54 protein-coding genes and 1 riboswitch (2 of these 55 running past the window's edge) are annotated in these 55,161 nt (G+C 74.6%); of the genes, 36 read left to right on the top strand and 18 right to left on the bottom strand.

The window, feature by feature from the left end; translation table 11 throughout:
• From K4S16_RS09880 to K4S16_RS09860, 5 genes are all read left to right on the top strand, one after another.
• Window positions 1-499, top strand: the 3' portion of a protein-coding gene (locus tag K4S16_RS09880; RefSeq protein WP_149258544.1) for a DUF881 domain-containing protein. Its footprint begins 338 nt before the window's first position; only the last 499 of its 837 coding nucleotides appear in the window; its start codon lies beyond the left edge, outside the window; it ends in the stop codon at window positions 497-499.
• Window positions 500-807: 308 nt separating this feature from the next.
• Complete coding sequence (locus K4S16_RS09875) at window positions 808-1,338, top strand: FHA domain-containing protein (RefSeq protein ID WP_141575695.1); 531 nt, start codon at window positions 808-810, stop codon at window positions 1,336-1,338.
• 37 nt (window positions 1,339-1,375) lie between these two features.
• Window positions 1,376-2,116 carry a MerR family transcriptional regulator gene (locus K4S16_RS09870; protein WP_200841775.1) on the top strand — a complete coding sequence of 247 codons (741 nt, stop codon included), beginning with the start codon at window positions 1,376-1,378 and terminating at the stop codon, window positions 2,114-2,116.
• A 142-nt stretch (window positions 2,117-2,258) separates the two neighbouring features.
• Window positions 2,259-2,729 carry a bifunctional nuclease family protein gene (locus K4S16_RS09865; RefSeq protein ID WP_067468341.1) on the top strand — a complete coding sequence of 157 codons (471 nt, stop codon included), beginning with the start codon at window positions 2,259-2,261 and terminating at the stop codon, window positions 2,727-2,729.
• 357 nt (window positions 2,730-3,086) lie between these two features.
• On the top strand, window positions 3,087-3,692 hold the full coding sequence (locus K4S16_RS09860; protein ID WP_149258542.1) for a MerR family transcriptional regulator: 606 nt from the start codon (window positions 3,087-3,089) through the stop codon (window positions 3,690-3,692).
• A gap of 4 nt (window positions 3,693-3,696) precedes the next feature.
• On the opposite strand, the gene K4S16_RS09855 is transcribed toward K4S16_RS09860, so the two are convergent.
• The gene (locus tag K4S16_RS09855) at window positions 3,697-6,174 is read right to left on the bottom strand and encodes a lysylphosphatidylglycerol synthase transmembrane domain-containing protein (protein WP_235036681.1); all 2,478 of its coding nucleotides are present in this window, start codon (window positions 6,172-6,174) and stop codon (window positions 3,697-3,699) included.
• Between the two features lie 271 nt (window positions 6,175-6,445).
• Window positions 6,446-6,540: riboswitch (glycine riboswitch) on the top strand.
• Between the two features lie 172 nt (window positions 6,541-6,712).
• Here K4S16_RS09855 and gcvP point away from each other — a divergent pair.
• On the top strand, window positions 6,713-9,583 hold the full coding sequence (gene gcvP / locus K4S16_RS09850) for an aminomethyl-transferring glycine dehydrogenase (RefSeq protein WP_149258540.1): 2,871 nt from the start codon (window positions 6,713-6,715) through the stop codon (window positions 9,581-9,583).
• Window positions 9,584-10,056: 473 nt separating this feature from the next.
• Window positions 10,057-11,175, top strand: a complete 1,119-nt coding sequence (locus K4S16_RS09845; protein ID WP_149258539.1) for a lipopolysaccharide assembly protein LapB — start codon at window positions 10,057-10,059, stop codon at window positions 11,173-11,175.
• On the opposite strand, the gene K4S16_RS09840 is transcribed toward K4S16_RS09845, so the two are convergent.
• A complete protein-coding gene (locus K4S16_RS09840; RefSeq protein WP_149258538.1) occupies window positions 11,176-11,601 on the bottom strand; it encodes a PPOX class F420-dependent oxidoreductase in 426 nt (141 codons plus the stop codon).
• Between the two features lie 51 nt (window positions 11,602-11,652).
• Between K4S16_RS09840 and K4S16_RS09835 the strand changes: the two genes are divergently transcribed.
• Window positions 11,653-12,270, top strand: coding sequence for an alpha/beta family hydrolase (locus K4S16_RS09835; protein ID WP_149258537.1), 618 nt, complete (start codon window positions 11,653-11,655; stop codon window positions 12,268-12,270).
• A 98-nt stretch (window positions 12,271-12,368) separates the two neighbouring features.
• On the opposite strand, the gene K4S16_RS09830 is transcribed toward K4S16_RS09835, so the two are convergent.
• Window positions 12,369-12,572: a DUF5999 family protein gene (locus tag K4S16_RS09830; RefSeq protein WP_141575683.1), complete on the bottom strand. Its 204-nt coding sequence runs from the start codon at window positions 12,570-12,572 to the stop codon at window positions 12,369-12,371.
• A 277-nt stretch (window positions 12,573-12,849) separates the two neighbouring features.
• On the opposite strand from K4S16_RS09830, the gene K4S16_RS09825 reads away from it, so the two are divergent.
• Genes K4S16_RS09825 through K4S16_RS09815 form a run of 3 tightly spaced genes read left to right on the top strand, consistent with a single transcriptional unit; the run spans window position 12,850 to window position 15,685 of the window.
• The gene (locus tag K4S16_RS09825) at window positions 12,850-13,578 is read left to right on the top strand and encodes a (Fe-S)-binding protein (protein ID WP_149258536.1); all 729 of its coding nucleotides are present in this window, start codon (window positions 12,850-12,852) and stop codon (window positions 13,576-13,578) included.
• Window positions 13,575-15,047, top strand: a complete 1,473-nt coding sequence (locus K4S16_RS09820) for a lactate utilization protein B (RefSeq protein ID WP_149258535.1) — start codon at window positions 13,575-13,577, stop codon at window positions 15,045-15,047. The genes K4S16_RS09825 and K4S16_RS09820 overlap by 4 nt, the downstream gene beginning before the upstream one ends.
• The gene (locus K4S16_RS09815; protein ID WP_149258534.1) at window positions 15,044-15,685 is read left to right on the top strand and encodes an LUD domain-containing protein; all 642 of its coding nucleotides are present in this window, start codon (window positions 15,044-15,046) and stop codon (window positions 15,683-15,685) included. Before K4S16_RS09820 ends, K4S16_RS09815 begins: the two co-directional genes overlap by 4 nt.
• A 6-nt stretch (window positions 15,686-15,691) precedes the next feature.
• Here K4S16_RS09815 and K4S16_RS09810 read toward each other — a convergent pair whose 3' ends face one another.
• The gene (locus K4S16_RS09810) at window positions 15,692-16,279 is read right to left on the bottom strand and encodes a TetR/AcrR family transcriptional regulator C-terminal domain-containing protein (protein WP_149258533.1); all 588 of its coding nucleotides are present in this window, start codon (window positions 16,277-16,279) and stop codon (window positions 15,692-15,694) included.
• Window positions 16,280-16,395: 116 nt separating this feature from the next.
• Between K4S16_RS09810 and K4S16_RS09805 the strand changes: the two genes are divergently transcribed.
• The 4 genes from K4S16_RS09805 (at window position 16,396) to K4S16_RS09790 (ending at window position 19,557) form a co-directional block, all read left to right on the top strand.
• Entirely contained in the window at window positions 16,396-16,812 is a 417-nt protein-coding gene (locus K4S16_RS09805) for a plectin (RefSeq protein WP_149258532.1), read from the top strand.
• A gap of 180 nt (window positions 16,813-16,992) precedes the next feature.
• Window positions 16,993-17,619, top strand: coding sequence for a maleylpyruvate isomerase N-terminal domain-containing protein (locus K4S16_RS09800; protein WP_149258531.1), 627 nt, complete (start codon window positions 16,993-16,995; stop codon window positions 17,617-17,619).
• A 167-nt stretch (window positions 17,620-17,786) separates the two neighbouring features.
• Window positions 17,787-19,178: an MFS transporter gene (locus tag K4S16_RS09795; RefSeq protein ID WP_149258530.1), complete on the top strand. Its 1,392-nt coding sequence runs from the start codon at window positions 17,787-17,789 to the stop codon at window positions 19,176-19,178.
• Window positions 19,179-19,308: 130 nt separating this feature from the next.
• Window positions 19,309-19,557, top strand: a complete 249-nt coding sequence (locus K4S16_RS09790) for a hypothetical protein (RefSeq protein ID WP_149258529.1) — start codon at window positions 19,309-19,311, stop codon at window positions 19,555-19,557.
• A gap of 72 nt (window positions 19,558-19,629) precedes the next feature.
• Here the strand turns inward: K4S16_RS09790 and K4S16_RS09785 are convergent, their stop codons facing one another.
• On the bottom strand, window positions 19,630-20,124 hold the full coding sequence (locus tag K4S16_RS09785) for an NUDIX hydrolase (protein ID WP_149258528.1): 495 nt from the start codon (window positions 20,122-20,124) through the stop codon (window positions 19,630-19,632).
• Between the two features lie 289 nt (window positions 20,125-20,413).
• On the opposite strand from K4S16_RS09785, the gene K4S16_RS09780 reads away from it, so the two are divergent.
• From K4S16_RS09780 to K4S16_RS09765, 4 genes are all read left to right on the top strand, one after another.
• Window positions 20,414-22,522, top strand: coding sequence for a molybdopterin oxidoreductase family protein (locus tag K4S16_RS09780; RefSeq protein WP_149258527.1), 2,109 nt, complete (start codon window positions 20,414-20,416; stop codon window positions 22,520-22,522).
• Between the two features lie 101 nt (window positions 22,523-22,623).
• Window positions 22,624-23,016, top strand: a complete 393-nt coding sequence (gene nirD, locus K4S16_RS09775; protein ID WP_149258526.1) for a nitrite reductase small subunit NirD — start codon at window positions 22,624-22,626, stop codon at window positions 23,014-23,016.
• Window positions 23,000-24,214 carry a uroporphyrinogen-III synthase gene (locus tag K4S16_RS09770; RefSeq protein ID WP_149258525.1) on the top strand — a complete coding sequence of 405 codons (1,215 nt, stop codon included), beginning with the start codon at window positions 23,000-23,002 and terminating at the stop codon, window positions 24,212-24,214. Before nirD ends, K4S16_RS09770 begins: the two co-directional genes overlap by 17 nt.
• Window positions 24,207-24,938 carry a sirohydrochlorin chelatase gene (locus K4S16_RS09765; RefSeq protein WP_149258524.1) on the top strand — a complete coding sequence of 244 codons (732 nt, stop codon included), beginning with the start codon at window positions 24,207-24,209 and terminating at the stop codon, window positions 24,936-24,938. The genes K4S16_RS09770 and K4S16_RS09765 overlap by 8 nt, the downstream gene beginning before the upstream one ends.
• Here the strand turns inward: K4S16_RS09765 and K4S16_RS09760 are convergent.
• Window positions 24,890-25,432, bottom strand: a complete 543-nt coding sequence (locus K4S16_RS09760; protein ID WP_160160873.1) for a MarR family winged helix-turn-helix transcriptional regulator — start codon at window positions 25,430-25,432, stop codon at window positions 24,890-24,892. The genes K4S16_RS09765 and K4S16_RS09760 overlap by 49 nt on opposite strands.
• A gap of 118 nt (window positions 25,433-25,550) precedes the next feature.
• Here K4S16_RS09760 and K4S16_RS09755 point away from each other — a divergent pair, with 118 nt between their 5' ends.
• Both K4S16_RS09755 and K4S16_RS09750 read left to right on the top strand, forming a co-directional pair.
• Window positions 25,551-26,534 carry an ATP-binding cassette domain-containing protein gene (locus K4S16_RS09755; RefSeq protein WP_149258522.1) on the top strand — a complete coding sequence of 328 codons (984 nt, stop codon included), beginning with the start codon at window positions 25,551-25,553 and terminating at the stop codon, window positions 26,532-26,534.
• Window positions 26,535-26,536: 2 nt separating this feature from the next.
• Window positions 26,537-27,427: an ABC transporter permease gene (locus K4S16_RS09750; RefSeq protein WP_149258521.1), complete on the top strand. Its 891-nt coding sequence runs from the start codon at window positions 26,537-26,539 to the stop codon at window positions 27,425-27,427.
• A gap of 69 nt (window positions 27,428-27,496) precedes the next feature.
• Here the strand turns inward: K4S16_RS09750 and K4S16_RS09745 are convergent, their stop codons facing one another.
• The 3 genes from K4S16_RS09745 to K4S16_RS09735 form a co-directional block, all read right to left on the bottom strand.
• Complete coding sequence (locus K4S16_RS09745) at window positions 27,497-28,846, bottom strand: RNA polymerase sigma factor (protein ID WP_149258520.1); 1,350 nt, start codon at window positions 28,844-28,846, stop codon at window positions 27,497-27,499.
• A 257-nt stretch (window positions 28,847-29,103) separates the two neighbouring features.
• A complete protein-coding gene (locus tag K4S16_RS09740) occupies window positions 29,104-30,141 on the bottom strand; it encodes a cation diffusion facilitator family transporter (RefSeq protein WP_149258519.1) in 1,038 nt (345 codons plus the stop codon).
• 81 nt (window positions 30,142-30,222) lie between these two features.
• Window positions 30,223-31,386 (bottom strand): AMP-binding protein, encoded by a 1,164-nt coding sequence (locus K4S16_RS09735; RefSeq protein WP_149258518.1) that lies wholly within the window; start codon window positions 31,384-31,386, stop codon window positions 30,223-30,225.
• A 112-nt stretch (window positions 31,387-31,498) separates the two neighbouring features.
• Here K4S16_RS09735 and K4S16_RS09730 point away from each other — a divergent pair, with 112 nt between their 5' ends.
• The 3 genes from K4S16_RS09730 (at window position 31,499) to menD (ending at window position 35,275) form a co-directional block, all read left to right on the top strand.
• Window positions 31,499-32,398, top strand: a complete 900-nt coding sequence (locus K4S16_RS09730) for a 1,4-dihydroxy-2-naphthoyl-CoA synthase (protein WP_149258517.1) — start codon at window positions 31,499-31,501, stop codon at window positions 32,396-32,398.
• A gap of 262 nt (window positions 32,399-32,660) precedes the next feature.
• Entirely contained in the window at window positions 32,661-33,611 is a 951-nt protein-coding gene (locus tag K4S16_RS09725; RefSeq protein ID WP_149258516.1) for an o-succinylbenzoate synthase, read from the top strand.
• A complete protein-coding gene (gene menD, locus K4S16_RS09720; RefSeq protein ID WP_149258515.1) occupies window positions 33,608-35,275 on the top strand; it encodes a 2-succinyl-5-enolpyruvyl-6-hydroxy-3-cyclohexene-1-carboxylic-acid synthase in 1,668 nt (555 codons plus the stop codon). Before K4S16_RS09725 ends, menD begins: the two co-directional genes overlap by 4 nt.
• 260 nt (window positions 35,276-35,535) lie before the next feature.
• Here menD and K4S16_RS09715 read toward each other — a convergent pair whose 3' ends face one another.
• A complete protein-coding gene (locus tag K4S16_RS09715; RefSeq protein WP_149258514.1) occupies window positions 35,536-36,324 on the bottom strand; it encodes a tyrosine-protein phosphatase in 789 nt (262 codons plus the stop codon).
• Between the two features lie 225 nt (window positions 36,325-36,549).
• Here K4S16_RS09715 and K4S16_RS09710 point away from each other — a divergent pair, with 225 nt between their 5' ends.
• From K4S16_RS09710 to K4S16_RS09700, 3 genes are read left to right on the top strand one after another with little or no spacing between them, the layout of a single operon-like run.
• A complete protein-coding gene (locus tag K4S16_RS09710) occupies window positions 36,550-37,581 on the top strand; it encodes an acyl-CoA desaturase (RefSeq protein ID WP_149258513.1) in 1,032 nt (343 codons plus the stop codon).
• A 21-nt stretch (window positions 37,582-37,602) separates the two neighbouring features.
• Window positions 37,603-38,418, top strand: coding sequence for an Fpg/Nei family DNA glycosylase (locus K4S16_RS09705; RefSeq protein WP_149258512.1), 816 nt, complete (start codon window positions 37,603-37,605; stop codon window positions 38,416-38,418).
• Between the two features lie 52 nt (window positions 38,419-38,470).
• Window positions 38,471-39,838: a Fic family protein gene (locus tag K4S16_RS09700; RefSeq protein WP_149258511.1), complete on the top strand. Its 1,368-nt coding sequence runs from the start codon at window positions 38,471-38,473 to the stop codon at window positions 39,836-39,838.
• 43 nt (window positions 39,839-39,881) lie between these two features.
• Here the strand turns inward: K4S16_RS09700 and K4S16_RS09695 are convergent, their stop codons facing one another.
• The 4 genes from K4S16_RS09695 to K4S16_RS09680 form a co-directional block, all read right to left on the bottom strand.
• Window positions 39,882-40,922 carry a YafY family protein gene (locus K4S16_RS09695; protein ID WP_149258510.1) on the bottom strand — a complete coding sequence of 347 codons (1,041 nt, stop codon included), beginning with the start codon at window positions 40,920-40,922 and terminating at the stop codon, window positions 39,882-39,884.
• Between the two features lie 25 nt (window positions 40,923-40,947).
• Window positions 40,948-42,243, bottom strand: coding sequence for an isochorismate synthase MenF (locus tag K4S16_RS09690; protein ID WP_200841774.1), 1,296 nt, complete (start codon window positions 42,241-42,243; stop codon window positions 40,948-40,950).
• Between the two features lie 213 nt (window positions 42,244-42,456).
• Window positions 42,457-43,044, bottom strand: a complete 588-nt coding sequence (locus K4S16_RS09685; RefSeq protein ID WP_149258508.1) for a biotin transporter BioY — start codon at window positions 43,042-43,044, stop codon at window positions 42,457-42,459.
• Window positions 43,045-43,192: 148 nt separating this feature from the next.
• Entirely contained in the window at window positions 43,193-43,897 is a 705-nt protein-coding gene (locus K4S16_RS09680; protein ID WP_149258507.1) for a spermidine synthase, read from the bottom strand.
• Between the two features lie 101 nt (window positions 43,898-43,998).
• Between K4S16_RS09680 and K4S16_RS09675 the strand changes: the two genes are divergently transcribed.
• The 3 genes from K4S16_RS09675 (at window position 43,999) to K4S16_RS09665 (ending at window position 46,478) form a co-directional block, all read left to right on the top strand.
• Window positions 43,999-44,799 (top strand): SDR family NAD(P)-dependent oxidoreductase, encoded by an 801-nt coding sequence (locus K4S16_RS09675; protein WP_235036679.1) that lies wholly within the window; start codon window positions 43,999-44,001, stop codon window positions 44,797-44,799.
• Window positions 44,800-44,812: 13 nt separating this feature from the next.
• Window positions 44,813-45,427: a GNAT family N-acetyltransferase gene (locus K4S16_RS09670; RefSeq protein WP_149258505.1), complete on the top strand. Its 615-nt coding sequence runs from the start codon at window positions 44,813-44,815 to the stop codon at window positions 45,425-45,427.
• 61 nt (window positions 45,428-45,488) lie between these two features.
• Window positions 45,489-46,478, top strand: a complete 990-nt coding sequence (locus K4S16_RS09665) for a S1C family serine protease (RefSeq protein ID WP_149258504.1) — start codon at window positions 45,489-45,491, stop codon at window positions 46,476-46,478.
• A 25-nt stretch (window positions 46,479-46,503) separates the two neighbouring features.
• On the opposite strand, the gene K4S16_RS09660 is transcribed toward K4S16_RS09665, so the two are convergent.
• The gene (locus tag K4S16_RS09660) at window positions 46,504-47,514 is read right to left on the bottom strand and encodes a GlxA family transcriptional regulator (protein ID WP_200841773.1); all 1,011 of its coding nucleotides are present in this window, start codon (window positions 47,512-47,514) and stop codon (window positions 46,504-46,506) included.
• 162 nt (window positions 47,515-47,676) lie between these two features.
• Here K4S16_RS09660 and K4S16_RS09655 point away from each other — a divergent pair, with 162 nt between their 5' ends.
• Window positions 47,677-48,483, top strand: coding sequence for an NAD(P)H-dependent oxidoreductase (locus K4S16_RS09655; RefSeq protein WP_149258502.1), 807 nt, complete (start codon window positions 47,677-47,679; stop codon window positions 48,481-48,483).
• 27 nt (window positions 48,484-48,510) lie between these two features.
• Here the strand turns inward: K4S16_RS09655 and K4S16_RS09650 are convergent, their stop codons facing one another.
• Window positions 48,511-49,539, bottom strand: a complete 1,029-nt coding sequence (locus tag K4S16_RS09650; RefSeq protein ID WP_149258501.1) for an Rv2578c family radical SAM protein — start codon at window positions 49,537-49,539, stop codon at window positions 48,511-48,513.
• A 164-nt stretch (window positions 49,540-49,703) separates the two neighbouring features.
• On the opposite strand from K4S16_RS09650, the gene K4S16_RS09645 reads away from it, so the two are divergent.
• Entirely contained in the window at window positions 49,704-51,326 is a 1,623-nt protein-coding gene (locus K4S16_RS09645) for a glycoside hydrolase family 10 protein (protein WP_149258500.1), read from the top strand.
• A 58-nt stretch (window positions 51,327-51,384) separates the two neighbouring features.
• Complete coding sequence (locus K4S16_RS09640) at window positions 51,385-51,585, top strand: DUF3040 domain-containing protein (RefSeq protein WP_149258499.1); 201 nt, start codon at window positions 51,385-51,387, stop codon at window positions 51,583-51,585.
• 270 nt (window positions 51,586-51,855) lie between these two features.
• Here K4S16_RS09640 and K4S16_RS09635 read toward each other — a convergent pair whose 3' ends face one another.
• Window positions 51,856-52,209: a helix-turn-helix domain-containing protein gene (locus tag K4S16_RS09635; RefSeq protein WP_149258498.1), complete on the bottom strand. Its 354-nt coding sequence runs from the start codon at window positions 52,207-52,209 to the stop codon at window positions 51,856-51,858.
• 240 nt (window positions 52,210-52,449) lie between these two features.
• On the opposite strand from K4S16_RS09635, the gene K4S16_RS09630 reads away from it, so the two are divergent.
• The 3 genes from K4S16_RS09630 (at window position 52,450) to K4S16_RS09620 (ending at window position 54,779) form a co-directional block, all read left to right on the top strand.
• Entirely contained in the window at window positions 52,450-52,743 is a 294-nt protein-coding gene (locus tag K4S16_RS09630; protein WP_149258497.1) for a DUF1330 domain-containing protein, read from the top strand.
• 47 nt (window positions 52,744-52,790) lie between these two features.
• Window positions 52,791-53,660, top strand: a complete 870-nt coding sequence (locus K4S16_RS09625) for a PhzF family phenazine biosynthesis protein (RefSeq protein WP_149258496.1) — start codon at window positions 52,791-52,793, stop codon at window positions 53,658-53,660.
• A 609-nt stretch (window positions 53,661-54,269) separates the two neighbouring features.
• Window positions 54,270-54,779, top strand: a complete 510-nt coding sequence (locus K4S16_RS09620; RefSeq protein WP_149258495.1) for an ATP-binding protein — start codon at window positions 54,270-54,272, stop codon at window positions 54,777-54,779.
• 11 nt (window positions 54,780-54,790) lie between these two features.
• On the opposite strand, the gene K4S16_RS09615 is transcribed toward K4S16_RS09620, so the two are convergent.
• Window positions 54,791-55,161 carry the 3' portion of a YafY family protein gene (locus K4S16_RS09615; protein ID WP_149258494.1) on the bottom strand. 745 nt of this gene lie beyond the right edge of the window, so only the last 371 of its 1,116 coding nucleotides appear in the window; the start codon falls outside the window, past its right edge — the gene reads right to left on this strand; its stop codon occupies window positions 54,791-54,793.

Here is a 55,161-nt window from a genome sequence, read left to right as displayed (position 1 = left end):
GGGCCAGCGGTCCGAGCGGCTGAGGGGCGACCTGCGCGACCTGGAGGAGACGAAGGCCCGGCTGGAGCGGGACGCCGAGGGCGGGACCGCCCTGGAGGAGGCGCGCGAGCGGGCGACCACCTACGGCCTGCTCGCCGGCACGCTGCCCGCCGAGGGCCCCGGGATCGAGCTCCGGATCGACGACCCCGGCCGCGGCGTGAAGGCCCTCAACCTCCTGGACGCCATGGAGGAGCTCCGCGACGCCGGCGCCGAGGTCATCCAGGTCGGCGACGTGCGCGTCGGCGTCGACACCCACTTCCTGGACGACCGCGACGGCATCCTCGTGGACGGCCGGCTGCTCACCGCCCCGTACCGGTTCCTGGCCATCGGCGACCCCCACACGATGACCACGGCGCTCACCATCCCCGGCGGCCTCGTCCGCACGCTGGAGGGGGCCGGGGCGCGCGTCCTGATCAGCCGGCGCGCGAAAGTGACCGTCGGCGCGGTACGGTCTCCCTAGAGGGGACGGGGGAGACGGTGGACCGCGCGCCCGCAGGCGCTACTGATCGCGGCCGCCCGCGCGGCGGCATGGACCTGCGATCATCGGCGAATGTAGTTTGGTGCAGCCGGTTCACCGTTCCAGTTGACCCCTCGGGTGATACCCGCGTAAGTTGCGGCGACCGTCGTGTGAGCGGGCGGTGAGTTGGACCGTTGCCGGGGGCGGACCCCCGGCGTGGGTTGGGTGAAGGATGCGCGTGGCGCAGGCGACCCCCGCTAAGGCGGGGAGTCCGCGGGCGGCACGCCGATGGTAGGAGGCCGAGCCGATCGATGCCGAGCGTCTACTGCACGCAGTGCGGTCACGCCAACCCGGATGATGCCCGCTTCTGCTCGAACTGCGGCACTCCGCTGAGGAGTTCGGCGCCGCCGCCTCCCCGGGAGTCGCCGGGCGAGTCCACGTCCACGATCTCCATCGGAGGGTTCGAGGCGCTGGACACCGATGCCGGCGCCGAGGAGCCGGTCGGGCCCGACCAGATGGCGATGGAGGCGCTCCCCCCAGGCACCGCGCTGCTCGTCGTGAAGCGCGGCCCCAACGCCGGCAGCCGCTTCCTGCTCGACAAGGACCGCACCTCCGCCGGGCGGCACCCCGAGAGCGACATCTTCCTGGACGACGTCACCGTGTCCCGCCGCCACGCCGAGTTCGCCCGCCAGGGCGGCGCGTTCTCCGTCCGCGACGTCGGCAGCCTCAACGGCACCTACGTCAACCGGCAGCGGATCGACCAGGCCGGGCTCTCGGGCGGCGACGAGGTCCAGATCGGCAAGTTCCGGCTGGTGTTCCTCACCAACCCGGCCCACGGCTGACGGAACGCGGCGAGGCCAGGCGACGATGGGAGGGCCCTTGAACGCGGAGCCGGCCCGGTCCCCGATGACGATCGGGGACGTCCTCGGGCTGCTCAGGCCCGAGTTCCCCGACATCACCATCTCCAAGATCCGGTTCCTGGAGTCCGAGGGGCTCGTCGAGCCGGAGCGCAGCCCCTCCGGCTACCGCAAGTTCAGCGACGCCGACGTCGAGCGCCTGCGGTACGTCCTCACCGCGCAGCGCGACCACTACATGCCGCTGCGCGTCATCAGGCAGCACCTGGAGGCGCGCGACCGCGGCGAGAGCGTCCCGCCGCTCGGCGCCCGCCGCACCGGCCCGTCCGGTCCGGCCGAGCCGGACCGGCGGCGCCCCCGCACGCTCGTGGCCGCCGACACCACCGCCCCTGACCCGGCCGTCCGGCTCACCCGCCGCCAGCTCCTCGACGGCGCCGGGATCGACGAGGCCCTCCTCGCCCGCCTCGAGGAGTACGGCCTCGTCCGCCGGACCGGCGCGCACTACGAGGGCGAGGCGCTGAACATCGCGCGCGTGGCCGCCGCGCTCGGCGAGTTCGGCTTCGAGGTCCGGCACCTGCGCGCCGTCAAGGCCGCCGCCGACCGGCAGGTCGGCCTGATCGAGCAGATGGTCGCGCCGCAGCTGCGCCGCCGCAGCCGCGGCGCGCACGAGCAGGCCGCCGAGACCGCGCGGGAGATCGCCGCCCTGTCGGTGCGGCTGCACGCCGCGCTGGTCGGCGCGGGGCTGCGCGAGAGCCTCGACCACTGAGCACGCGGCCCGTGGACGATTTTCCCGCCCCCCGTCCGCCGCGAGCTGTCCGAGCCTGGGTGTACGTTGGCTACATGGTTCGGTCAGGAATCGATCCGCTGCACGTGGTGATCGAGACAGCGAGAACCAGCAGGGAGCCGCAGTGAAGCAGATGGAGGTCGTCGGCGTCCGGGTCGAGATGCCCTCCAATCAGCCGATCGTCCTGTTGAAGGAGACGGAGGGCGATCGCTACCTGCCCATCTGGATCGGGGCGGTCGAAGCGACCGCGATCGCCTTCGCCCAGCAGGGGGTGCTGCCCGCCCGGCCCCTCACCCACGACCTGTTCCGCGACGTCCTGGACGCCCTCAGCGTCCAGCTCCGCACGGTCAACATCACCGCGCTCCGCGAAGGGATCTTCTTCGCCGACCTCATCTTCTCCAACGGCGTCGAGGTGAGCGCACGCCCCTCCGACTCCATCGCCCTCGCCCTGCGCACCGGCGCGACGATCTTCGCCAGCGAGGACGTCCTGGAGGAGGCCGGCGTCGCCATCCCCGACGAGCAGGAGGACGAGGTCGAGAAGTTCCGCGAGTTCCTCGACACGATCTCCCCGGAGGACTTCGGCCGCGCCGGATAGCCCCCTCCGCACAGCCCGCCGCCGTCCCGCCCGCGACGCGCCGGTCGAGCGCGTCCCGCGCCGGGCCTGTGGCGAATGTCACTCTGGAGGGGGCGAGTTCATGCCATGGGGCGATTGGTCGCCCATTGGGCCGGACCTGGCGGTTTTTGCGGGGGAACCATCGGGGTATGGACTGCGTGGGTGGCGAAGGTGTGCAGTTTGCCCATGTGAAGCCGGTTCGTCCGGGCATGCGACGCGCCGACGATGAACGTTGACCACACCCTGACCGGCACCTACCGTGCTGGTGGAACACCCGTGGTGTTATTCGTCAAACCCCCTTGACGAACCGCCGCGGGCTGATAGAAGCCGGAGGTCCGCGTGGCGGTGAGCAGCGGCGAGGGCAAGGCGACCCCCGACAGGCGCGTGGCGTCCCGCCGTGCCGGAGAGCAGGGCCTGCTCTTCGACACCCAGGTGTCGGCGCCGCCGGAGGACGTCGGCTACCGCGGCCCGACGGCGTGCGCCGCGGCGGGCATCACCTACCGGCAACTCGACTACTGGGCCCGCACCAAGCTGGTGGAGCCCAGCGTGCGGTCGGCGCAGGGATCCGGCAGCCAGCGGCTGTACAGCTTCCGCGACATCCTCGTCCTGAAGGTCGTCAAGCGGCTCCTGGACACCGGCGTCTCGCTGCAGCAGATCCGCACGGCCGTCACCCATCTGCGCGACCGCGGCGTCCAGGACCTCGCTCAGATCACCCTGATGAGCGACGGCGTGAGCGTGTACGAGTGCACCTCGCCCGACGAGGTCGTCGACCTCCTCCAGGGCGGGCAGGGCGTGTTCGGCATCGCGCTCGGACGGGTGTGGCAGGAGGTGGAGTGCAGCCTGGCGGAACTACCCGGTGAGCGCGCCTCCACCGGCGAGCCCGACCCGGCGGGGCACCCCCACGACGAGCTCGCCGACCGGCGGCGCGCCCGCCGCACCGGCTGACGCCTCAGAGCGCCTCCTTGCGCTGCAGGAACGCGAACGCCCCCCAGCCCGGCAGCACCGGCAGCCACAGCGTCAGCAGCCGGTAGAGCAGCACCGCCGATGTCGCCGTCTCCGCCGTCAGCCCCGAGATCGTCAGCGCCAGGGTGAGGGCGCCCTCGACGGCGCCGAGCCCGCCCGGCGTCGGCGCCGCGGATCCGACCGCGTTCGCGGTCAGGAACACCAGCACCACCGTCGTCCACGGCAGCGACCCGCCGAACGCCCGGACCGAGGCGTCCAGGCACAGGGTGAACGCCAGCGTCAGCAGCAGCGTGCCGCCCATCCCGGTGGCCAGCTTCCGCGGGGACTGCAGGACGTCCACCAGGCGCGGCACCACGCCCGAGAACATGGCCCTCAGCCGCGAGGCGACCACCCGCCGCACCCGCGGCACGGTCAGCGCCAGCCCGGCGAGCAGCCCCAGCCCCAGCACCGCGAACATGATCGTCCGGGAGGGGGCGAGGTCCTGCGTCGCCTTCGCCGTCGAGCCGGTCAGGAACCCGAACAGCACCAGCAGCAGGATGTGGATGACCATGCCGACGAGCTGGGACGCGCCCACGCTCGCGACGGCGAGGGCCGGCCGGACGCCCGTGCGCTGCAGGTAGCGGGTGTTGACCGCGACGCCGCCCACGGCCGCGGGCGCGACCAGCTTCACGAACGACGCTGCCAGCTGCACCAGGACCGTCCGCCACAGCGGCAGGCGCTCCGGGACGAACCCCATCAGCATGAACGCGGCGGCCACGTAGGTGAGCGCCGCCGCCCCGAGCGCCGCCGCCACCCAGTGCCAGCTCGCCGTGGCCGCCAGGCGGCCGATGTCCAGGCTCGTCACCTGCGGGATGACGATGTAGGCCGCGATCGACAGCGCCACGATGCTGACGATGGTCCGGGGCCGGAAGCGCTCCAGGTTGGCGGGGGCCGCCTCGGTCTCCGGCTTCAGCCGGACGATCTGCTCGCGGATGCGGGTGAGCAGGTCCTTGTGGTGCCGGAGGGCCGTGCGCGTCGCCCGGGACAGCGCCACCCGCTGCAGCAGCGGCACCGCCCCGCCGAGGGCCTCCTCGCCCAGCACGGACGCCGCCGTCCGGACCGCCCGCTCCGGCCCCGCCCGCAGCGCCAGGGTCGTGAGCAGCTGGGCGAGGTCGAGGCGGAGCGCCAGGTCACCCGCCGCCGTCTCCCCGGACCGCAGGTCGGTCAGGTAGGCGCGGCCGTCGTCGCCGACCAGGACCGCCCCGCCCTCCAGCCGCCGGTGCGCGATCCGCCCCGCCTGCAGCGCCCGGAACTGCCGCCACACGTCCGTGAGCAGCGCGTCGGTGACCTCGTCGTCGGGGACGTCCCCGAGCCGCCGCCCCGGCACGTGCTCGTAGGCCAGCAGCGCCGCCTCGGTGCCGACCTCGCAGGTGCCGGCGAGCCGCGGCGTCCGGGCGCCCGCCGCGTCCAGCGCGTACGCCGTCAGCGACTCCAGCTCGAGGGAGCGGCGGAGCGAGCGCAGCGTCCGCCCGGTCGTGTCGCCGCGCAGCCGCAGCAGCCGCCAGACGCGGTAGAGCAGCCCGGCGGTCTGCTGGTCGCGGTCGAGGACGCGGACCTCCACGTCCCACTCGCCGTGCGGCCCGCGCCGCGCCGGGAGCCGGGCGCCGGTCCCGCCCCGCGGGCGGTCGGCGAGGACGACGCCGTACCGGCGCGTCTGGTCGGTGCCCTCCCCGGAGCCGTCCAGCCGCGCCGCCCGCTCGGGCCGCAGGCCGAGCCGTTCGAGCGCGGCCACCACGGTCCTGCCGGACGGGCGCGGGTTCGGCGTCCCGACCGCGTAGAGGGTGCCGTGGCCGATGGCGCGGCCCAGCAGGTAGGTGGCCGCCAGCGCGGCCACGGAGGCGTACGACGCGGTCAGCCCGGTCAGCGCCGCCAGCCCGATCATGGTCCAGGTGGCGGCCTGCCAGCGGGCGCGGCCCGCCATCCCGACCGCGCTGACGAACGCGATGACCGGCGCGATGTCGGTGTGCACCGGCGCGGTCTCGGTGCCGCCCCAGATCAGCGAGTCGAGCACGCCCCCCGGCGCGGCCCGCACCACCAGGTCGTCCAGGCCCACCGTGACGCCGAACGCGATCATCGCGGCGAGCAGCGCGATCGCGACCCGCGTCCCGTCCTTGTGGAACAGCCGCTCGATCCCGAACGCGATCGGCACGGCGAGCACCCCGAAGCTGGACACCAGCGTCGCCAGCGTCAGCAGCGGCCGGGGCGCGTGCGCGGTGCCCTGCGCGATGTCGGTCTGGAGGCCGTGCGTCGTCTGCTGCGCGATCGACACCAGCAGCATGACCGCCGCCAGCCCCACGACGGACGCCGCGAACCGGAAGGCGTCGGACGGGCGGCGGATCCGGTCGGGCTGGGCGGGCTCCTCGACGGGGACGCCGGCGGACGCCCCCGGCGCCGGGCGCACCGCGCCGTCGTGGGTCTGTGTCACGCCGTACCGCCGCTCCGGCCATCCGTCATCGTGGCCAGCGTCCCAGACCCGGCGGCGCGCCGTCGAGTCGGCGGAGCGCCGCCGGGACGCGCGTCCATCCCGCAGCCTCATCTCCCCGCCCCCGTGCGGCCCGAGCCCCTCCCGTCCCAGGTGGGTGAGCACATGGTACTCGCCGGTAGACCCCGGGCGCCGGAAGGGCTCGGCCCTTGCGGCGGGCCGGAACCACCCGGTGGACGCGCCTTTGGGTAGGGTTCGTCCTAGGACATGCCGTCGACCCTGTGCGGGAGAGACCCCACGCCGCCAGCGTGGGGCGCCGAAGGGGCAACCTCCCCGGAACCTCTCAGGCAAAAGGACCGCGCGGACGAGGCACCTCTGGAAAGCAGGCGTCGATCCCCGCGCGCGGGGAAGGGCGGCTCACCGAAGGGGAAACCCCGCCGCGCGGGTGAAGCTCTCAGGTGCCGATGACAGAGGGGGAGACCGGCCCGCCGGCCCGCGCCGGCGGCGCACCTGAGCGACCGCAGCAGCCAGGAGGCCTTCCATGACCGCCCAGTTCTTCGCCCCCGTGGCCGCGCCGCAGCACCCGCGGTCGGCGTTCGCCGACCGGCACGTGGGCCCGTCCCCGAGCGACCAGGCGAGGATGCTGGCCGCCATCGGCTACTCCGGCGCCGAGGCGCTGATCGACGACGCGGTCCCCGCCGCCATCCGCACCTCCCGGCCGCTGGACCTGCCGCCCGCGCTGAGCGAGACCGCCGCGCTGGACCGGCTCCGCGAGCTGGCGTCCCGCAACACCGTCCTGACGTCCATGATCGGGCTCGGCTACCACGGGACCACCACGCCCGGCGTGATCATGCGGAACGTGCTGGAGAACCCCGGTTGGTACACCGCCTACACGCCCTACCAGCCGGAGATCTCCCAGGGCCGCCTCGAGGCCCTGCTGAACTTCCAGACGGTGGTGGGCGACCTGACCGGGCTGCCCGTCGCGAACGCCTCCATGCTGGACGAGGGCACCGCCGCCGCCGAGGCCATGGCCCTCGCGCACCGCGTGTCCAGGCGCAAGGAGCCCGGGACGTTCCTCGTCGACGCCGACACCCTCCCGCAGACCATCGAGGTCGTCCGGACCCGCGCGGTGCCGCTCGGCATCGAGGTGGTCGTCGCCGACCTGTCCGGCGGGCTCCCGGACGGCGACTTCTTCGGCGTGCTGCTGCAGTACCCGGGCGCCTCCGGCGCCGTCCGCGACCTGGAGCCCGTCATCGCGCAGGCCCACGAGCGCGGCGCCAAGGCCGTCGTCGCCGCCGACCTGCTCGCGCTGACGCTGCTGCGCCCGCCCGGCGAGTCCGGCGCCGACATCGCGGTGGGCTCCGCGCAGCGGTTCGGCGTCCCCTACGGGTTCGGCGGCCCGCACGCCGGCTACATGGCGGTCGGCGAGGGCATCCAGCGCCAGCTCCCCGGGCGGCTCGTCGGCGTGTCCGTCGACGCGGACGGCGCCACCGCCTACCGGCTGGCGCTCCAGACCCGCGAGCAGCACATCCGCCGCGAGAAGGCCACCAGCAACATCTGCACCGCCCAGGTCCTGCTCGCGGTGATGGCGAGCATGTACGCGGTCTACCACGGGCCCGAGGGCCTGGCCGCGATCGCGCAGCGCACGCACCGCCGGGCCGCCGAGATCGCCGCGGGCCTGCGCGCCGGCGGCGTCGAGGTGGTGCACGGCTCGTTCTTCGACACCGTCCTCGCCCGCGTGCCCGGCCGGGCCGCCGAGGTCGTCGCGGCCGCCCGCGAGCGCGGGATCAACCTGCGCCCGGACGGGCCCGACCGGGTCGCGGTCGCCTGCGACGAGACGACGCTGCCCGCGCACGTCGCGGCCGTGCTGGAGGCGTTCGGCGCCCCGGCGGCCGGCGAGGCGCCCGAGGCGTTCCCGGACGCGCTGCGCCGCGAGAGCCCTTACCTGACCCACCCGGTCTTCCACGCGCACCGCTCCGAGACGGCGATGCTGCGCTACCTGCGCAGGCTCCAGGACAAGGACATCGCGCTCGACCGGTCCATGATCCCGCTCGGCTCCTGCACGATGAAGCTGAACGCCACCGCCGAGATGGAGCCGATCACCTGGCCCCAGTTCGCGGACGTCCACCCGTTCGCGCCGATCGACCAGGCCGCCGGCTACGTCGAGCTGATCGGCGAGCTGGAGGACCGCCTCGCCGAGATCACCGGGTACGCGAAGGTCTCCGTCCAGCCGAACGCCGGCTCCCAGGGCGAACTGGCCGGGCTGCTCGCCATCCGCGGCTACCACGCCTCCCGCGGCGAGGAGCACCGCGACGTCTGCCTGATCCCGTCCTCGGCGCACGGCACCAACGCCGCGAGCGCCGTCATGGCCGGGATGCGGGTCGTCGTCGTCAAGTGCGACGAGGGCGGCAACGTCGACCTCGACGACCTGCGGGCCAAGCTCGCCGAGCACGGCGACCGGCTCGCCGCGATCATGGTGACCTACCCGTCCACGCACGGCGTCTTCGAGGAGACGATCACCGAGGTGTGCGCGGCCGTGCACGAGGCCGGCGGCCAGGTCTACGTCGACGGCGCCAACCTCAACGCGCTCGTCGGCCTGGCCCGCCCCGGCGAGTTCGGCTCGGACGTCTCCCACCTCAACCTGCACAAGACGTTCTGCATCCCGCACGGCGGCGGCGGCCCCGGCGTCGGCCCGGTCGGCGTCCGCGAGCACCTGGCCCCGTTCCTGCCCAACCACCCGCTGCGCGAGGAGGCCGGCCCCGGCACCGGCGTCGGCCCGATCTCCGCGGCCCCGTGGGGCTCGGCCGGCATCCTGCCGATCTCCTGGGCCTACATCGCGATGATGGGCCCGGACGGGCTGCGCGCCGCCACCGAGGGCGCGATCATCGGCGCCAACTACCTCGCCGCCCGCCTCGCCCCGCACTACCCGATCCTCTACACCGGCCGGAACGGCCTCGTCGCGCACGAGTGCATCGCCGACCTCCGCAAGATCACCAAGGAGACGGGGATCACCGCCGAGGACGTCGCAAAGCGACTCATCGACTACGGCGTCCACGCCCCGACCCTGTCGTTCCACGTCGCCGGCACCCTGATGATCGAGCCCACCGAGTCCGAGGACCTCGCCGAACTCGACCGGTTCTGCGACGCCATGATCGAGATCCGCCGGGAGATCCAGCGCGTGGCCGACGGCGGCTACGACGCCGAGGACAACCCCCTCAGGAACGCCCCGCACACCGCCGCCTGCCTCGTCTCCGACGACTGGAAGCACGCCTACACGCGCGAGGAGGCCGCCTACCCTCTCCCGTCCCTGCGGGAGAACAAGTACTGGCCCCCCGTCCGCCGCATCGACCAGGCCTACGGCGACCGCAACCTCGTCTGCTCCTGCCCGCCCCCCGAAGCGTTCGAAGATTGAGCAGTGTTTATTTGTGGGCTTTGGGCTGAGGCGCCTGGGGCGCCTCAGCCCAAAGCCCACGTGCGATCGCTGGCATCGCTTCGTCTCGCCTTGCGGCTCGCTGCGCGATCAGGTTCTTGCTTCGCTCGAACCTGCCTTCGGACGCGATCGCGGTAGCTCGGGTCGCCGAAGGCTGGGGTGGTGGCTGGGCGCCGTTCGCGTCCGCTCCTGATACTTGAGCGCGTTCGGCGGTGACCGCGAAGGCTTGGAGCGCTTACGGTCGAGGGCCGTTCGCGCGGTGCCGGGGCCGGCTGGGCGGATCGGGCGTTCACGGAGGCCTGGAGTTGATGGCTCGGCGGCATGCGCCAGGGGCGGGGACGGGTTCGGGGACGGATTTGTGATCATGGCGGGATTTCGGGGTGTCGGGGCGGGACGGGGGTGGGGGCCTGTCGCTACGCTTCTGCTGATCCCGACCCCCAGAGGGCAGAAGAGCGATGAGCGAGTCCCTGGACGCCGTGTCCGACGACGCGGCGCGACTGTGCGAGGAGGCCCGCGGCCTCGCCGAGAACGGTGAGGCGGAGCGGGCCGCGCTGCTGTTCGAGAGGGTGCTCGCGCTGGGCGACACCCCCTTCCGGGCGCAGGCGGCGCTGGGGCTGGCGGTCGTCCTGGACGACGCCGGGCATGTGGAGCGCGCCAGGGAGGCCGACCGGGCGGCGATCGCCACGGCCGACCCCGAGTACGGGCCGCGCGCCGCCTACCACCTGGCCCTCACCCACGAGCGGGCCGGCGAGCACGAGTTGGCGGCGCCCGCCTGGCGGGTCGTTGTCGACTTCGGCAACCCCGCCTACCTGCCGCCCGCCCACCTGGCCCTCGCCCGCATCGCCGACGACGCCGGCGACTTCGACACCGCCCGCGGCCACTGGGAGGCGGTGATCGCGACCGGGGACGCCGAGTACGGGCCGCCCGCCGCGCACGACCTCGCGCAGCGGCTGCTGGAGCGCGACGAGCCCGCGCGGGCGCAGCGGGTCCTGACCGCCGGGCTCAGGCTGATCGACCGGGGTACCGCCCCCTACGCCCACTCCCGGCTCGCCGTCGCGCTCGGCATCTCCTACCTCGACCAGGCGATCGGCGCGTTCGGCGCGGCGCTGGGGGAGGAGCCGCCCGACCCGGAGGTCGGGCCGCTGGCCACCGAGCTGCTGGCGCGGACGCTGCCGCTGCGGGGGCGGGGCGCCGAGGCCGGCGAGGTGTGGCGGCGCGGGCTCACCGACCCCGGCACCGCGGGCCAGGTGCGGGCGCGGCTGCGCCGCGACTTCGGCGACGCCGAGGACGACGGCGACCCCGGCGACCTGTGGTGGGAGCCGGTCGTCGAGCAGGCCGTGTCGGACGGGACGCTCCCGGCCCTGGCCGGGGAGGCGTTCGGGGCCCTCGACCACATGTACGCGCTGCTCGCCGCCCGGTACGCCGAGCGCCGGGCGGGCGAGTCCAACGAGACCCTCGGCAGGGCTGTGCGGGTGCCGAGCGGCTACCCGTGGGGCCCGCTGCTGCACGAGAGCTTCGCGGAGCGGTTCCGGCTGGCGATGGGCACGCCCGTCCCGGACTGGACCGAGGGCTAGCTACTCGGCGATGGCGCGCTCGGCGATCACCTTGGTGATGCGGGCGCGGACGAGGTACTCGGTGGGCACCGCGTTGCGCCGGCCGAACTCCTCGGCCCGGTCGGCGCCCATGTAGCGGCCGCCGATGGCGGTCGCCCAGCGGAGCACCTCGTCCAGGTCCTCGACCAGCGTCGCCTCGGCCTGGAGCAGGACGTACGAGTAGGGCGGGGCCTGGTCGTCGACGCAGATGGACACGCGCGGGTCGCGGGCGAGGACGCGTCCCTTGACGCTGTGGCGGCCGGTGTTGAACAGCACGTCGTCCCCGTCGAGGACGAACCAGACCGGGGTGACGTGCGGCGTCCCGTCCTTGCGGGTCACGCCGGCCTTGCCGGTGCGGGTGCCCTCCATGACGAACGCGCGCCACTCGCTCTCGGTCATCCTCTGCATGGGGCCAGTCTGCCGCACGGGCCGGCCGGCGCGGCCGCTACCTTGAGTCACATGAAGGTCGCGACGGCGCACGGGCCCGCCGAGGTGGTGCTCGACGAGGTGGACGACCCCGCGTTCCTGCTGGTGCTGACGCACGGGTCGAACGGGGGAGTGGAGGCGGCCGACCTGCTGGCGGTGCGGGCGGAGGCGCTCGCGCTCGGCGGCGCCGTCGCGCGGGTGACGCAGCCGTTCCGGCTCGCCGGGCGGCGGGCGCCCGGCCCGGCGGCCAAGCAGGACGAGGCGTGGCTGGAGGTCGTCGCGGTCCTGCGGGAGAGGTTCGGGGACGTCCCGCTGGTGCAGGGCGGCCGCAGCAACGGCGCGCGGGTGGCGTGCCGGACGGCGGCGGCGGCCGGGGCGGCGGGCGTGGTGGCGCTGGCGTTCCCGCTGCACCCGCCGGGCAGGCCCGAGAAGACCCGGGTGGACGAGCTGCGGTCGGCGGGGGTGGAGGTCCTCGTCGTCAACGGCGACCGCGACCCGTTCGGCGTCCCCGATCCGGCGGACGCGGCCGAGGTCGCGGTGCTGGCGGGGGAGCGGCACGACCTGAACAAGGACCCCGCGGCGGTCGGCCGGGCGGTGGAGCCGTGGCTGAGAAGGTGGGCGGCCCGTCCGGTGCGGACGGGCCGGGAGTAGGGTCGCTCCGGGCCCGGTGCGGGCCCAGAGGCCGGTGGTGGGCGGGCGTGCCCCCGAGGATGATCACCCGTTTGAACTAGTCCCCCGTGGAGACCCGCTCAAGCGGCGGACGTGGCCTGCGCGTCCGTCGGCCGGTGCGGCGCGATGACTCCCCCGTCGGGCAGCAGCTCACCGGTGTCCTCGAACAGCACGACCCCGTTGCACAGCAGGCTCCACCCCTGTTCGGGGTGCGAGGCCAGCGTGCGGGCGGCGTCGCGGTCGGGTGCGTCGTGGGAGGGACAAGGCGGCTGGTGCGGGCACATGGCGTGCCTCCGGTCTCAACTACTGGTCGGTCGTGGTGCTTTCCTTTTCTGACGCACCCCAGTGTGGAGTGGTTCGCCCCCACCGGCCATAGCCCGTTGGGACGGTTGTCCATTGGTACCGGAGTACCGGACGGGTGTGATCCCTCCCACTCCGGGGTGCCACGCAGTAGGGTCCCCCCGGCGCGGTAACGGACGGAGAACGACACGCCGCCGGAGCCTGAAACCCCTACGATGTTCGGCGGGGGACGGGCTCTGCGGGGTTGGGGGAGTGAGGCCGGTGCGGGTCGCGCTGTCCGTCGCGTGCTTCGACGACGTGCTGTTCCCCGGCACCGCGAAGGCCGTGACCGCGCTGCTGGAGCGGCTCGGCCACGAGGTGGCGTTCCCGCCGGGGCAGGGCTGCTGCGGCCAGATCCACTGGACGGCCGGCTACCACCGCGAGGCCGCCGCGCTCGCCCGCTCCCACGCCGCCGCGTTCGAGGGCTGCGAGGTCGTGGTGGCGCCGTCCGCGTCGTGCGCCGCGACCGTCCGCGACGACTACCCGAAGATCGCCCGGGGGGCCCGCGACCCCGGCCTGGCCCGCGCCGCCGAGGGCCTCGCCGTCTACGAGCTGACGGAGTTCCTCATCGACGTCCTGGGGGTCACCGACGTCGGCGCGTACTTCCCGCACCGGGTCGCCTACCACCCGTCCTGCCGGTCCCTGCGCACCCTCGGCGTCGGCGACCGGCCGGTGCGGCTGCTGCGCGCGGTGCGCGGCCTTGACCTGGTCGACCTGCCGTCCGCCGGCGAGTGCTGCGGGTTCGGCGGCGCGTTCGCGATGAAGAACGCGGACGTGTCGGTCGCGATGGTGGCCGACAAGGTCAGGCACATCCGCGGCACCGGCGCCGACGTGGTCTGCGCCGTCGACGACGCGTGCCTGGCCCACATCGGCGGCGCGCTTTCGCGGCTGCGCGGCGGCGTCCGGACGATGCACCTGGCCGAGATCCTCGCCGAGACGGGGCCGGCATGACGGCCTCACCGCCGGGGGCGGCGCCCTCCCCGGGGAGGAGCGGGCCCGCCCGGCCGCCGAGGCCGAAGTTCGCCGCCGCCGCGCGGCCGGAACTGGCCGACACCCGGCTGCGCCGCAACCTGCGCGGCGCGGCGGCCGCGCTGCGGGAGCGGGAGGCCGCCGCGGCGGCCGAGGCAGCCGACTGGGAGGACCTCCGCGAGGCCGGCCGCGCGATCGGGGACGGCGCCCTCCTCGACCTCGACGCCCATCTGGAGGAGCTGGAGCGGGCCGTCACCGAGGCGGGCGGCACCGTGCACTGGGCGGCGGACGCCGCGGAGGCCCGCCGCGTCGTCACCGGCCTGGTCCGCGCGGCGGGCGCGAAGGAGGTCGTCAAGGCCGCGTCCGCGACGACGCGGGAGATCGGCCTGAACGACGCGCTGTCCCGCGCGGGCGTCACCGTCCGCGAGACCGCCGTCGCCGAGATGGTCCTGCAGCTCGGCGAGGACGCGCCGTCCCACCTGCTGTCCCCGGCCGCGCACCGCGACCGCGCGCAGATCGCGGAGCTGCTCCGCCGCGCGGTGCCCGCCGCCGGGCCCGGCCTCGCCGACGACCCCGCCGCGCTGGCCGCCGCCGCCCGCGCCCACCTGCGCGACCGGTTCCTGCGCGCCCGCGTCGCGGTCACCGGCGCGAACTTCCTGGTCGCCGAGACCGGCACCGTCGTCCTGGTGGAGTCGGAGGGCAACGCGCGGATGTGCCTGACGCTCCCCGAGACGCTGATCAGTGTCGCCGGTATCGACAAGGTCGTCCCGACATGGGATGACATGGAGGTGTTCCTCCAGCTGCTTCCGCGCTCGTCGACCGGCGACCGGATGACCCCGTACGTCTCGTCGTGGACGGGCGTGACGGCGGGCGACGGGCCGCGCGAGTTCCATCTCGTCCTGCTCGACAACGGCCGCACCCGCGCCCTCGCCGACGAGGTCGGCCGTGCCGCCCTGCGCTGCATCCGCTGCTCGGCCTGCCAGAACGTCTGCCCCGTCTACGAGCGGACGGGCGGGCGCCCCTACGGGCCGGTCCACCCCGGCCCGATCGGCGCGGTCCTCACCCCGCTGATGCGGGGCGTGGAGAGCGCCGCCGACGCCTCGCTGCCCTACGCGTCCACGCTGTGCGGCGCCTGCGCCGACGTCTGCCCCGTGAAGATCGACATCCCGGACGTGCTGGTGCACCTGCGCGGCAGGGTGGTCGAGTCGCGGCGGCGGCGCCCCGTCCCGACCCCCGAGATGGCGCTGATGCGCGGCCTCGCCTGGACGATGGGCGACCCGCGCCGGCACGAGGCGGCGGTGCGGCGCGGCGTCCGGTGGGCCCGGCTGCTGTCGCGCGGCGGGCGGATCCGCCGCCTGCCCGGCCTGCTCGGCAAGTGGACGGAGGCCCGCGACCTGCCCGCGCCGCCGGCCGAGAGCTTCCGCGGCTGGTGGGACAGGACGCGGGCATGAGCTCGCGCGAGGAGGTGCTGCGGCGGGTCCGCGAGGCGCTCGGCGGGGCCCGCGGCACGGGCCCGCCGGTGCCGCGCGGCTACGCCCGGCACCTGACCGCGGCGGACGCCGAGACCAGGGCCGACGTCCTCGCGCTGTTCACCGAGCGGGTCGCCGACAACCGCGCGGCGGTGCGGCACGTCGGCGCGGACGAGGCGGGCACGGCGGTGGCGGCCGCGCTGTGGGGGCGGGAGGCCAAGCAGATCGTCGTCCCGGCCGACCTGCCGTTCGGGTGGCTCGCGGAACTGGACGGCGTGCGGGCGCTGCCCGACACCCCGGCGGTCGACCTCGCCACCCTCGCCGCGGTCGACGGCGTCGTCACCGGCTGCGCGGTGGCGGTCGCGCAGACGGGCACGGTCGTCCTGGACGGCGGCCGGGCGCAGGGCAGGCGGGCGCTCACCCTCGTCCCCGGCTACCACCTGTGCGTGGTGCACGCCGACCAGATCGTCGGGACGGTGCCGGAGGCGGTCGCGCGGCTCGACCCGGCGCATCCCCTGACGTGGATCAGCGGGCCGTCGGCCACCGACGCCATCGGGACGGCGCGGGTCGAGGGCGCGCACGGCCCCCGGCACCTGGAGATCATCCTCGTCGAGGACTGACCGCGCCTAGCGCACGCCCCCGAGGACGACGTCGAGGCCGGCGCGGAACCGGGCGCCCCAGTCGACGTCGCCGTCGCCGGCGGCGGTCCGCGCGGCGGCCCCGTCCTCGGCGGTGCCGCGCACCTCCAGCGCCGCGTGCCCGATCACGTAGCCGAGCAAGGTGTGCGCGGCGACGGCCGCGGCGTCCTCGGCGACGCCGCCGCGGCGCAGCACCTCCCGCAGGGACGCGAGGGTGGCGGTGAGCGCGGCCGGGTTGCGCCGGGTGACGACCAGCGGGAGGACGCCCGCGTGCGCCAGCAGGCGGTCCCGGTAGTCGCCCGCCCACGCCCGCAGGACGTCCTGCCAGCGCCCGGACGCCGACGTGTCGGCCGGCGCCGCCGCGACGTGCGCGACGAGGCCGTCCAGGAGCTGCTCCTTGCCGCGGGGGAGGTGGTGGTAGATCGCCATCGCCTCCACCTCCAGGGCGTCGCCGAGCCGGCGCATCGTGAGGCGGCCGAGCCCCTGGCCGTCCACGATCCGCAGCGCGGCCTCGGTGATCCGCTCGGTGGTCAGCGGGGCGCGGTTCTGGGCGTTGATGCTGGGTTGCCGGACCATGGAGCGACCTTACTACGTAAAGGGCCGCGGCCGGGTGTCCGCCGCCGCAACACGCCGGGACGCCGCGTACGCTTACCCTCGATCGAACACTGCACGACCGTCGAGGGAGTACCACCATGCCGCTGGGCCGCCGGGTGAGCAAGGACGTCGCGGAGCCGTACGAGGCCGACCAGCGGCTGGCCGGCGAGTACGAGGACCGGCTCGCGGCGGCCGGCGAGGCGGAGCGGGCGCTGCGGGAGGCGCAGGCGTCCGGCGCCGCCGAGCCGGAGCTGCGCGAGCTGACGATCGCCTTCGACGAGGCGATGACGGCCGTGCTCGCCGCCGCCGAGGCCTCCGAGCGGGTCGCGATGGGCCCGAAGGTGTACTCCACGGAGGCGCAGGACGCCAAGACGCGCCGCGCCGCCGAGATCGCCTACCGCAAGGCCAAGGCGCGCCCGGCGGTGCGCCCGTGGACGGAGGAGGTCGACCGGCTGCGCACGGCCCGCGAGGCGCACCGGCTGAGCTTCAGGACGCGGCCCGCCGCCCGCCTGTGAGCCGCGGCGGACGTGTGGCGACACAGCGTCACCGGGTGGCACGGGCCACCGAACTCTGAGAGTCTGCCCTCTCTGGGGAACGCCAGGGGGCGCCTCGCGCCGCACGCCGCGCCGGCGTGACGGCCGCGGGCACCTCCCGGCGGGAGGGCACTCGGTGCTCTGGACGTTGGGGGATGTCACGTGGAGCGCACGCCGCCGGACCGGTGCCGCGTACTCGAGTCCTACCAGGACGGGGTGGAGGCGATCCGCGCGCTCGCCGACGCCGTCGGGGACTGGGACGTGCCGACGCCCTGCGCCGACTGGCAGCTGGTCGACCTGGCCGGGCACCTGCGGTGCGTCGCGGAGAACTGCCTGGAGTACCTCCAGGACGCGCCCGACAGCCGGCTGGCGAAGCTGTTCGCGCAGGACGCGGCGACGGCGGTGCTGATCAGGCAGCAGGCGCGGCAGAACGCCGCCGAGCTGGCGGTGCTGCCGCCCGAGCCCGGCCCGGAGCGGATCCTGGCGTTCGGGGTGTCGGCGGGGGCGTACGCCGACCTGATGCCCGACATGTGGGACCGGACGCATCTGATCTACCGGGGCACCAAGTACACGGTGGGCGACCACGCGGGCGCGGCGTGCGTGGAGTGGCACCTGCACGCCTGGGACATGGCCCGCGCGATCGGGGCCGACTACCGCCCGCGCGATCCGGACCTGCTGGTGTCGGCCTGGCACTGGGGCGTCCCGCACCTGCCGCTGGAGCGGGGGGACCCGTGGAGGGCGGTGCTGCGCTCCTCCGGCCGGTCGCCCGGCTGGCCCGCCCGGCGGTGACCCGCGGCTGACGTGGGTTCACATGCGGATATTTCCAGTGTGCGCTTGATGTAGCACGGTGGGTACAGGAAGCGCCAGGGCCTGTAATCCGGCCTTCCTAGCTTCTGGGTGTTCGCAGCGTCCCGGCCTTGCGCCCGGGACCTCTACGACACCCGGAGGAGACGTCCATGACCTTGCTCACCGACGAGACCGCGCGCCCGCGGGGAGCCGCCGGGCGGCGCGGCCGGTGGATCGACCACTGGGAGCCCGACGACGACCTGTTCTGGGCCGGGACCGGGCGCAGGGTCGCGGCCCGCAACCTCGCGTTCTCGATCCTCACCGAGCACCTGGGCTTCTGCGTGTGGCTGCTGTGGAGCATCGCCGTGCTGCACCTGGCCGACAACGGCACCGTGCTGTCGGTGGGGCAGGTGCTGTGGCTGACCACTCTGCCCAACCTTGTGGGGGCGGGGCTCCGCATCCCCTACACCTTCGCGCCGGCGCGGTTCGGGGGCCGCAACTGGACGATCGCCAGCGCGCTGCTGCTGCTCATCCCGTGCGCGCTCTTCGTCTACGCGATCGAGAACCCGGGCCTGCCGTTCTGGGCGCTGCTGCTCGTCGCCGCGGCCACCGGCCTCGGGGGCGGCAACTTCGCCTCCTCGATGTCGAACATCACGCACTTCTACCCGACCGACAAGCAGGGCCTGCCGCTCGGCCTGAACGCCGCCGGCGGGAACGTCGGAGTCAGCGTGACGCAATTGACCATGCCGCCGCTGATCGCGGCCTTCGGCCTGGTCGCGCTCGGCTGGGTGTGGATGCCCCTGGCGCTGGTCGCCGCCGCCTGCGCGTACCTGTTCATGAACAACCTGTCCGGGGTGAGCCAGCCCTACACGCTGCGGGAGATGGGGCGGATCTCCAGGCGGCCGCACACGATCGTGATGTCGGTGCTGTACATCGGGACGTTCGGCTCCTTCATCGGCTACTCCTTCTCGTTCGGCGTTCTGATCAAGACGCAGTTCGCCGGCGTGCAGGCGTCCCACTACATCTGGCTCGGCGCGCTGGTCGGCTCGGCCGCGCGGCCGCTCGGCGGGTTGCTGGCCGACCGGCTCGGCGGCACCGTGGTCACGTTCTGGAACTTCCTCGGGATGAGTTTCGGCGTGGTGGCGATCTGGGCGGCGGTGACCACCAAGTCATGGCCGCTGTTCCTCGGCGCGTTCCTGTGGGTGTTCGCCACCACCGGCGTGGGCAACGGCTCGACGTTCAAGATGATCCCGGCGATCTTCAAGACGCGCATGACGGCGGGGCTCGGCTCCGCGGACGAGGAGGCGGCGCGGCGGGCGGTCCTGACCGCGCGGCGGGAGGCGTCCGCGGCGATCGGCCTCATCTCCGCGGTCGGTGCGTTCGGCGGCGTCCTCATCCAGCAGACGTTCCGGATCTCGCTGGAGCGCACGGACGGGATCGGGGCCGCCCTGATCGGGCTGGCCGCCTTCTACGGGGTCTGCGTCGTGCTGACCTGGGCCGGATACATGCGGAAGGTGACCGTGGGGGGAGTGCGCAAGAGTCTCGCCGAAGCCGGCGTCTGAGGGCGTGGGGCCGCCCGGCCCCGGTGGTGCGGCCACCGGGGCCGGGCGGTGTCGTCCCGTGGACGGGTAGCTCGTGCGGCTTCGGGTAGGACGCGGATCGCGACGCGGCGGGGGAGACGGAGACGCGACCATGGGAACCTGCGAGGTCTGCGGGAACGAGTACGCGATGGCGTTCGAGGTGCACGCGCAGGGCGAGGTGCACACGTTCGACTCGTTCGAGTGCGCCGTCACGAAGATGGCGCCGATCTGCGAGCACTGCGAGTGCCGCATCATGGGGCACGGCGTGGACGTGGGCGGGCACTTCTACTGCGGCGCCCACTGCGCGCGCGCCGCCGAGGGAGAACGCGCTCGCACCATTCAGGACGCGGTGTCGGTGTAGACCGGCCCGGACGCGGCGCCGGCGTGGACGTCCGGCGCCGGTGGTCCTGTCCGGCCGTCGTGCCGCCCGGTCTCAGGCGCGGGCGGCGCCGAACGGCTGCTCGCGGCCGTCCTCCAGGTAGACGGCGCTGCCCGCGGCCATGGCCCGCAGGCTGGGCTCCATCCGGCGCGCCACGTGCGGCGGCGCGAGCTCGGGGACCTTCTCCGGCGCCACGAGGATGTGGTCGGACAGCTCCTCGGGCGGCAGCCGGATCGCCGCGATCTCCGCTCCGGTGATCGTGCCGCCGAAGACGAAGACGTTGACCGCGTCGACGCCGTCGTCGCGCGGCGAGCCCCAGTCGACGCAGGCCAGGCCGTGCAGGAGGGGGACGAGGCCGAGCTCCTCCTCGCACTCGCGCACGCACGCCGACAGCGGGGACTCGTCGGCCTCGATCACGCCGCCGGGCAGGAACCAGCCCTCGCTGTAGGTGGGCTTGACCAGCAGCACCCGCCCCAGGTCGTCCAGCAGCAGGGCCGCCGCGGCGCCGCGGGCCCGCGGCAGGGAGGCGTAGTAAGCAAGGTCGGGCATGCTCCGAGGTTAAACGTGATCAACGCGGACCGATTCAGGTCGTAACGGACAGGCGGCCGCATCCGTCCGCGAGATCGCCGGACCACCGCAGATCCGTTCGACAACGGGTCAAAATGCAACGAATAGGCCATGACAGGGATCGACAACGCTTGACACGCGTTCGTCAAGAGGCGTCGCGGCCCGGCCGGTCCGCTTCCTGACCTCGGGGGACGCGCGGCGTGAAAGCCATTTAACGCCGGGGTCACACCCGGGACTCGGCGGCGAAACCGGGTGCGCGGAGCCTCGGCGCATGATCGGGACCTCTACGCACTGCCCGTACTGCGCCCTGCAGTGCGGCATGACCCTGCACGACGGCGGCCGGGGGAGCCTGCGGGTGGAGCCGCGCGAGGACGTGCCGGCCAACGGCGGCGGGCTGTGCCAGAAGGGCTGGACGGCGGCGGAGCTGCTCACCGTCCCGGACCGGCTGACCTCGCCGATGATGCGCCGCGGCCGGGGCGAGCCGCTCGAGCCGTGCGGCTGGGACGAGGCCCTCGACCGGGTCACCGCCGGGGTGGAACGGCTGCGGCGGCTGCACGGGCCGGACGCCGTCGCGGTGTTCGGCGGCGGCGGGCTGACCAACGAGAAGGCGTATCAGCTCGGCAAGTTCGCCCGGATCGCACTCGGCACGTCCCAGATCGACTACAACGGGCGGTTCTGCATGTCGTCGGCCGCCGCGGCGTCCGGGCGGGCGTTCGGGATGGACCGCGGCCTGCCCGGCCCGGTCACCGACCTCGCGGCCTCCGGCGCGGTCCTGCTGGCGGGCGGCAACGTCGCCGAGACGATGCCGCCGTTCATGCGGCACCTGGCGCGGATGCGCGACGGCGGCGGCGCCCTCGTCGTCGTCGACCCGCGCCGCACCGCCACCGCCCGCCAGGCCGACCTGCACCTGCAGCCGGCGCCGGGGACCGACATCGCCCTCGCCAACGGCCTGCTGCACCTGGCGCTCGCCGAGGGCCTGGCCGACGAGGAGTACATCGCCGCCCGCACCACCGGGTTCGAGGCGGTCCGCACCGTCGCCAACGCCTACTGGCCCGACCGGGCCGAGCGCATCACCGGCGTGCCCGTGCCGCTGATGCGCGAGGCCGTCCGACTGCTGGCCCGCGCCTCCCGCGCCCACGTCCTCACGGCGCGCGGATCCGAGCAGCACGCCCGCGGCACCGACACGGTGAGCGCGTACATCAACCTGGCCCTGGCGCTCGGGCTGCCGGGCCGCGAGGGCTCGGGATACGGGTGCCTGACCGGCCAGGGCAACGGGCAGGGCGGTCGCGAGCACGGCCAGAAGGCCGACCAGCTGCCCGGCTACCGCAGGATCGACGACCCGGCCGCCCGCGCGCACGTCGCCGAGGTCTGGGGCGTCGACCCCGAGGACCTGCCGGGTCCGGGGAGGTCGGCCTCCGAACTGCTGTCGGCGCTCGGCACCGCCGAGGGTCCGAAGGCGCTGCTGCTGTTCGGGTCCAACCCGGTCGTCTCGGCGCCCCGCGCCGCGGACGTGGAGGAGCGGCTCCGCGCGCTCGACCTGCTGGTGGTGGCCGACTTCGTGCCGTCGGAGACCGCGCGGCTCGCCGACGTCGTCCTGCCGACCGCGCAGTGGGCTGAGGAGTCGGGGACGATGACGAACCTGGAGGGCCGGGTGCTGCGGCGCCGCCGCGCCGTCCCTCCGCCGGACGGCGTCCGCACCGACCTGGAGATCCTCGCCGCGCTCGCCGGGCGGCTCGGCGCGCCGGGGGAGTGGAGCACCGACCCGGAGGCGGTGTTCGGGGAGCTGCGCCGCGCGGGCGCGGGCGGCGCGGCCGACTACTCCGGCATCACCTACGAGCGGATCGAGGCCGAGGGCGGGGTGTTCTGGCCGTGCCCGTCGCCGGACCACCCCGGCACGCCGAGGCCCTACCTGGACCGCTTCCCCACCCCGGACGGGCGGGCCCGGTTCGTCGCCGTCGAGCACCGCGGCGCCGCCGAGGACGTCGACGGCGACTACCCCGTCTACCTGACCACCGGGCGCGTCCTCGCCCAGTACCAGTCGGGGGCGCAGACCAGGCGCGTCCGGCCGCTGGCCGAGGCGGCGCCGGGCCCGTTCGTCGAGCTGCACCCCGACCTGGCCGAGCGCCTCGGCATCGAGGACGGCGCCGGCGTGCGGGTGGAGAGCCGCCGCGGCGCGGCGACCGTGACCGCGCGGGTGACCGGCGCCATCCGCCCCGACACCGTCTTCATCCCGTTCCACTGGGCGGGGGAGGGGCGCGCGAACCTGCTCACCAACCCCGCGCTCGACCCGGTCTCGCGGATGCCGGAGTTCAAGGTCTGCGCCGTGCGCCTCCGGCCCCTGCCCGCCGAGGAGGGCGCCGCCCTCGGCGCCTCGCGGTGAGCCCCTTTTAACACGGCGGTGACAAAGGAGACCCAACCGCGAAACCGCCTCTTCCGAGTATCGGACCATCGGACAGTTCCCCGCCAGGAGGTTGCCGCGCGATGACCACGACACCCGAAGCGACCATCACCAGGGAGCGGGCGGGCCGGCCCGCGGCCCGCTGGTTCGACATCTGCTCCTACGCCGGCCTGACCCCCGAGCGGGGCGCCTGCGCGATGGTGGACGGCACGCAGGTGGCGATCTTCCGGGCCTTCGACGGGGCCCTGTACGCGCTGTCGAACCTCGACCCGTTCAGCGGCGCCCACGTGCTGTCGCGGGGGATCCTCGGCACCCGGGACGGGACGCCGACCGTCGCGTCCCCCATGTACAAGCAGGTGTTCGACCTGCGGACCGGGGTGTGCCTTGACGACCCCCGGGTGGCGCTGCCGACCTTCCCGGTCCGCCGCTCCGGGGACCGGGTGGAGGTGGCGCTCACCGATGAGCACCGGCAGTGAGCCGCTGGCCGGGTTCGCCGTCGGCGTGACCGCGGCCCGCCGCCACGAGGAGCTCGCGACGCTGCTGGAGCGGCGCGGGGCCAGGGTCGTGCCGGCCCCCGCGATCCGGCTGGTGCCGCTCGTGGACGACGACGAACTGCTGGACGCCACCCTGGCGTGCCTCGACGGGCCCCTCGACCACGTCGTCGTCACGACCGGGATCGGGTTCCGGGCGTGGCTGGAGGCCGCCGACGGGCACGGTATGCGGGACGCCCTCATCGCCCGGCTGGCCGGGACCGACATCGTGGCGCGGGGCCCGAAGGCGCGCGGCGCGATCCGGTCGGCGGGCCTGCAGGAGCGCTGGTCGCCGGAGTCGGAGGAGTGCTCCGAGGTGATCCGGCACCTGGTGGAGAAGGATCTGGACGGCGCGCGCGTGGCCGTGCAGCTGTACGGCGAGCGCCAGCCGGAGCTGGTCGACGCGCTGCGCGCCGCCGGCGCCGAGGTGATCGAGATCCCAGTGTACCGGTGGTCGCGCGCCGAGGACTCCACGCCGCTGCGCCGCCTCGTCGGGCAGGCGGTCGCGGGCACGATCGACGCGATCACCTTCACCAGCGCCCCCGCGGTCGCCGCGACGCTGGCCGTCGCCGCCGAGGACGACCTGGAGGAGGCACTGCTGGAGGCCATGCGCACCCATGTCGTGGCGGCGTGCGTCGGCCCGGTCACCGCGCAGGCGCTCACCGACCGCGGCGTCCCGACCGTCCAGCCCGAGCGCGCCCGGATCGGCGCGCTCGTGCGGGCCCTGGTCTCCGACCTGCCGCGGCGCCGGTCGCGCCGGCTGTCGGTGCGCGGGTTCTCGCTGGAGCTGCGCGGGCACGCCGTCGTCCTGGACGGCCAGCTGCGGCCCATCGCGCCCGCGCCCATGGCGATCCTGCGGGCCCTCGCGCGGCGCCCCGGGCACGTGGTGTCGCGGGCCGAGCTGTGCGGGGTCCTGCCGAGCCGGCTGGCCGCCGGGTCCGGATCGCGGGACGGCTGGGCGCGGGAGGCGCGGCCCCGGGAGGCCCGGCCGCAGGCCGACGAGCACGCGGTGGAGATGGCGGTGGCCCGGCTGCGGCGCGGCCTCGGCCGGCCCGGCATCGTCGAGACCGTCGTCAAGCGCGGCTACCGGCTGGCCTGCGACCCGCGGATCGTCGACCGGCTTCCGGCGGGCGCCGGTGGCTGAGCCCGGCGCCGGGGCGCCCGCGCTGCTGGCCGTGGCGCACGGCACCCGCGACCCGGCGGGGCCCGCGGCCGTGCGGGCGCTGCTCGACCGGGTGCGGGCGATGCGGCCGGGCCTGCGGGTGGCCGAGGCGTACGGCGAGCTCTCCCGCCCGTCGCTGGAGGAGGCGGCGGAGGGGCTGCGCGGCGGACCGGTGGTCGTGGTCCCGCTGCTGCTGGCGCGGGGGTACCACGCGCTGATCGACATCCCCGGCCGGGCGGGGCGGCTGCTGCCGGGGGCGGTGACGTCCCGGCCGCTCGGCCCGGACGCGCTGCTGGCCAGCGCGCTGGCCGCCCGGCTGGCCGAGCAGGACCGGACTCCGCCGCACCGCCGGGACGCCGTCGTCCTCGGCGCGGCGGGGTCCGCCGACCCGGCGGGCGCGGCCGACGTGCGCGCGGCCGCCCGGCTGCTGGCGCGGCGGCTCGGGCGGCCCGTCCCGCACGGCTTCGTCGCGGCGGGCGGCCCGCCGCTGGACGAGGTCGTCGCGGGACTGCGCGAAGGCGGCGCCCGCCGGGTCGCCGTGGCGTCCTACCTGCTGGCGCCCGGCCGGTTCCACGACCGGATGCGGGCGTGCGGCGCGGACTCGGTGGCGGCGCCGCTGGGCGCGCACGGCGCGATGGCCCGGGTCGTCCTGCGCCGCTACGACGAGGCGCTGCTCCCGCTCGCGACGCCGGCGTCGGCCCGCTGACCTGGTTCGTCCGCCGCGCCCGGCCCGTCCTGCTCCGGCGGGGCGGGCGCGTCGGCGAACCGGTCGTCGTGGTGGGCGAGGACCCGCAGCAGCAGCTCCTTGAACAGGCGCGTCTCGCCGGGGGACAGCGCCCCGAACAGGGTCTCGTCGAGGCGGGCCCGGTCGTCCAGGCACGCGCCGAGGAACAGCCGCCCGTGCTCGGTGGCGTCCAGCGCGTACCGGCGCCGGTCCCGCGGGTCGCGGCGCCGCCGGACGTGCCCGGCCCCCTCCAGCGCGTCCACGATGCCGACGAGGTCGCCGGCGTCCATGCGCAGCCGCTCGGCGACCTGGCGCTGCGACAGCGGCCCGTGCCGGACCACGCACGACAGGACCAGCAGGTACGGCAGCCTCGGCTGGCCGGGGGACAGCCGGGCGGAGGTGCGCCGCACGAGCCGGCCCGTCTCGAACAGCAGGTAGACGGGCGACTCGCACAGGGGATCGGGCCGGTCGTCCACGACTGCTCCCTCTGGGCTCTTGGCAAGCCCTATTTCTCTTGACCTGAGAGATAGGTTATCCCTACCGTTGGATGGCCCAAAATATGGGTGTTCGCTCCAATCGCGGAGGGGAGGCCCCATGCCGGACGGGGGACCGGCCGTCGAGGTCGACGGCCTGACGAAGAGGTTCGGCGAAGTGGAGGCCGTGCGGGGGATCGACTTCACCGTGCGGTCGGGGGAGATCTTCGGTTTCCTCGGCCCGAACGGCGCGGGCAAGTCCACGACGATCAACATGCTGTGCACCCTGCTGCGCCCGAGCGGCGGCAGCGCGCGGGTCGCCGGGTTCGACGTGGTGCGCGAGCGCGACGCCGTCCGCCGCAACATCGGGCTGGTCTTCCAGGACCCGACGGTCGACGGCTACCTGTCGGGCGAGCAGAACCTGCGCTTCCACGCCGAGCTGTACGGGGTGCCGCGCGCCGTGACGGCCGCCCGGATCCGGCAGGTGCTGGAGATGGTCAACCTGTGGGACCGGCGCCGCGACCTGGTGCAGACCTACTCCGGCGGGATGAAGCGCCGCCTGGAGATCGCGCGCGGGCTGCTGCACTCGCCGCGGGTGCTGTTCCTGGACGAGCCGACCGTCGGCCTGGACCCGCAGACCCGGGCGTCGATCTGGGAGTACATCCGGCAGCTGCAGGCCGCCGAGGAGATCACGATCTTCATGACGACGCACTACATGGACGAGGCCGAGTTCTGCGAGCGCATCGCGATCATGGACTCGGGGCGGATCGTCGCGCTCGACACCCCCGAGGCGCTCAAGGCCGGCGTCGGCAAGGACCGGATCCGCATCCAGACCGCCGACGACGGGGCCGCGATCGCCGCGCTGAAGGACCGCTTCGGGCTGGAGGCCGTCGTCTCGGAGGGCGCGGTCGCGTTCCCGGTGGCCTCCGGCGAGGCGTTCGTGCCGCGCCTGTTCGCCGAGCTGGGCGTCCCGATCAGGTCGGTGAACGTGGCGCGGCCGTCCCTGGACGACGTGTTCATGTCCTTCACCGGCACCACGATCCGCGACGCCGAGGCCTCGGCGAGCGACGGCATGCGCGTCGCGATGCGCGCGATGAGGAGGTGACGATGGCGAGCACGGCCGAGAGGGCGGCGGCGGGCGCCGAGGTCGTCCGGGTGCGGGTGCCCGAGCGCGGCCTGCGGCAGGACCTGCGCGCCGTGAAGATCGTCCTGCACCGGGAGCTGATCAGGTTCTGGCGCGACAAGCTGCGGATGGTGTCCGGGCTGGTCCAGCCGGTGCTGTGGCTGCTGGTCATGGGCACCGGGCTGTCCAACCTGATGGCCAGCGGCGGCGGCGCCGCGGGGGCCGTCGACCTGAAGACCTTCATCTTCCCCGGCGTGTGCGCGATGTCGGTGATGTTCACCGCGATGTTCTCCGCCGGGTCGATCGTGTGGGACCGCGAGTTCGGGTTCCTGCGCGAGATGCTCGTCGCGCCGGTCAGCCGCAGCGCCATCGTCGTCGGCAAGTGCGTGGGGGGCGCCCTGGTGGCGACCCTGCAGGGCGCGGTGATCGTGTCGCTGGCGGGCCTCGCCGGCGTCCCCTACGACCCGGGGCTGCTGCTGGAGCTGCTCGGCCTGATGTTCATCGGGGCGTTCGCGCTGACCGGGTTCGGCGTCATGATGGCCGCGCGGATCACCAGCATGCAGTCGTTCTTCGGCCTCATGCAGATGGCGATGATGCCGATGATGTTCCTGTCCGGGGCCCTGTACCCGCTGAGCGGGCTCCCGGCGTGGCTGACCGTGCTGACCCGGTTCAACCCGCTCACCTACGCCGTCGATCCGCTGCGGCACGCGGTGTTCTCCCGCCTGGACGTCTCGCCGGAGCTGATGCGGACGTTCGACCCCGGCGTCACCTGGGGCGGCTGGGTGGTGCCGATCTGGCTGGAGGTCCTTCTCGTCCTCGGCATGGGCGTGGGCCTGATGGGCGTGGCCATCCTGCAGTTCCGCCGCGCCGACTGACGGAACGCAGAAGGGCCCGCGTGACCGCGGCGGTCACGCGGGCCCTCCGCTTGCCGGGCCTGCGACGGGTCAGACGGCGAAGTCCAGCAGCGGCCGGGCGTTGCTGGGGTGCCGCAGCTTGGACAGCGACTCCTTCTCCAGCTGCCGGATCCGCTCGCGGGTCAGCCCGAGGGCCTTGCCGATCTCGTCCAGCGTGCGCGGCGTCCCGTCGTACAGCCCGAACCGCATCGCCATGATCTTGGCTTCGCGCGGGGACAGGATGTCGAGGGTGCGGCGCAGCTGGTCGGCCATGAGCTGGCGGTCCACCAGCTCCGAGGCCTCGGGGCTGTCGGTGTCCTCGATGAGGTCGCCGATGCGGGTCTCGCCGTCCTCGCCGATGGTGGAGTCCAGGCTGATCGGCTGGCGGCTGGTGCGCAGCAGCTCGCGGACCTGCTCGGGGCTCTTGTCCAGCTCGGCGGCCAGTTCCTCGGGCGTGGGCTCGCGGCCGAGCCGCTGGTGCATGTCGCGCTCGACGCGGCTCAGCTTGCTGAGCATCTCCAGCACGTGGACGGGCAGCCGGATCGTGCGGGCCGAGTCGGCGAAGCCGCGCTGGATCGCCTGGCGGATCCACCACATGGCGTAGGTGGAGAACTTGTAGCCCTTGGAGTAGTCGAACTTCTCCACGGCGCGGATCAGGCCGAGGTTGCCCTCCTGGACGACGTCCAGCAGCGACAGGCCGCGGTCGGAGTACTTCTTGGCGACCGACACCACGAGCCGGAGGTTGGCCTCCAGCATGTGGGCCTTGGCGCGGCGGCCGTCGGCGGCGACCCATTCCAGGTCGGCGCGCAGGGCGGGGGAGAGGTCCTCGGTCTCCAGCTTGTGCTCGGCGTACAGGCCGGCCTCGATCCGCTTGGCGAGGTCGACCTCCTGCTCGGCGGTCAGGAGCTGGCGGCGCCCGATGGCCTTGAGGTAGGTGTGGACGGAGTCGCCCATCGTGGTCGACTGGTCGTCCAGGTCGGCGGAGGTCTCCTCGACCTCGACCTCGGTGACCTCGAACCCCTCCTCGACCGGGGCGTCGCCCTGCCCGCCCGAACGCGGCGCGGCGCCGGCGGGCTTGGCGGTCCGCTTGGCGGCGCCCCTGCGGGCGGCGCGCCTCTTGGCGGCGCCGGCGGAGGTGTCCTGGGCGGTCTCCCCACCGTCGTGGTCGGCGGCCGCGGCCATCTTGCGGACGGCGTCGGACTCGCCCGCCAGGCTGATGCCGGCTTCGGACAGCTCGCGCAGGATGGAGCGGCCCTGGGCCGGGCTGATGCCGGCGGTCTCGAAGGCCCCCCTCACCTCGTCGAGCGAGAGGCGCCCTTGGGCGCGGCCACGCTTCAGGAGGTCGTTGAGCGCGGGGCTCGGCGACTCCGTGAGCGGGGTCTCGACGGCGCTTCGCGGCATGGGGACACCCCCCTCCCTTCGGTGTGTGAGTGCGGCGCTGGATTGTGTTCGCTCGTGGCGCACGCACTTAACGGAACGTCGCAGGACGGGCCTGTTGTTCCCGGCCCCATCGCCGGGCGGCGCTCCGCCGGGGGATCGTGAAGGAGCGATCCAGACGGTCGTGGTGCCCGCAGCCAGCGGTTTCACACCCGCCGAACCGCTCCGTTCCTACCTTACTTCGTAAAGGCCCCGGGTCGGCGACGACGTGAGAAAGGCCACTACGCCTCCGGACTCTTGGGCCGCAATGTCCGACCATAACGCGCGATGACGCGTTCGCGCAGCTCAGGGTCGTCGCGGGGGACCGGTTCGAGGAAGACCTCGTCGATCTCCTCGTGCGCGGCGCGCAGGTCGCGGGCCATCCGGACGCAGGCCCGCTCGACCTCGGCGGCGGTGAGGGAGTCGCGGAAGTCGAGCCGGGCGCAGACCAGGACGCGGTCGGCGCCGAAGGTCACCGTGACGATGTCGACGACCCACTCCACCTCGGGCGCCCCGCCGAGGCGCGCGCGGACGTCGGCGACGATCCGCGGGTCGGCCTGCGAGCCGATCAGCAGGTTCAGGTTGATCCGGCCGAGGACGAGCGCGACGGCGGTCAGCAGCACGCCGATGAGCAGCGAGCCCACGGCGTCCCAGGTCGCCGACCCGGTGAGCTGGTGCAGGCCGAGGCCGCCGAACGCGATGACCAGGCCGACGAGGGCCGCCGAGTCCTCCAGCAGGACGCTGACCGCGGTGGGCTCGTCGGTGCGGCGGATGTAGGCGCGCAGCGGCAGGTCCTCCGCCCGCGCGGCGGCCCGGACCTGCCGGACGGCCTGCTGCCACGAGACCGCCTCCAGCACGAACGCCACCCCCAGCACGGCGTACCCGACGATCGTGCCGGACTCGGCGGCGCCCCGGTGCCCGGTGAGCGTCTGGATCCCCTGGTAGAAGGAGAACAGCGCGCCCATCCCGAAGATCGCGACGGCGACGAGCAGGGTCCAGATGTAGCGCTCCTTGCCGTAGCCGAGCGGGTGGCGGCGGTCGGCGGGGCGCCCGCTGCGGCGCAGCCCCACCAGCAGCAGCACCTCGTTGAAGGTGTCGGCGATCGAGTGCGCGGCCTCGGCGGCCATCGACGCCGACCCGGTGATGAGCGCGGCGACGACCTTGGCGACGGCGATACCGAGATTGGCGGCGAACGCCAGCGCGACGGTCAGGCGGCTCTCGTCGTGCGATCCGCCGTCCCGCCGCTCTTCGACCTGTCGCCCGCCGCTTTGTGCCGCCATGATCCGTCCTCTGCCCAGGGGGTCGCCGTGCCATGCGCGGGCCGGATGGTGCTCCGCGGTCCGGCCGTCAGTGCTCGGGGCTCAGTGCGCGGGGGCGCGGAGCCGGGCGCGGTCGGGCTTGCCGGACGCCAGCAGCGGGATGGCGTCCACCAGCTCCAGCTCGCGCGGCGCGGCGTACGGGGGCATCGTCTCGCGGACGAACGCGCGCAGCTCGGTCAGTTCCGGCAGGCCGGACGCCGCGGGGACGACGACGGCGGTGACCCGCTCGCCCCACTCGGGGTCGGGCCGGCCGACCACGATGACGTCGCGGACCTTCGGGTGCCGCGACAGCACGGTGGCGATCTCCCCCGCGACGACCTTCTCGCCACCGGTGTTGATCACGTCGTCCAGGCGGCCGCGGACGCGGAGCCGGCCGTCCTCGACGGCGCCGAGGTCCTGGGTGAGGAACCACTCGCCGTCCCGGGCGGCGGCGGTCAGCTCGGGCCGCAGCCGGTAGCCGGTGAACAGCGACGGGCCGGCGAGGCGGATCCGGCCGCCGTCGCCGAGCGCGACGCGCATGCCGTCCAGGGGCGTGCCGTCGTAGACGCAGCCGCCGCACGTCTCGCTCATCCCGTAGGTGGTGAACACGCGGGCGCCCCGCCCCCGGGCCTCGGCCAGCAGGCCGGGTGGGGCGGCGGCGCCGCCGAGGACGATCGCGCCGAGCCGCGACAGGTCGGCGCCGATGTCCAGCAGCCGGCGCAGCTGGGTGGGGACGAGGGAGAGGTGGAACCCGCCGGCCTCGGCGACGGCGGCGGCGTCGAAGCGGGGCGCGATGACCGGGTCGGTGCCGGCGACGAGGGCGCGGACCAGGACCTGGACGCCGGAGATGTGGCTGGTGGGCAGGCAGCACAGCCACCGGTCGCCGGGCCCGGCCTCGATGCGGGCGAGGGTGCCGGCGGCGGAGTGGCGCAGCGCGCCGGCCGACAGCTCGACGAACTTGGGGGCGCCGGTGGACCCGGAGGTGGCGATCAGGACGGCCGTGTCGGCGCCGACGGGCGCGTGCCCGGCGGCGGGGGAGTGCGGGACGACGCCGTCGGCCGTCTCGACCGCGTCCGGCGCCAGGGCGTCGAGGAGTCCGCGCAGCGCGGCCTCGGGCAGGTCGGGGGAGAGGGGGGAGATCGCGGGGCCGCCGTCCAGGGCGTCGGCCAGGGCTCGCAGCAGGCGGGGGCCGGGCGGCAGGACGACGGCGTGCAGAGGGCGATCCATGATCTCATCAGCGTAGACGACCCCGCTGAACGCGTTCAAACGCGGGGCCGGTTGAATGGAGCCCGAGCGCCGCGCCCCGGCCGCGGCGCGGTCGCCCGACGGAGAGGAAGACATGGTCTCGGAGCTGTTCGACGCGGACGCCTGGAAAGAGGTCGAGGGGTTCGGCTTCACCGACATCACCTACCACCGGGCCGTCGACCACGGGACGGTGCGGGTGGCGTTCAACCGCCCCGAGGTGCGCAACGCGTTCCGTCCGCACACGGTGGACGAGCTGTACCGGGCGCTGGACCACGCGCGCATGTCCAGCGACATCGGCTGCGTGCTGCTGACGGGCAACGGGCCGTCGCCCAGGGACGGCGGCTGGGCGTTCTGCTCGGGCGGGGACCAGCGGATCCGCGGCAAGGACGGCTACAAGTACGCCGAGGGCGAGACGTCCGACACGATCGACCCGGCGCGGGCGGGGCGGCTGCACATCCTGGAGGTGCAGCGGCTGATCCGGTTCATGGGCAAGGTCGTCATCTGCGTGGTGCCGGGCTGGGCGGCCGGGGGCGGGCACAGCCTGCACGTGGTGTGCGACCTGACACTCGCCAGCCGGGAGCACGCGCGCTTCAAGCAGACCGACGCGGACGTGGCGAGCTTCGACGGCGGCTTCGGGTCGGCGTACCTGGCGCGGCAGGTGGGGCAGAAGTTCGCCCGGGAGATCTTCTTCCTGGGCGACACCTACGACGCCGAGGCCGCCCACCGCATGGGCATGGTGAACGCCGTCGTCCCGCACGCCGAGCTCGAGGCGACGGCCCTGGAGTGGGCGCGGAAGGTCAACGGCAAGAGCCCGACGGCGCAGCGCATGCTGAAGTACGCCTTCAACCTCATCGACGACGGCCTCGTGGGCCAGCAGGTCTTCGCCGGCGAGGCGACCCGCCTGGCCTACGGCACCGACGAGGCCGCCGAGGGCCGGGACTCCTTCCTGGAGAAGCGCACCCCCGACTGGTCGCGTTTCCCCTGGCACTACTGACCGTCCGATCCCCGCACTCCGGCCGGACGGCTCGCGCCTGCCCTTGGTCGACGGTGCATGCGGGTGCGGCCAGGCGGCGACCTGACCCCCGCGAACCGGTGGCCGCGGCGCGATCCGGCGCGGGGGAGCGGGTGCGGCGGACATGAACGGGTCGGGGCGGCGTTGCCCGTCACCATTCGATACGTTCTCGGTGGTACTACTAAGGGTCCGAGCGCACGGTGTGATCCGGAAATGCCGTGATTGACGGTCAGGGGGTCGGCGGGTGCGGGTGTACTCCATCCCGATGCGGACGCGGTTCCGCGGCGTGACGCGGCGGGAGGGCGCACTGCTCCAGGGTCCCGCCGGCTGGGGGGAGTTCTCGCCGTTCGCCGAGTACGGTCCCGCCGAGTGCGCCCGCTGGCTGGCCGCGGCGCGCGAGGCCGCGACACTGGGCTGGCCCGCCCCCGTCCGCGACCGCGTCCCGGTGAACGCGACGATCCCGGCGGTCGGCCCGGAGCGGGCGTTCGAGATGGCGCGGGAGTCCGGCTGCCGGACCGCGAAGGTGAAGGTCGCCGAGCGCGGCCAGACCGACGCCGACGACATGGCGCGGGTCGAGGCGGTGCGCGCGGCGCTCGGACCGCAGGGCAGGATCCGGGTCGACGCGAACGGCGCCTGGGACGTCGACCGCGCCGCGCGGATGGTCCGGTCGCTGGACCGGTGGGAGCTGGAGTACGCCGAGCAGCCCTGCGCGACGCTCGAGGAACTGGCGGCGGTGCGGCGGCGGGTGGACGTGCCGATCGCCGCGGACGAGTCGATCCGCCGTGCCGAGGACCCGCTGAAGGTGCGTGCGGCGGACGCCGCCGACGTGGCGGTGCTGAAGGTGCAGCCGCTCGGCGGGGTCGCGGCGTCGCTGCGGGTCGCGGAGGCGTGCGGGCTGCCGGTGGTGGTGTCGAGCGCGGTGGAGACGTCGGTGGGGCTGGCGGCGGGGGTGGCGCTGGCCGCCGCGCTGCCGGAGCTGCGGTACGCGTGCGGGCTGGGGACGCTGTCGCTGCTGGAGGGCGACGTCGTGCGCGACCCGCTGCGTCCGCTCGCGGGGGAGATCGAGGTGCGCCGGCCGGTGGTGGACGAGGAGGCGCTGCGCCGCTGGGAGGCGCCGAGCGCGCCCTGGCGGGAACGGGCGCTCGCCGCGCAGGCCCATCTGGACGGCCCCGCGGTGGTCGAGGTGGCACGGTGAACCCGGCGACCGCGCTGGCGACCGTCCTGGTCGACGAACTGGTGCGCTGCGGGATGACCGACGCGGTGCTGGCGCCGGGATCGCGGTCGGCGCCGCTGGCGCTGGCGCTGCACGCGGCCGAGGAGGCGGGCCGCCTCCGGCTGCACGTGCGGATCGACGAGCGGTCGGCGTCGTTCCTAGGGCTCGGCATGGCGAAGCGGTCGGGGCGCCCGGTGGCGCTGGTGTGCACGTCGGGCACGGCGGCGGCGAACTTCCATCCGGCGGTGGTCGAGGCGCACGAGTCCGGCGTCCCGCTCATCGTGATCACGGCGGACCGGCCGCCGGAGCTGCGCGACACGGGCGCGAACCAGACGATCGACCAGGTGAAGCTGTACGGGACGGCGGTGCGGTGGAGCACCGAGATCGGCGTCCCGGAGAACCGGCCGGGGATGGTGGCGTACTGGCGCTCGCTGGTGAGCCGCGCGTGGGGGCTGGCGCAGGCGCCCGTCGCGGGGCCGGTGCACATGAACGCGGCGTTCCGCGAGCCGCTGATCCCCGACGGCGACGAGACGTGGTGCGAGCCCCTCGACGGGGACGCGACCGGCGCGTGGACGAAGGTGCGTCCGGCGACGCCCGGCTCGGTGCTGCACGTCCCGCCGACGCGGCGCGGCGTCCTGGTGGTGGGGGACGGCGCCGTGAACGTCAAGCGGTACGTGGCGGCCGCGTCGATGGCCGGCTGGCCCGTCCTCGCCGAACCGAACGGCAACGCCCGCTACGGTGACCACGCCCTGTCGTCGCACCATTTCCTGCTGGGCGTCCCGGAGTTCGTGGAGAGGCACCGCCCCGAGGTGGTGGTGACGCTGGGCAAGCCGGGCCTGTCGCGCCCGCTGCTGTCGCTGCTGCGCCGTGCCGAGGAGCACATCGTGCTGGCGCCGGATCTGGCGCACTGGCCCGACCCGGTCCGCTCGGCGACGCAGGTGGCGCCCGACGTCGAGATCCCGGTGGTGTCGGGCGACGACACGTGGCTGAAGTCGTGGCGGTCCGCCGACCAGGCCGCCGCCGCTGCGGTGGACGCGGTCCTGGACGCCGTGCCCGAGGTGAGCGAGCCGCGGCTGGCCCGCGACCTGGTCGCGGCGCTGCCGGGCGGGTCGCTGCTGTTCACGGCGGCGAGCATGCCGATCCGCGACCTGGACCAGGTGATGCGGCCGCGCCGCGGCATCCGGATCATGGCCAACCGGGGCGCGAGCGGCATCGACGGGCTGGTGTCGACCGCGATCGGCGCGGCGCTGGTGCACAGCGGGCGCTCCTACGCCCTCCTGGGCGACCTGGCGTTCCTGCACGACCAGAACGGCCTGATCGTGGGGCCGCGGGACCGCCGTCCCGACCTGGCGATCGTCGTGGTGAACAACCAGGGCGGCGGGATCTTCTCGCTGCTGCCGCAGGCGGCGCTGCGCGGCCCGTTCGAGCGGGTCTTCGGCACCCCGCACCAGGTCGACCTGGAGGCGGTCGCCGCCGCGCACGGCGTTCCGTACCGGCGGCTCGGCACCGCGGCGGAGCTGCCGAAGGCGCTGGCGGGGGAGGGGCTGCGGATCATCGAGGCCCGCACCGACAGGGAAGCGAACGCGGCCCTGCACGCCGACCTCCGCAAGGCCGCGCAGGCGGCCGTCCGCGACATCCTCACCTGACCTGCGAGAACCCGGGCGACCACGCAACGGCGGCATCCCCGGCATTTACTTCAACATTCAAATTACAATGTAAAGGCCCTGGGTTGGGTGCACACAATCTCCCAATATCCACAAAACCAAACCCCACACCTAGAGGAAGGCCCGGCGGCCGAGAGGGAACCGGCTTGGTCGCGCGTCTTGGCCTACGTTTTCCTGAGGCCCTGGACCATGGGCTCGCGAGGGGCGAGCGATGGCTCGGGTATGTCTGCTCGGTGCGGAGGTCAGCCGAGGAGGCGTTCGCGGAGGGCGTCGGTGTCCTCGGTGGTCCAGCCGTGTCCGGCGAGCCAGCCCAGGGTCCCGCCGTGCTCCTCGTCGACGCGGGTGAAGAGCTTCTCCATGATCGCGGCGTGGGGCCGGTGGCTGTCGGCGGGGCGGGAGTCGAGGTCGGCGGCGTAGGTGTCGCTGGCGCGCAGCCGCCGCAGGATCGCCTCGAGGCGCTCGCCCGTCTGGGCGTAGTCGGCGACGATCGCCTCGCGGGTGACGCCGGCCACGTCGAGGGCGAGGGCGCAGACGACGCCGGTGCGGTCCTTGCCGGCGGCGCAGTGGACGAGCGCGGACCCGTCGGTGCGGGTCATGACGCGCAGGGCGGCGACGACGGAGTCGCCGCGGTCGGCGAGGTAGCCGAGGTAGTGCCCGGTGGAGCGGTCCTGTTCGGGGCCGTCGGATGCGCGCTCCTGCCAGGGGAGGGCTTTGGCGACGTCGGCGGCGACGTCGGTGTGGCGCCCGCCTTCGGCGAACAGTGACAGCTGGTGGATCGTCACGGACGGGACGCGGGTGAGGGGGCCGGGCCCCTCGAGGCGGACTTCGGCGTCGCTGCGCAGGTCGATGATGTTCTTGAGGGCGTAGTCGTCCAGGAGGAGCCGGACGTCGGCGACGGACAGGTCCTGGAGGTTGTCGGACCGGAGAACGCGTCCGCGCCGGGTGGTGCGGCCGTCGACCGTGGGGAGGCCCCCGAGGTCGCGGGCGTTGACGGCGCCGTCCAGTTCGATCCACCGAGAGTCGTCGTCCATGACTTGTGACCCTATATGGAGGCCCTGTCCCGGCTTCGGTGCAGGGTCCCGGTTCCGCCGCTGGTCGCTCGGGCGGGTGGGAGGGCCGCGCGGTACCGGGACCTGGGAGCCAGGTGGTGAATGGCTCCGCAGCGGGGCGACCGGGCGGTCTCACACTCCGTAGTTTTCGAGGCGTCTTCATCCGCGCCCCGCGCGGTGTCCCGTCCTCCGGTGATTGGAGCCTCGATGCCCGCTACCCTGTCCGCCCCGTCCCGACCGTCCGAGCGGTCGGCCGACAGTGATTTCGCGCCGCTGGCGCGGCGCGTCCGCGGGAGCGGGCTGCTCGACCGTCGGCGCGGCTACTACGCGTGGGCGATCGGGCTGAACCTGGCGGCTACCGCTGCGGTGTGGGCGGCGGTCGCGTGGGCGGGGGACAGTTGGTGGACGGTGCTGCTGGGCGTCCCGCTGGCGGTGCTGTCGGCGCGGACGGCGTTCCTCGGGCATGACGCGGGGCACCGGCAGATCGCGCGGAGCGCGCGGGGGAACCGGTGGTTGGGGTTGCTGCTTGGGAACCTGCTGCTGGGCATGGGGCATGGGTGGTGGAACGACAAGCACAACCGGCATCACGCGAATCCGAACCATGTCGGCAAGGACCCCGACGTGGGGGAGGGCGTGCTGGCGTGGACGAGTGAGCAGGCGCAGAGCAAGCGGGGTGCGCTGCGGTGGGTGGCGCGGCACCAGGCCGCGCTGTTCTTTCCGCTGCTGACGCTGGAGGGCCTGAACCTGAAGGTGGGGAGCCTGATGTTCCTGCGGGGGCGGGCTCGCCGGGACCAGGTCCTGGAGGGTGGTCTGCTGGTCCTTCACGCGGTGGGGTACCTGGGGCTGGCGTTCGCGTTGCTGCCGGTGGGGCAGGCGCTGGCGCTGGTCGCGGTTCAGCACGCGGTGTTCGGGGTGCATCTCGGTGCGGTGTTCGCGCCCAACCACAAGGGGATGGCGATGCCGGAGCCGGGGGAGCGGTGGGGGCATCTGCGGCGGCAGGTGCTGACGTCGCGGAACGTGCGGGGCGGTCTGGCGACGGACTGGCTGATGGGCGGCTTGAACTACCAGATCGAGCATCACCTGTTCCCGGGTGTTCCGCGGTGCAACCTGCGGGCGCTGCGGCCGCTGGTGCGTGAGCACTGCGCGGCGGTGGGGCTGCCGTACGCGGAGACGGGGCTGGTGGAGTCGTACCGGTTGGCGCTGGGTCACATGCGGGAGGTCGGGGAGCCGCTGCGGTAGCGCGGGGCTATGCTCCGGGCCATGCCCGAGGGACACACGATCCACCGTCTGGCCGCCGAGCATCAGCGGATGTTCGGCGGCCTCGCCGTCGCCGCCACGAGTCCCCAGGGGAGGTTCGCCGAGGGTGCGCGCCAGTTGGACGGGCGGGTGCTGTCGTCGGCGGACGCGCACGGCAAGCATCTGCTGCTGGGGTTCGAGGACGAGCGGACGCTGCATGTGCATCTCGGCATCTACGGCAAGTACGTGTTCGGGGAGGGGCCGGCTCCGGCTCCGGTCGGGATGGTGCGGCTGCGGCTGGAGGGCGGCGGGGGTTTCGCGGACCTGCGGGGGCCCAATGCGTGCGAGCTGCTGGAGCCGGGGGAGGTGAAGCTGCTGCGCGACCGGCTGGGGCCGGATCCGCTGCGGGGGGACGCCGATCCGGAGGCGGCGTGGCGGCGGATCAGCCGGGCGCGGACGCCGATCGCGGTGCTCTTGATGGATCAGTCGGTGGTGGCGGGGCCGGGGAACATCTACCGGGCGGAGGTGCTGTTCCGGCAGGGGATCGATCCGCGGCTGCCGGGGCGGCGGTTGAGTGCGGGGCAGTGGCGGGCGGTGTGGGACGACCTGGTGGAGTTGATGGCGGCGGGGGTGCGTGCGGGGCGGATCGACACGGTGCGGCCGGAGCACATGCCGGAGGCGATGGGGCGTCCGCCGCGGGTGGACGGTCATGGCGGTGAGGTGTACGTGTACCGGCGTGCGGGCCTGCCGTGCCTGGTGTGCGGGACGGCGGTGGCGACGGCGGAGCTGGCGTCGCGGAACCTGTTCTGGTGCCCGGGGTGCCAGCCGTCGGCGGTGTGAGGCGCGGAAATCCGCTTGAAGCGGGGCCGGGTGGACGTGGCAGGCTTGCGCGGTGATCGTTGAGCTGTCCCCCGCCTATCTGACCTGGGCTGAGGTGGATCCTGCCCTTCATCCTTTCGACGCCGCGGCCGCGGCGCGGGTGGTGCGTTCGCTCGGTCCGGCCCGGCGAGTGCCGCGCCGCCCTGAGGTTCCCCCCGCTGATTCGGCGATGCGTGCTTGGGATCGCGAGGTGGCCGAGCCCTGGGCGGACGCCATGTCTCACGCCCTTGTCGAGTGCTACGGCCGTTGGGTCGTGGGCTGGCGCTGGGCGCATGACGAGGGGGACTTCGACGGCGGGCCGGTCGGGAACTGGTGCTGTCCGCGGGACTCGATCACCAGCCCGGAGGAGACGCTCGCCCGTGTGGTCGCGGCGCTGTGCGAGTGGCGTGAGTGGCTGGAGAGTCTGGCCGGATGGTTCGAGGCGTACCCGTTGGAGCTGTCCGCCGTCGAGGACCAGCGGATTCTGTGGGAGCGCGCCGCTCGGAACCTGATCCTGCAGGTGGTCGACCGCACCGGCTGCGGCAGCGGCTGGTACGGGCACTGCATGCAGGTGCTCACCTGGTTCCTCAGCCACTGGGGAGTTGCTGGGGACGTGGCGGGGGGTCTGGTCGACGACGCGATCGGCGGGCGGTTCGAGAGCTGGACCGGTCCCGACGCGGTGGTGGTCGAGGACGTCGCGGAAAAGCTTGCGCGGTCGCTGCGGCCGGATGACGGCGTGCGGTCCGCCGGCGGCGTTCCGGACCATTTGGGGCGCTGGCTCGCGGTGCGCGAGGCCGTGCCGTGGCCGGAGGGGCCGGCCCATGGCGCGGAGGAGCCGGTGGCCTCGTCGCGTGACGGCGCCGCGGAGGACATCCGGGCCTTCGACGGCGCCGTGGATCCTGCCCGTGCCGAGGGTCTGCTCGCCGCTCTGGAGCGGGTGCGGGCCGACGCTGCGCGCGGCGCTTCGCTCGACTTCGCGTTGCTTCGCGGGTGGCAGCGGTACGTCCTGGGCACTGCGGAGCCGCCGCCGTTCCGCAGCCTGCCCGCGTTCGCCAAGGGGGGCAGGGAGCGCTACGGCATCGGGCCGGATACTCGCGCACGCTTTGACGCCTGTTTGGCCGAGAGTGCGGCGGGTGGTGAGCGGTCCTTGGCGTTGACCGCCCGCGCTGCGCGCGCCTATCTGGACGTCTGCTTCTTCCATCCTTTCGACGACGGCAACGCTCGGTGCGCCTTCCTCGCCCTCCTGTTCGTCCTTGCTCGTGAGGGCGTCGTGCTCAGCGGCGTCAGCCTGCTTCGCCGCATCACCTTTCAGGCCGACAGTCCCGGGGACGCTCTGAGGCTCGCCGGGTACATCGACGTCCATCTCACGGAGACGCGACGTAGGGCTGCTCTCGGCTCTTAGCCGTGTGGAGCGCGCGGCGGAGTGGCCGCCTGGTCGGCGCTCGTCAGCCGTCGGCGGGGGTGTAGCGGGCGGTGATGGCGCGGGCGGTGGCGGCGATCATGTCGCGGAGGTGCGGGGGGTCGACGACCTCGACGTCGGCGCCGAGTTTGAGGAATTCGACGTGGGCGTGGCGGACGGATTCGATGGGGAGGGTGGCGTGGACCCAGCCGTCGGGTCCGGGCGGGGTGGCGGTGTCGAGGGCGGCGCGGGCCATGGTGGGCGGGAGGAGGATCTGGGAGCGGGTGAGGCCGTCGGGTGAGAGCTTGACGGTGGCGTGTTCGCGGTAGGCGTCGGCTTCGAAGCGTTCGGCGTAGGCGGCCCAGTAGGCGGCGAGGTCGAAGCCGTGGGGGCGGTCGAAGTGGCCGGGCAGGGCGCGCAGGGTGAGGACGCGTGAGACGCGGTAGGTGCGGGGGGCGTCGGCGGTGCCGTCGGCGGGCGCGTCGGGGTGGGGTGCGGGGTGAGGGTCGGGTGCGGGGTCGGCGGCGCGGGCGATGAGGTACCAGGTGCCGGCTTTGAGGACGACGCCGAGGGGATCGAGGGTGCGGGTGACCTGCTGGGGGCGGCGCCAGCGGCGGTAGAGCACCTCGATGCGGTGCTGGTTCCAGACGGCGTCGGCGATGGCGTGCAGGTGGGGGACTTCGTCGGGGGAGCGGAACCAGCCGGGGGCGTCGAGGTGGAAGCGTTCGCGGATGCGGGCGGCGCGGCTGCGCAGGTCGGGTGGGAGGGCGGCCATGAGTTTGAGTTCGGCGGCGAGGACGTCGCCGAGGCCGAGTTGGGAGGCGGGGCCGGGCAGGGCCGAGAGGGTGAGGGATTCGGCTTCGGTGGCGGTGAGGCCGGTGAGCCGGGTGCGGTAGCCGTTGAGGAGGCGGTAGCCGCCGTCGGGGCCGCGGTCGGCGTAGACGGGGACGCCGGCGGCGCTGAGGGATTCGACGTCGCGGTAGACGGTGCGGACGGACACTTCGAGTTCGGCGGCCAGTTCGCGGGCGGTCATGCGTTCCCTGGTCTGCAGGAGCAGCAGGAGGGACAGCAGCCGGCTCGCGCGCATGGGTCCAGTGTGCCGGGGGCGGTGGTCAGCCGTGGAGGGCGTACTGCATGGGGCGGAACTTGGTGCGGGCTTCGGCGAGTTCGGCGTCGGGGTCGGAGTCGGCGACGATGCCGCAGCCGGCGAACAGGCGGGCGCGGGTGCCGTCGATCTCGGCGCAGCGCAGGGCGATGCCCCATTCGCCGTCGCCGCGGGCGTCGACCCAGCCGACGGGGCCGGCGTAGCGGCCGCGGTCCATGCCCTCGAGTTCGCGGATGAGGTCCATGGCGGTGTCGGTGGGGGTGCCGCAGACGGCGGGGGTGGGGTGCAGGGCGGCGACGACGTCGAGGACGGAGCGGTCGGCGGCGAGGCGTCCGCGCAGGGGGGAGGCGAGGTGCAGGACGTTGGGGAGGGTGAGCAGTTCGGGCTGGTCGGGGACGGTGAGGTGGGCGCAGAGGGGGGTGAGGGCGTCGCGGACCATCTCGGCGGCGTAGCGGTGTTCTTCGCGGTCCTTGGCGGAGGCGAAGAGGCGGGCGGCGCGGGCCTGGTCGTCGGCGGGGGTGTCGCCGCGGGCGGTGGTGCCGGCGAGGACGAGGGATTCGATGTCGCCGCCGGTGCGGCGGATGAGGAGTTCGGGGGTGGCGCCGACCATGCCGGCGCAGGAGAAGGTGTAGCAGCCGGGGAAGCGCGCGGCGAGGCGCTGGAGGAGGACGCGGGCGTCGATGGGGGTGTCGGCGCGGACGGTGAGGTCGCGGGCGAGGACGACTTTGCCGAGGTGGCCGGTGCGGCCGGTCTGCTCGGTCTGGTCGGCGGCGCGGGGCGGCGGTGGGGCGAGGTGGCCGCGGCGGATGCGGTCGACGGCGGTGGCGACGGCGTGCTTCCAGGCGTCCTCGGTGAGGGCGCCGTCGCTCCAGCGCAGGCCGGTGGGGGCCTGGGGCGGGTGGGCGAGGGCGAGGGGGTCGGTGTCGTCGCCGATGGTGGTGAGCCAGGCGCGGCCGTCGCGGCGGCCGAGGATGCGCTGGGGGACGATGAGGGTGGAGTCGGGGGATTTGGGGTCGAAGCCGAAGGTGCCGAAGGCGACGGGTCCGGAGCCGGGGACGTCGACGGGGTCGTCGACGGCGGCGGCGCCGAACAGGTCGTGGAGCAGGCGGGCGGCGGCGTCGAAGCGGTCGTCGCCGCCGGGGAGGGTGAGGCGGGCGGCTTCGCCCCAGCCGACGATTCCCTCGCCGTGGCGGATCCAGGCCAGCGCGGACGGGTGCGGAAGCCGCGCGATGAGGTCGCCCGGGTCGGGGATCGGGACGGTGCGGACGGTGAGTCGGTCCGGTGCTGTCACGGCGAGCTTCACGTGAGCCACTGTACGCCAGATTTGAACCTGTTCAAACGGGCGGGGTGGCGGGGGGTCGTGAGGCGTGCGCCACATCGGGTCCGCGGCGGGGGCGGCCGGTGGCGGGCGGGGCGGCCCGGTGGTGCCGGGCCGCCCGGGCCTGGGCGGTGCTGGTTGCGCGTATGCCCGTCCGTCCCGTTCCCATGCGCGGGAGGGGGCGGGGGCGCGCTGGGGTCAGCGGCGGTCGGCGCCGGTGATCTTCCATGCGGCGGGCAGCAGCCCGGCCGCAAGCAGGACCTTCAGCGCGTCGCCGGCCAGGAAGGGGACGACGCCGAGGTCGAGCGCCTTGGCGAGGTCGACGTGGAGGGCGGCCATCAGGTAGGGGACGCCGGCGGCGTACATGATGGCGGTGCCGACGAGCATGGTCCCGATGGTGCGCAGCGGGGTGCGGTCGCCGCCGAGCTGCGCGAGCCGTCCGACCGCGGCCCCGGCGGCGACGAACCCGATGACGTAGCCGAGCGTGGGGAACCCGGCGCCGGAGGTGCCGTCGGTGAACCAGGGGACGCCGGCCATCCCGGCCAGCAGGTAGACCAGCATGCCCAGGCCGGCGCGGCCGAAGCCGAGGGCGGCGCCGGCGAGCAGCACCGCGAAGGTCTGCCCGGTCACCGGCACGGGGGTGCCGGGCAGCGGGACCGCGATCTGCGCGGCGACGCCGACGAGCGCGGCCGCGCCGATGACGAGCGCGGCGTCGCGGGCCAGCGAGCCGGGCAGCAGGTCGCCCAGGACGGCGGGACGCCGCCGGGCTGCGTGGGCAGTAGCCACAGATCCTCCCAAAACGGTTGTGTCAGGCCGAAACCTAGCGAACGGCCGGCGCGGGGTGGACGGCGCGGCCTACAGAAACGGGCGGGGGCGCTTTGTCGCCGCCGTGCCTCGACGGCGCCGGACGGCCGCGGACGGCGTCCGGCCGCGGTCAGGCGGAGGCGCGGGTGCGCGGGTCGCGGGCGAGGTAGACCACGTCGGGTTCGCCGCGCGGCACCGGGACCGGGCGGACCTCCACGGCCGCGAACCGGTCGCGCAGCAGCGCCTCGAACGCCGGCGCGGCGTTGGCGCTCCACACCGCGAGCACGCCGCGCGGCGTCAGCAGCGCCGCGAGGGCGTCCAGGCCGGTGGCGGCGTAGAGGCGGGCGTTGCCGGGCGTGACGGTCCAGTCGGGGCCGTTGTCGATGTCCAGGCAGACCGCGTCGAAGCGGCCCGCGTCCGGGGCGGAGACGTAGTCGAGCAGGTCGGCGCGCTCGACGGTGACGCGGGGGTCGTCGAGCGCGCCCCGGGACCAGGGCCGCAGCGCGGTGGCGTGCCAGGCGACGACGGCGGGTTCGCGTTCGACGACGGTGACGTGCGCCACGTCGGGGAGGGTGAGGGCCTCGGCGAGGGAGAACCCGACGCCCAGGCCGCCGATGAGGACCCGCGCGGGCCCGCCGGGGCGCCGCGCCGCCGCCTCGAGGGCGGCGCGGACCAGCAGCCGCTCGGACTCGCCGTTGCGGGTGTCCATGAGGAACACGCCGTTGCTGATGATCTCGTAGTCGCCGCCCGCGCGGCGCAGCACCAGCTCGCCGCCCAGTCCGGCGGCGCGCTCGACCACCACGGGCTCCTCGCGCGCGTCCGCAGCCGTTCCCATGCCCGCACCCTAGCCGCCGCGCGGGGCCTTCCGTGCTAGGCCGGCCGCGCGCGGCGGGCCGGGGCTGGGCGTCGGCGGCGGCGTCCGCTACGGTGCCGGTCATGCCCGAGATCGCACCGCCCGGCGGGCTGCTGCCGGGCCGCCGGATCCTGGTCGTCGGCGCGGGGACGCGGCCCAGCGACGATCCCGCCGCGCCGGTCGGCAACGGCCGCGCGATCGCGGTCACCGCCGCGCGGGAGGGCGCCGCGGTGGCGTGCGCCGACCTCGACGAGCACTCCGCGGGGCAGACCGCCGCGATGATCGAGGCGGAGGGCGGCCGGGCGCGGGTGGTGGTGGCGGACGTGACCGACCCGGCGTCCTGCGACGCCGTCGTGACGAAGGCCGCCGAGGGCCTCGGCGGCCTGGACGGGGTGGTGTTCAACGCCGGGATCGGCGTCGGGTACGGGCTGGCGGGCACGGCGCTGGCCGACTGGGACCGCGTCCTGCAGGTCAACCTGCGGGCGCCGTTCCTGGTCGGCAAGGCCGCGATGCCGGCGCTGGAGGCGGGCGGGGCGATGGTGTTCATCGGGTCGCTGGCCGGGACCAAGCCGGGCTCGCGGTCGCCGTCCTACGACGCCTCCAAGGCGGGCCTGACCGGGCTGGTGCGGCACATCGCCGCCGAGGGCGCGCCGCGCGGGGTGCGCGCCAACGTGGTGGCACCCGGCCTGATCGACACGGTGATGGGGCGCGCCGCGTCCGACGGGAACGCGAGCCGCGACCGGGTCGCGGGGCTGATCCCCATGCGCCGGCAGGGCACGGCGTGGGAGGTCGCCGACGTCGCGGTGTTCCTGCTGTCGGAGCGCGCCTCCTACGTCACCGGGCAGGTCCTGCACGTCGACGGCGGCCTGTCCACCCTGCGCTGACCTTGGGAGCGGCATGAACGAGACCTCCACCGGCAGGACCGGACAGCCCGTGCGGAGCGCCGGGGTGGCGCTGCGGCCCGTCGCCGAGGCCGACCTGCCGCTCATCGAGCGGCTGCGCGGCGACCCGGAACTGGCCGCGCCGTTCCTGTGGCAGGGGTTCCGCGATGTCCGCAGGTTCCGGCGCAGCTGGGAGGACGACGGCATGCTCGGCGAGGACACCGGCACCCTCGTCGTCGCCCGCGGCGCCGCGTTCCTCGGCATCGTGTCCTACCGGCGCCTCGCCGCCGCGGGGCGGGCGTGGTGCTGGAGCATCGGGATCTCGCTGCTGCCCGAGGCGCGCGGCCACGGCGCCGGGTCGCGGGCGCAGCGCCTGCTGGCGGAGTACCTGTTCGCGCACACCACCGCCCACCGCGTCCAGGCCGAGACCGAGACAGGCAACCTCGCCGAGCAGCGCGCCCTGGAGAAGGCGGGGTTCACCCGCGAGGGCGTCATGCGCGAATGGGGGTTCCGCGACGGCCGGTACCGCGACGAGGTCCTGTACAGCCTCCTGCGCTCCGACCTGCACCCGCACGGGCCGGGCGAGGGCGGGGGCGCCCCGGACGGCGCGGGCCCCGGCGCGGCGGGGTAGCCGGGAACACCCCTTCCCCTCCCACCGTTACCGTGTAACGATGTAATCATCGGGAGGTGCGATGGTCCCCCATGACAGCGATCCCCGCCAGGCCCCGCCCGGGCGGGACGAGCCGCCGCTGGACGCCTACTCCCGCGTGGTGTCCTCCGTCGCCCGCGAGCTGACCCCGCGCGTGGCGGCGCTGCGCGTCCGCGGCCGCCGCGGCGAGGGCACCGGGTCGGGCTTCGTGTTCACCGGCGACGGGTTCCTGCTCACCAACGCCCACGTCGTCGGCGCCGCGTCCGGCGGGCAGGCCGCGTTCGCCGACGGCGCCACCGGCGCGTTCACCGTCGTCGGCGCCGACCCCCTGTCGGACCTGGCCGTCGTGCGCGCCGACGGGCCCGTCCCCGACCCGGTCGCCCTCGGCGACAGCGACGCCCTGGTCGTCGGGCAGCTCGTCGTCGCCGTCGGCAACCCCCTCGGTCTCGCCGGCTCGGTCACCGCCGGCGTCGTGTCCGCCCTCGGCCGGTCGCTGCCGACCTCCCAGCCCACCCGCAGCGGCACCGCCGTCCGCGTCATCGAGGACGTCATCCAGACCGACGCCGCCCTCAACCCCGGCAACTCCGGCGGCGCGCTCGCCGACGCCCACGGCCGCGTCGTCGGCGTCAACACCGCCGTCGCCGGGATCGGCCTGGGCCTGGCCGTCCCGATCAACGCCACCACCCGCCGCATCATCGCCGCCCTGATCCGCGACGGCCGCGTCCGCCGCGCCTACCTAGGCCTGGCCGCCGCGCCCGTCCCCGTCCCCGCCGCGCTGCGCGAGCGGATCGGGCAGGACGACGCGCTGCGCGTCGCCGAGGTCGTGCCCGCCGGCCCCGCCGACCGGGCCGGGCTGCGCCGCGGCGACCTGGTCCTGACCGCCGGCGGCGCGCCGGTCTCCCACGCCCAGTCGCTGCAGCGGCTCATGTTCGCCGAGGCCATCGGGCGGCCCCTGCCGATCACCGTGCTGCGCAACGGCGCCATGGTCGACGTCATCGCCGAACCCGTCGAGCTCGACGCCGAACGCGCCTGACCCCCAGTACGCGCCTGACCCCCGGTTACGCGCCGCCCGGATCCTGTGGTCCTTCCGGGCCTCCAGGGCCTTCGGGGCCGCGGAACGTCGCGCGGTAGGACGAGGGGGACACCCCGATCGCCGCGTGCAGGTGCGCGCGCAGCGACGCCGCCGTCCCGAACCCCGCCCGCTCGGCGACCCGGTCCACCGGCAGGTCGGTCTCCTCCAGCAGCCGCCGCGCCGCCTGCACCCGCTGCGCCGCCAGCCACACCTGCGGCGACACGCCCGTCTCCTGCCGGAACCGGCGCGTGAACGTCCGCACGCTCATCGACGACCGCGCCGCCAGCCGCGCCAGCGTCACCGGGCGGTCCAGCCGCTCCAGCGCCCACGCCCGCGCCGCGCCCGTCGAGGACTCCCGCGACTCGGGCACCGGCAGCGCCACGAACTGCGCCTGCCCGCCCTCCCGGTGCGGCGGCACCACCGTGCGGCGCGCCACGTCCCCCGCCACCGCCGCGCCGTGGTCGCGGCGGATCATGTGCAGGCACAGGTCGACGCCCGCCGCCTCGCCCGCCGAGGTCAGCACCGCGCCCTCGTCGACGAACAGCACCGCCGCGTCCACCCGCACCCCCGGGAACATCTCCACCAGCCGGGCGCACGACAGCCAGTGCGTCGTCGCCCGCCGCCCCTCCAGCAGCCCCGCCGCCGCCAGCACGAACGCGCCCGTGCACACCGACGCGACCCGCGCGCCCCGCCCGGCCGCCGCCGCGAGCGCGCCCGGCACCGGCCCGTCCCCGGGACGGGTCTCGTCCAGCACGTGCGACGCCGGCACGACCACCGTGTCCGCCGCCTCCAGCGCCTCCAGCCCGTGCGGCACCGCCACCGCGAAATCGGCGTCCGCCCGCACCGCCCCCGGCTCCACCGCGCACGACACCACCTCGTACAGCGGCGCGCCCCCCGCCGACCGGGCCTGCCCGAACAGCTGGTGGACGATCCCCAGCTCCATCGGCAGCACGCCCTCGCGCACCACCACCGCCACCCGGTGCACCCCGCCCGCCATGGCCCGATCCTTGCACAGCATGGCCCACCGGCCACTCACCCTCGGCGCCCCCCGCCCGGCAGCATCGACACCGGACCGGCCGCCACCGAGCAAGCCGACCGAGAAGGCCGGCACCCAGAAAGCCGGCACCGGAGCCGACGAACCGGGAAGGAAGACAGCGCCGTGAACGTCCTGTGGATCTTCGCCCACCCCGAGGGCCGCTCCCTCAACGGCGCGCTGCGCGACCGCGGCGCCGCCACCCTGCGCCGCGACGGGCACCGCGTCCGCCACTCCGACCTGTACGCGATGGGCTGGAACCCCCTCGTCGGCCCCGCCGACTTCGGCCACGACCCCGCGAGCCGCCTCATCGTCGGCGCCGCGTCCGAACGCGCCCACGCCGCCGGCGCCCTGGCCCCCGACATCCGCGCCGAACAGGACAAGATCACCTGGGCGGACGCGCTGGTCGTGCAGTTCCCCCTGTGGTGGTACGGGATGCCCGCCATCCTGAAGGGCTGGTTCGACCGCGTCTTCGTCCAGGGCTTCGCCTTCGGCGTCACCGACGACGAAGGCCGCACCCTCCGCTACGGCGACGGCGGCCTCGCCGGACGCCGCGCACTGGTCGTCACCACCGCCGGCGCCCGCTCCACCGGCCTGGGCCCCCGCGGCGTCCACGGCGCCGCCGAGGACCTGCTGTTCCCCCTCCTGCACGGCACGCTGTTCTACACCGGCATGGACGTCCTGCCGCCCCTGGTCGTCACCGGCGCCGACCGCGCCACCCCCGCCGACCACGCCGCGGCCGCCGCCGCTCTCGACGCCCGCCTGCACGCCCTGCCCACCGCCGACCCCATCCCGTACCGCACCGAGCGCGGCGGCGACTACACCGACGACCTCACCCTGCGCCCCCACCTGGCCCCCGGCCGCTCCGCCCCCTTCATCCACCGCCGCCCCACCCCGGAGCCCGCACCGGCGCCGGGCGCGATCCGCCGCTGATCGCGCCTGCGGACCCGGTTCCGCGGGTCACAGGAGGGCGAGCTGCTCCGGTCGAGGAGGCGGTGGCGGGGGAGGCGTGCGGGCGGGCCGGTGCGTCGCGCGGCCGCCGACGCCGTACCGGGCGGCCAGCTCGCGGACACGCCGCGCGATCCGCTCCTGGTACTCGCGTGGAGCGTAGGCGCCGCCGCGGTACAGGCGCGCGTAGGGGACCACCAGGTCGGGATGGTGCTCGCGCAGCCAGGACAGGAACCACTCCCGGGCCCCGGGGCGCAGGTGCAGCGTGATCGCCGACACCGACGTGGCGCCCGCGTCGGCGATCTGCCGGACCGCCGCCTCCAGCTGCGCGGGGGAGTCCGACAGGTAGGGGATGACCGGGCCCATCAGCACGCCGCAGCCGATGCCCGCCTCGTTCAGCACCGCGCACACCTCCAGCCGCCGGCGGGGCGGCGGCGTGCCCGGCTCCACCGCTCGCCACAGGTCGCGGTCGACCGAGCCGACCGACACCGCCGTGCTCACCCGCGTGCGGGCGGCCGCCTCCCGCAGCAGCGGCAGGTCGCGCAGGATCAACGACCCCTTGGTCAGGATCGAGAACGGGTTGGCCGCCTCCGTCAGCGCCGCCAGGACGCCCGGCATCAGCCGGTAGCGGCCCTCGGCGCGCTGGTAGCAGTCGACGTTGGTGCCCATCGCGATGTGCTCGCCCCGCCACCGCGGCGCCGCCAGCTCCGCCCGCACCCGCTCGGCGGCGTTGACCTTGACCACGATCCGCGAGTCGAAGTCCGCACCCGCATCCATGTCGAGGTATTCATGGGTTTTTCTGGCAAAGCAGTAAATGCAGGCATGTGAGCATCCCCGGTAGGGGTTGACCGTCCAGCGGAACGGGACGCGGGACGCCTCCGGCACCTTGTTGACGATCGTCCTGGCGCGGACCTCGTAGAAGGTCATGCCGCGGAACTCCGGGGTGTCGAACGTGCGGGCCACCGCGCCGCGCTCGATCAGCGGCGGCGCCTGCCCGCCGGGCACGCCGGCCTCGTCCAGCCGGAGATGATCCCAGCGCATGCCCCACCTCCTCGAACGTGTGATCGATGAACCGTCCGGCCAGTATGGAACGCGTGTTCGAAGATCGCAATGCAGAGGATCGGGCATAACGGGACAGTGGGGGATCACACGGGCATCGCTGTTTCGTCCATGGCATCGCGGCGCGTGCGTAACAATGGGCCGCTATGGCATGGCGATCGAGGACCCGGCAAGCGGCGGCGGCGTTGACGGCGGGAGTGTCGGCGGGCGCGCTCGCCGCCTGCGGCATCACCGCCCTCGGCGGCACGGGCGGGCGCGAGGACGGCGCCCGCGGGCCCGTGCCCCCCGACGCCAGGGCCGAGTGCCCGGGCGTCCCCGCGCCCGACGGCGCCAAGGGGCGGCAGCTGCGCGGCATGTGGATCGCCAGCGTCGGCAACACCGACTGGCCCAAGGACCCCGGCGCCTCCGCCGCCGACCAGAAGAAGCAGTTCACCCGGCTCCTCGACACCGCCACCGCGATGAACATGAACGCGGTGTTCGTCCAGATCCGCCCCAACTCCGACGCGTTCTACGCCTCCCCGTACGAGCCGTGGTCGCAGTGGCTCACCGGCACCCAGGGCAAGGACCCCGGCTACGACGCGCTGGCGTTCATGCTCGAGGAGGCCCACGCCCGCAACCTGGAGTTCCACGCCTGGTTCAACCCCTACCGCGTGTCCCGCCAGGCCGACCTGAAGAAGCTGTCGCCCAAGAGCCCCGCCCGGCAGCACCCCGACTGGGTCCGCAAGTACGGCAAGGGCCTGTGGTACGACCCGGGCCTGCCCCAGGTCCGCGACCTGGCGACCAAGGCCGTCATGGACGTCGTCGGCAAGTACGACATCGACGCCGTCCACTTCGACGACTACTTCTACCCCTACCCCGAGGACGGCGACTTCCCCGACGACGCCGCCTACAAGGCCTACGGCGACGGCATGAAGAGGGCCGACTGGCGCCGCCGCAACGTCGACACCCTCGTCGAGTCGCTGTCGGCCCGCATCCACGCCGCCAAGCCATGGGTGCGGTTCGGCATCAGCCCCTTCGGCGTGTGGCGCAACAAGAGCAGCGACCCCGCCGGGTCGTCCACCTCCGCCCTGCAGAGCTACGACGACATCTACGCCGACACCCGCAAATGGATCAAAAAGGGCTGGCTCGACTACGTCACCCCCCAGCTGTACTGGCCCATCGGCGACCCCCGCGCCGACTACGCCGAGCTCGCCCCCTGGTGGGCCCGCCAGGTCGAGGGCACCGGCGTCCAGCTGACCATCGGCCAGGCCGCCTACCGCGTCGGCGAGGACGCGACCTGGCGCAAGCCCGCCGAACTGTCGCGCCACCTCGCCCTCAACGCCCGGTACCCGCAGATCGGCGGCGACGTGTTCTTCAGCGCCTCCGACCTCGCCGCCAACCGGCGCGGGTTCGCCGCCCGCCTCCGCGAGGACCACTACTCCCGCCCTGCCGTCCCGCCCGTCCCCGCCCGCCGCGGCGGGCAGGCGCCCCCCTCGGTGCAGGGCACCGCCGCCGTCCCGGCCTCCGGCAAGGACGGCAAGGGCGTGAAGGTCACCTGGCGGACCTCGCAGGGCGCGGTCTCCTACGCCGTCTACCGGGCCGAGGGCGGCAAGCCCGGCTGCGCCCCCGTCCGCCCCCGCGACCTCATCGCCGACGTCCGCGGCGGCGGCATCATCGACCCCGCCGCCAAGCCCGGCCGCTCCTACACCTACTACGTCACCGCCCTTGACCGGCTCCACCACGAGAGCCGACCCGGACGCGGCGCGACGGCCACCGCCCCCGAGGGATAATGATCATGGTCCGTGGGCAGGAATCCTGTCACCTGACCACCCCCCGGAGGTATGAAGCATGGCGCTGTCGATGGAGGAGCAGCGGATCCTCAGCCAGATCGAGGTCCGCCTGAGCGAGGACGACCCCCGCCTGGCCCAGCGCCTCGCACGCCTCGGCACCCCCCGCGCCCGCCGCGCCCGCACGATCGCCCTCGCCGCGGCCGCCGCCCTCATCGTCCTGGCCGCCGTAGCCGCCGGAATCGCCGCCGCCCTCCTCTAACCCCACCCCGCCCCGCCGCCTCCCGCTACCCAGCCACCCGGCAGGGCCCGCGCCCGCGAGGCGCCCGCGGCGGCGGCTTGAGCACGCCGCCGGCCGCCCAAGTCGGCCCGCGAGGAGGGATCGGACCGGGTTCTGGCTGCAGCTCCGCCGGGGCGACGACGGTTCGGTGACGGCGGGCCCAACTCGCGGCCGACCGCTGGCGCCTACCGCTGATTCCCGCACTCGGCCTCCTCGCGGCCGCATGACGCTGGTGCTTCGATACCAGAAGCGCTAGCGGGCGTCTTCGGAGCCGGAGGCGGAGAGGGTCGCGGCCCACTCCGCGGACCACCGGACGAGCGGGCGCAGCGCGCGGCGGGCGCCGTGGCCCAGCTCGGTGAGGGCGTAGGTGGTGTCCGGAAGCTGCTCGACGAGGGAGGCGTCGACCAGCTCGGTCAGCCGTTGCCGCAGCACGCTGGAGGACATGTCGTCGCAGCGCTCCTGCAGCGCGCGGAACCCGACCGGCCCGTGTTGCAGTTCCCAGACGATCCGCAGGTTCCACCTGCGGCCGAACAGGTCGAGGGCGGCCATCAGCGGCCGGCCGGTGCTCGACCCTCGGACCGCCCGTCCCGGCCTGGGTGCCGCCATCCGTCGTACCGTCCCATCTTGCTGCTTCGATATCCGACACACTATCGTGTATCCGTCGATTCGATTTCCGAAGCACTGAGGAAGGCGGCGCCGGGACGCGGACCGGCAGCCGCGGGCGGCAGAGCCGAACCAGGCCGTATCAGCACGTCCTCGCAAACGCCCGGTGCTCCGTCGCCGGGATCGAGCAATCCGAGCGTCAATTCGAAGTCGGACATGTCCGGCCGAACACAGGAGGTCCCCATGGCCAAGGGCTACTGGGTCAGTGTCTACCGCGCCATTTCCGACCCTGAGAAGCTGACCGCCTACGACAAGCTGGCCGGTCCGGCCGTCCGAGCCGGCGGCGGGCGGCTCCTGTCCCGTGGCAGCCGAGTCGTCGCCCACGAAGCCGGAAACACGCAACGCGTCATTCTGATCGAGTTCGACAGCTTCGAACAGGCCGTCGCGGCATACGAGAGCGAGGCATACCAGAAGGCGCTGGTGGTCCTCTCCGACAGCGTCGAGCGCGACTTCCGCATCATCGAAGGCATCGGCTGAAGGACGGGCCCAGCCATCTCCGAGCATCGAGCGTCAAAGGTGGGCCGATGTCCTGGCCGGATGTCACGGTGGTCGATGCGTGCGTGCGGCGCGACGGCCGGGGCGGCAGCCCCACGGCCGTCACCGACGACGACCCGGCGGCGACGGACGCGGACCGGCGTGCGGTCGCCGCTGCGGCCGGCACCTCGCACGCGGCGTTCCTCGGCCCGGGGCAGACGCCGGACGGTGGCCGGCCGGTCCGGTTCTTCACCGCCACCGCCGAACTTTCCGGCTGCGGCCACGGCACCGTTGCCGCGCAGGCCGTCCGGTTGACCCGCACCGCACTGGGCGAACTGAACGACCGCCAGCACACCGGCGGGCGCACGTTCGACACCCTCGCGATCCGCCGCCCCGCCGGCATCGAGGTGTGGTTCGACCAGGGCCTCGTCGCGCTGCGTCACCCGGCACCGGACGAGCGCGCCGCGATCGTCGCCGCGCTCGGGCTCACCGCGGACGATCCGCATCCGACCGACGCGCCACGGATCGCCGCGCCCGGCGCCCCGCGCATGCTGGTACCGGTAAACGACCGGTCGGCGCTGCTCCGAGTCCGCCCACACCTCGGCAGGCTGACGGCGGCGTGCCGGCGGTACGGGCTCCTCGGCTGTTTCGTGTACGTACCGCCGGTGGGCGACCGACCGGGTGCGGCGCGGATGTTCGCGCCGGCGATCGGTGTCGACGAGGACGTCGCCAACGCCAACAGCACCGGCTGCCTGGCCGCCCACCTGCTCGACACGACAGGGGCGCAGAGGGTCGCGATCGAGGTGGAGCAGGGTGACACCCTCGGTCGACCGGCCAGCGTGCTCGCTTCGGCCCGGCGCGGGCCTGCGGGCATCACCACCCGGGTCGGCGGGTTGGCGGTGGTCCGCGACGGACACTGAGGGCGACGACTTGACCGTCCTCCTCATCCCGGTCGAGCTACCGCCAAAACTCGGTCCAATCGTCCTCGCGGGCCGGTCAGGCGGACGCCGCCGCCCCGGCCGGGTCAGCGGGCGCGGTCGTAGATCAGGGCCATCTCGCCCGGCTCGCCGGTATCCCGGCGGCTGACCGCCCACCTGCTGGGCGGCAGGAGGGTCCGTGGGACGTGCGAACGCCAAGGCCCCGGCGGGGCGAGCCCGCCGGGGCCTTGGCGTTCAAGCCGGTGTGGTGGTCGCCTCACGGCGAAAGGCACAACGAAGCTCCAGCCCGGACCGCATGGGACCGGCGGTATTCCCCGAAGGCATCAGGTAGAGCCCGGGGGACACATGCCACACCGACGCACCCACTGTAGCGGCTCCGCGCGGGTGCCTCCTCCATCGCCACCCCGCATGTGAACTTCACCTCACCCCGCGGTGAGGGTTGCCTGCGCCCGTGCACCGGTCCGCCCGCAGACGCGTCCACGAATATGAGTCATGCGGGAAATGCGGGGAGACCGCCCGGTCGCCACGCGGGGGGCCCGCACGACCGCGAGCACCGGCGGCGAAACCCGGCACAGGTGAGGAGACGGGGAAGTGCGCACCACGGGGACGGGGACCACGAGGCCTGCGGGCGGCGGAACCACCGGCAGGGACGACGGCGGCGTGGCGATGGCCTGGGATCTGGACACCGGGCCCCGCGCCGCGGCCCGGGCACGCGAGCTCACCCGCCGGACACTGCGGCGGTGGCGCGTCACAGGCCCCGACGACACCGACGACATCGTCCTCATCGTGGACGAGCTCGTCACCAACGCCGTCGTGCACGGCGCCGGGCCCGTGCGCCTCGCCCTGCGCCTGGACGCCACCAGGGCCGGGGTCCGCCTCACCGGCGAGGTCGGCGACGCCGACCCCCGCGCGCCGGGCGCGCCCGGCGCGCCGCCCCCCGTCCTGGACTGGTCCGAGGCCGGCCGCGGGCTGCTGCTGGTCGCCTCCCTCGCCACCGAGTTCGGCGCCCGGCCCGCGCCGCCGGGTAAGGCCGTCTGGTTCACCCGCGACCTCGACCCCCTGGACACCCCCGCCCTCGCCGTCGACACCCCGGCCGACTGAACCCGCCCGGGTCAGGCCTGCAGGGGGCAGCGGTCCACGACCCACACGTCCTCGTCGTCGCCCGCCGGAGGCGGCGGCTCGTCGGTGAGCCGGTCCAGATGCCACTCGATGTGGGCGAGCGGGCCCCGCCAGCCCGCCAGCAGATCCGCCAGGGGACGCGGCGGGCCCGGCGGCCCGTACGGGCGCGGATCGGGCAGCTCGGCCTCCCACAGCGCGTCGTCGCAATCGGCGGCCCAGTGCGCGACCGCCTCCAGCACCTGCCGCAGATCGCGCGCCAGGTCGCTCAGCGACCGCAGCGCCATCGCGTCCTGGATCATCCGCTCCCGCGCGTCATAGGGCATCTCCCGCCCGAAGGCGGGCGGGAACGCCGGGGGGCGGCCCT

The sequence above is a fragment of the Actinomadura sp. K4S16 genome (genome assembly GCF_008327685.1).
In the GTDB taxonomy this organism is placed as follows: domain Bacteria; phylum Actinomycetota; class Actinomycetes; order Streptosporangiales; family Streptosporangiaceae; genus Spirillospora.
This window is presented reverse-complemented; position numbering and strand designations above follow the sequence as displayed.

Coding starts and splice junctions, on each gene's coding strand:
- K4S16_RS09680 (WP_149258507.1), bottom strand. CDS start 43,897: ATGGGAACGGCTGCGGACGCGCGCGAGGAGCCCGTGGTGGTCGAGCGC.
- K4S16_RS09785 (WP_149258528.1), bottom strand. CDS start 20,124: ATGCCCGACCTTGCTTACTACGCCTCCCTGCCGCGGGCCCGCGGCGCC.
- K4S16_RS09780 (WP_149258527.1), top strand. CDS start 20,414: ATGATCGGGACCTCTACGCACTGCCCGTACTGCGCCCTGCAGTGCGGC.
- K4S16_RS09805 (WP_149258532.1), top strand. CDS start 16,396: ATGCCGCTGGGCCGCCGGGTGAGCAAGGACGTCGCGGAGCCGTACGAG.
- K4S16_RS09710 (WP_149258513.1), top strand. CDS start 36,550: ATGCCCGCTACCCTGTCCGCCCCGTCCCGACCGTCCGAGCGGTCGGCC.
- K4S16_RS09845 (WP_149258539.1), top strand. CDS start 10,057: ATGAGCGAGTCCCTGGACGCCGTGTCCGACGACGCGGCGCGACTGTGC.
- K4S16_RS09790 (WP_149258529.1), top strand. CDS start 19,309: ATGGGAACCTGCGAGGTCTGCGGGAACGAGTACGCGATGGCGTTCGAG.
- K4S16_RS09705 (WP_149258512.1), top strand. CDS start 37,603: ATGCCCGAGGGACACACGATCCACCGTCTGGCCGCCGAGCATCAGCGG.
- K4S16_RS09665 (WP_149258504.1), top strand. CDS start 45,489: ATGGTCCCCCATGACAGCGATCCCCGCCAGGCCCCGCCCGGGCGGGAC.
- K4S16_RS09830 (WP_141575683.1), bottom strand. CDS start 12,572: ATGTGCCCGCACCAGCCGCCTTGTCCCTCCCACGACGCACCCGACCGC.
- K4S16_RS09810 (WP_149258533.1), bottom strand. CDS start 16,279: ATGGTCCGGCAACCCAGCATCAACGCCCAGAACCGCGCCCCGCTGACC.
- K4S16_RS09815 (WP_149258534.1), top strand. CDS start 15,044: ATGAGCTCGCGCGAGGAGGTGCTGCGGCGGGTCCGCGAGGCGCTCGGC.
- K4S16_RS09735 (WP_149258518.1), bottom strand. CDS start 31,386: ATGGATCGCCCTCTGCACGCCGTCGTCCTGCCGCCCGGCCCCCGCCTG.
- K4S16_RS09745 (WP_149258520.1), bottom strand. CDS start 28,846: ATGCCGCGAAGCGCCGTCGAGACCCCGCTCACGGAGTCGCCGAGCCCC.
- K4S16_RS09875 (WP_141575695.1), top strand. CDS start 808: ATGCCGAGCGTCTACTGCACGCAGTGCGGTCACGCCAACCCGGATGAT.
- K4S16_RS09715 (WP_149258514.1), bottom strand. CDS start 36,324: ATGGACGACGACTCTCGGTGGATCGAACTGGACGGCGCCGTCAACGCC.
- K4S16_RS09750 (WP_149258521.1), top strand. CDS start 26,537: ATGGCGAGCACGGCCGAGAGGGCGGCGGCGGGCGCCGAGGTCGTCCGG.
- nirD (WP_149258526.1), top strand. CDS start 22,624: ATGACCACGACACCCGAAGCGACCATCACCAGGGAGCGGGCGGGCCGG.
- K4S16_RS09645 (WP_149258500.1), top strand. CDS start 49,704: ATGGCATGGCGATCGAGGACCCGGCAAGCGGCGGCGGCGTTGACGGCG.
- K4S16_RS09625 (WP_149258496.1), top strand. CDS start 52,791: ATGTCCTGGCCGGATGTCACGGTGGTCGATGCGTGCGTGCGGCGCGAC.
- K4S16_RS09795 (WP_149258530.1), top strand. CDS start 17,787: ATGACCTTGCTCACCGACGAGACCGCGCGCCCGCGGGGAGCCGCCGGG.
- gcvP (WP_149258540.1), top strand. CDS start 6,713: ATGACCGCCCAGTTCTTCGCCCCCGTGGCCGCGCCGCAGCACCCGCGG.
- K4S16_RS09730 (WP_149258517.1), top strand. CDS start 31,499: ATGGTCTCGGAGCTGTTCGACGCGGACGCCTGGAAAGAGGTCGAGGGG.
- K4S16_RS09660 (WP_200841773.1), bottom strand. CDS start 47,514: ATGGCGGGCGGGGTGCACCGGGTGGCGGTGGTGGTGCGCGAGGGCGTG.
- K4S16_RS09770 (WP_149258525.1), top strand. CDS start 23,000: ATGAGCACCGGCAGTGAGCCGCTGGCCGGGTTCGCCGTCGGCGTGACC.
- K4S16_RS09630 (WP_149258497.1), top strand. CDS start 52,450: ATGGCCAAGGGCTACTGGGTCAGTGTCTACCGCGCCATTTCCGACCCT.
- K4S16_RS09640 (WP_149258499.1), top strand. CDS start 51,385: ATGGCGCTGTCGATGGAGGAGCAGCGGATCCTCAGCCAGATCGAGGTC.
- K4S16_RS09740 (WP_149258519.1), bottom strand. CDS start 30,141: ATGGCGGCACAAAGCGGCGGGCGACAGGTCGAAGAGCGGCGGGACGGC.
- K4S16_RS09755 (WP_149258522.1), top strand. CDS start 25,551: ATGCCGGACGGGGGACCGGCCGTCGAGGTCGACGGCCTGACGAAGAGG.
- K4S16_RS09820 (WP_149258535.1), top strand. CDS start 13,575: ATGACGGCCTCACCGCCGGGGGCGGCGCCCTCCCCGGGGAGGAGCGGG.
- K4S16_RS09650 (WP_149258501.1), bottom strand. CDS start 49,539: ATGCGCTGGGATCATCTCCGGCTGGACGAGGCCGGCGTGCCCGGCGGG.
- K4S16_RS09840 (WP_149258538.1), bottom strand. CDS start 11,601: ATGCAGAGGATGACCGAGAGCGAGTGGCGCGCGTTCGTCATGGAGGGC.
- K4S16_RS09635 (WP_149258498.1), bottom strand. CDS start 52,209: ATGGCGGCACCCAGGCCGGGACGGGCGGTCCGAGGGTCGAGCACCGGC.
- K4S16_RS09670 (WP_149258505.1), top strand. CDS start 44,813: ATGAACGAGACCTCCACCGGCAGGACCGGACAGCCCGTGCGGAGCGCC.
- K4S16_RS09695 (WP_149258510.1), bottom strand. CDS start 40,922: ATGCGCGCGAGCCGGCTGCTGTCCCTCCTGCTGCTCCTGCAGACCAGG.
- K4S16_RS09675 (WP_235036679.1), top strand. CDS start 43,999: ATGCCCGAGATCGCACCGCCCGGCGGGCTGCTGCCGGGCCGCCGGATC.
- K4S16_RS09835 (WP_149258537.1), top strand. CDS start 11,653: ATGAAGGTCGCGACGGCGCACGGGCCCGCCGAGGTGGTGCTCGACGAG.